This is a genomic window from Mesorhizobium sp. B2-4-3 (assembly GCF_006442815.1).
GTDB lineage: Bacteria > Pseudomonadota > Alphaproteobacteria > Rhizobiales > Rhizobiaceae > Mesorhizobium.
The window spans coordinates 1-56,436 of sequence record NZ_VFVL01000007.1 but is presented as its reverse complement, the minus strand read 5'-3'; the positions used below and the strand labels follow the sequence as shown (position 1 = coordinate 56,436).

Annotated in this window: 50 protein-coding genes (1 of these 50 only partly in view); 26 read left to right on the top strand and 24 right to left on the bottom strand. The window is 64.7% G+C overall.

Features of this window, described 5'->3' with window-relative positions; translation table 11 throughout:
* A protein-coding gene (locus FJ956_RS09685; protein WP_140682907.1) for a [protein-PII] uridylyltransferase crosses the window boundary here: on the bottom strand, window positions 1–2,715 show its 5' portion. 87 nt of this gene lie to the left of the window's left edge; 2,715 of the gene's 2,802 nt are visible here — the first part of the coding sequence; its start codon is at window positions 2,713–2,715; its stop codon lies beyond the left edge, outside the window.
* Between the two features lie 184 nt (window positions 2,716–2,899).
* On the opposite strand from FJ956_RS09685, the gene FJ956_RS09680 reads away from it, so the two are divergent.
* From FJ956_RS09680 to FJ956_RS09665, 4 genes are all read left to right on the top strand, one after another.
* Window positions 2,900–5,404 (top strand): heavy metal translocating P-type ATPase, encoded by a 2,505-nt coding sequence (locus FJ956_RS09680; protein WP_140682904.1) that lies wholly within the window; start codon window positions 2,900–2,902, stop codon window positions 5,402–5,404.
* 41 nt (window positions 5,405–5,445) lie between these two features.
* A complete protein-coding gene (locus FJ956_RS09675) occupies window positions 5,446–5,835 on the top strand; it encodes a DUF305 domain-containing protein (RefSeq protein ID WP_140629036.1) in 390 nt (129 codons plus the stop codon).
* A 105-nt stretch (window positions 5,836–5,940) separates the two neighbouring features.
* On the top strand, window positions 5,941–6,801 hold the full coding sequence (locus FJ956_RS09670; protein WP_140682901.1) for an aldo/keto reductase: 861 nt from the start codon (window positions 5,941–5,943) through the stop codon (window positions 6,799–6,801).
* A gap of 82 nt (window positions 6,802–6,883) precedes the next feature.
* Window positions 6,884–7,642 carry an MBL fold metallo-hydrolase gene (locus tag FJ956_RS09665; RefSeq protein WP_246681608.1) on the top strand — a complete coding sequence of 253 codons (759 nt, stop codon included), beginning with the start codon at window positions 6,884–6,886 and terminating at the stop codon, window positions 7,640–7,642.
* Between the two features lie 5 nt (window positions 7,643–7,647).
* On the opposite strand, the gene FJ956_RS09660 is transcribed toward FJ956_RS09665, so the two are convergent.
* From FJ956_RS09660 to FJ956_RS09650, 3 genes are all read right to left on the bottom strand, one after another.
* Window positions 7,648–8,217, bottom strand: coding sequence for a TetR/AcrR family transcriptional regulator (locus FJ956_RS09660; protein WP_246672203.1), 570 nt, complete (start codon window positions 8,215–8,217; stop codon window positions 7,648–7,650).
* Window positions 8,218–8,222: 5 nt separating this feature from the next.
* Window positions 8,223–8,687: a nuclear transport factor 2 family protein gene (locus FJ956_RS09655; protein WP_140682894.1), complete on the bottom strand. Its 465-nt coding sequence runs from the start codon at window positions 8,685–8,687 to the stop codon at window positions 8,223–8,225.
* A gap of 103 nt (window positions 8,688–8,790) precedes the next feature.
* Window positions 8,791–9,435 (bottom strand): TetR/AcrR family transcriptional regulator, encoded by a 645-nt coding sequence (locus FJ956_RS09650; protein WP_246672202.1) that lies wholly within the window; start codon window positions 9,433–9,435, stop codon window positions 8,791–8,793.
* A 227-nt stretch (window positions 9,436–9,662) separates the two neighbouring features.
* On the opposite strand from FJ956_RS09650, the gene FJ956_RS09645 reads away from it, so the two are divergent.
* Together FJ956_RS09645 and FJ956_RS09640 are read left to right on the top strand one after the other, a co-directional pair.
* Complete coding sequence (locus tag FJ956_RS09645; protein ID WP_246672205.1) at window positions 9,663–10,463, top strand: DUF3313 domain-containing protein; 801 nt, start codon at window positions 9,663–9,665, stop codon at window positions 10,461–10,463.
* Between the two features lie 70 nt (window positions 10,464–10,533).
* Window positions 10,534–11,121 (top strand): isoprenylcysteine carboxylmethyltransferase family protein, encoded by a 588-nt coding sequence (locus FJ956_RS09640; protein WP_181170350.1) that lies wholly within the window; start codon window positions 10,534–10,536, stop codon window positions 11,119–11,121.
* Here the strand turns inward: FJ956_RS09640 and mutS are convergent, their stop codons facing one another.
* The gene (gene mutS, locus FJ956_RS09635) at window positions 11,122–13,845 is read right to left on the bottom strand and encodes a DNA mismatch repair protein MutS (protein WP_246672201.1); all 2,724 of its coding nucleotides are present in this window, start codon (window positions 13,843–13,845) and stop codon (window positions 11,122–11,124) included.
* A gap of 165 nt (window positions 13,846–14,010) precedes the next feature.
* Here mutS and FJ956_RS09630 point away from each other — a divergent pair, with 165 nt between their 5' ends.
* Both FJ956_RS09630 and FJ956_RS09625 read left to right on the top strand, forming a co-directional pair.
* Window positions 14,011–15,192 (top strand): glycosyltransferase, encoded by a 1,182-nt coding sequence (locus FJ956_RS09630; RefSeq protein ID WP_140682881.1) that lies wholly within the window; start codon window positions 14,011–14,013, stop codon window positions 15,190–15,192.
* Between the two features lie 101 nt (window positions 15,193–15,293).
* The gene (locus FJ956_RS09625; RefSeq protein ID WP_140682878.1) at window positions 15,294–17,573 is read left to right on the top strand and encodes an NADP-dependent malic enzyme; all 2,280 of its coding nucleotides are present in this window, start codon (window positions 15,294–15,296) and stop codon (window positions 17,571–17,573) included.
* Between the two features lie 93 nt (window positions 17,574–17,666).
* On the opposite strand, the gene FJ956_RS09620 is transcribed toward FJ956_RS09625, so the two are convergent.
* The 3 genes from FJ956_RS09620 to FJ956_RS09610 all read right to left on the bottom strand — a co-directional run bounded on the left by FJ956_RS09620 (window position 17,667) and on the right by FJ956_RS09610 (window position 21,288).
* Entirely contained in the window at window positions 17,667–18,788 is a 1,122-nt protein-coding gene (locus tag FJ956_RS09620; protein WP_140682875.1) for a porin, read from the bottom strand.
* Between the two features lie 379 nt (window positions 18,789–19,167).
* Window positions 19,168–19,878, bottom strand: a complete 711-nt coding sequence (locus FJ956_RS09615) for an antitoxin Xre/MbcA/ParS toxin-binding domain-containing protein (RefSeq protein WP_140682872.1) — start codon at window positions 19,876–19,878, stop codon at window positions 19,168–19,170.
* Between the two features lie 417 nt (window positions 19,879–20,295).
* The gene (locus FJ956_RS09610; protein WP_140682869.1) at window positions 20,296–21,288 is read right to left on the bottom strand and encodes an adenosine kinase; all 993 of its coding nucleotides are present in this window, start codon (window positions 21,286–21,288) and stop codon (window positions 20,296–20,298) included.
* A gap of 294 nt (window positions 21,289–21,582) precedes the next feature.
* Between FJ956_RS09610 and FJ956_RS09605 the strand changes: the two genes are divergently transcribed.
* Together FJ956_RS09605 and FJ956_RS09600 are read left to right on the top strand one after the other, a co-directional pair.
* Window positions 21,583–22,467, top strand: a complete 885-nt coding sequence (locus FJ956_RS09605; protein WP_246672200.1) for an EamA family transporter — start codon at window positions 21,583–21,585, stop codon at window positions 22,465–22,467.
* Between the two features lie 206 nt (window positions 22,468–22,673).
* Window positions 22,674–23,369, top strand: a complete 696-nt coding sequence (locus FJ956_RS09600; protein ID WP_140682862.1) for a sulfate transporter family protein — start codon at window positions 22,674–22,676, stop codon at window positions 23,367–23,369.
* Here the strand turns inward: FJ956_RS09600 and FJ956_RS09595 are convergent.
* From FJ956_RS09595 to FJ956_RS09575, 5 genes are all read right to left on the bottom strand, one after another.
* Window positions 23,366–24,175 carry an oxaloacetate decarboxylase gene (locus tag FJ956_RS09595; protein ID WP_140682858.1) on the bottom strand — a complete coding sequence of 270 codons (810 nt, stop codon included), beginning with the start codon at window positions 24,173–24,175 and terminating at the stop codon, window positions 23,366–23,368. The genes FJ956_RS09600 and FJ956_RS09595 overlap by 4 nt on opposite strands.
* An 80-nt stretch (window positions 24,176–24,255) precedes the next feature.
* Window positions 24,256–25,110, bottom strand: a complete 855-nt coding sequence (locus tag FJ956_RS09590; RefSeq protein ID WP_140682855.1) for a hypothetical protein — start codon at window positions 25,108–25,110, stop codon at window positions 24,256–24,258.
* Between the two features lie 63 nt (window positions 25,111–25,173).
* Window positions 25,174–25,833, bottom strand: coding sequence for an HAD family phosphatase (locus tag FJ956_RS09585; RefSeq protein ID WP_140682852.1), 660 nt, complete (start codon window positions 25,831–25,833; stop codon window positions 25,174–25,176).
* On the bottom strand, window positions 25,834–26,319 hold the full coding sequence (gene dut, locus FJ956_RS09580; RefSeq protein WP_140682849.1) for a dUTP diphosphatase: 486 nt from the start codon (window positions 26,317–26,319) through the stop codon (window positions 25,834–25,836).
* 329 nt (window positions 26,320–26,648) lie between these two features.
* Entirely contained in the window at window positions 26,649–27,119 is a 471-nt protein-coding gene (locus FJ956_RS09575) for an Lrp/AsnC family transcriptional regulator (protein ID WP_140647325.1), read from the bottom strand.
* A 114-nt stretch (window positions 27,120–27,233) separates the two neighbouring features.
* Between FJ956_RS09575 and FJ956_RS09570 the strand changes: the two genes are divergently transcribed.
* Complete coding sequence (locus FJ956_RS09570) at window positions 27,234–27,488, top strand: DUF6356 family protein (protein WP_140684297.1); 255 nt, start codon at window positions 27,234–27,236, stop codon at window positions 27,486–27,488.
* Between the two features lie 16 nt (window positions 27,489–27,504).
* Complete coding sequence (locus tag FJ956_RS09565) at window positions 27,505–28,305, top strand: class II glutamine amidotransferase (protein ID WP_140684295.1); 801 nt, start codon at window positions 27,505–27,507, stop codon at window positions 28,303–28,305.
* A 22-nt stretch (window positions 28,306–28,327) separates the two neighbouring features.
* Here the strand turns inward: FJ956_RS09565 and FJ956_RS09560 are convergent, their stop codons facing one another.
* On the bottom strand, window positions 28,328–29,395 hold the full coding sequence (locus FJ956_RS09560) for an FAD-binding oxidoreductase (RefSeq protein WP_246672230.1): 1,068 nt from the start codon (window positions 29,393–29,395) through the stop codon (window positions 28,328–28,330).
* A gap of 112 nt (window positions 29,396–29,507) precedes the next feature.
* Here FJ956_RS09560 and FJ956_RS09555 point away from each other — a divergent pair, with 112 nt between their 5' ends.
* The 3 genes from FJ956_RS09555 (at window position 29,508) to FJ956_RS09545 (ending at window position 32,712) form a co-directional block, all read left to right on the top strand.
* Entirely contained in the window at window positions 29,508–30,101 is a 594-nt protein-coding gene (locus FJ956_RS09555) for a TetR/AcrR family transcriptional regulator (RefSeq protein WP_140684291.1), read from the top strand.
* On the top strand, window positions 30,101–31,021 hold the full coding sequence (locus FJ956_RS09550; RefSeq protein ID WP_140684289.1) for a haloalkane dehalogenase: 921 nt from the start codon (window positions 30,101–30,103) through the stop codon (window positions 31,019–31,021). The genes FJ956_RS09555 and FJ956_RS09550 overlap by 1 nt, the downstream gene beginning before the upstream one ends.
* Before the next feature lie 98 nt (window positions 31,022–31,119).
* On the top strand, window positions 31,120–32,712 hold the full coding sequence (locus tag FJ956_RS09545; RefSeq protein WP_140684287.1) for a peptide chain release factor 3: 1,593 nt from the start codon (window positions 31,120–31,122) through the stop codon (window positions 32,710–32,712).
* Window positions 32,713–32,963: 251 nt separating this feature from the next.
* On the opposite strand, the gene FJ956_RS09540 is transcribed toward FJ956_RS09545, so the two are convergent.
* Entirely contained in the window at window positions 32,964–33,431 is a 468-nt protein-coding gene (locus FJ956_RS09540; RefSeq protein ID WP_140684285.1) for a VOC family protein, read from the bottom strand.
* 248 nt (window positions 33,432–33,679) lie between these two features.
* Here FJ956_RS09540 and ilvD point away from each other — a divergent pair, with 248 nt between their 5' ends.
* On the top strand, window positions 33,680–35,524 hold the full coding sequence (gene ilvD, locus FJ956_RS09535) for a dihydroxy-acid dehydratase (RefSeq protein ID WP_140684283.1): 1,845 nt from the start codon (window positions 33,680–33,682) through the stop codon (window positions 35,522–35,524).
* Window positions 35,525–35,693: 169 nt separating this feature from the next.
* On the opposite strand, the gene FJ956_RS09530 is transcribed toward ilvD, so the two are convergent.
* Complete coding sequence (locus FJ956_RS09530; RefSeq protein WP_140684281.1) at window positions 35,694–37,448, bottom strand: ABC transporter ATP-binding protein; 1,755 nt, start codon at window positions 37,446–37,448, stop codon at window positions 35,694–35,696.
* Window positions 37,449–37,624: 176 nt separating this feature from the next.
* Here FJ956_RS09530 and FJ956_RS09525 point away from each other — a divergent pair, with 176 nt between their 5' ends.
* Together FJ956_RS09525 and FJ956_RS09520 are read left to right on the top strand one after the other, a co-directional pair.
* Window positions 37,625–38,905 carry an amidohydrolase family protein gene (locus tag FJ956_RS09525; RefSeq protein WP_140684279.1) on the top strand — a complete coding sequence of 427 codons (1,281 nt, stop codon included), beginning with the start codon at window positions 37,625–37,627 and terminating at the stop codon, window positions 38,903–38,905.
* A 375-nt stretch (window positions 38,906–39,280) separates the two neighbouring features.
* The gene (locus tag FJ956_RS09520) at window positions 39,281–40,204 is read left to right on the top strand and encodes a DMT family transporter (RefSeq protein ID WP_140684277.1); all 924 of its coding nucleotides are present in this window, start codon (window positions 39,281–39,283) and stop codon (window positions 40,202–40,204) included.
* Here FJ956_RS09520 and FJ956_RS09515 read toward each other — a convergent pair.
* On the bottom strand, window positions 40,201–41,100 hold the full coding sequence (locus FJ956_RS09515; RefSeq protein WP_140684275.1) for a phosphotransferase family protein: 900 nt from the start codon (window positions 41,098–41,100) through the stop codon (window positions 40,201–40,203). The two genes, FJ956_RS09520 and FJ956_RS09515, sit on opposite strands and share 4 nt — an antisense overlap.
* 99 nt (window positions 41,101–41,199) lie before the next feature.
* On the opposite strand from FJ956_RS09515, the gene FJ956_RS09510 reads away from it, so the two are divergent.
* The gene (locus FJ956_RS09510; RefSeq protein WP_140684273.1) at window positions 41,200–41,832 is read left to right on the top strand and encodes a class I SAM-dependent methyltransferase; all 633 of its coding nucleotides are present in this window, start codon (window positions 41,200–41,202) and stop codon (window positions 41,830–41,832) included.
* Window positions 41,833–41,847: 15 nt separating this feature from the next.
* Here FJ956_RS09510 and FJ956_RS09505 read toward each other — a convergent pair whose 3' ends face one another.
* Complete coding sequence (locus FJ956_RS09505; protein ID WP_140781958.1) at window positions 41,848–44,301, bottom strand: FAD-dependent oxidoreductase; 2,454 nt, start codon at window positions 44,299–44,301, stop codon at window positions 41,848–41,850.
* Window positions 44,298–45,182, bottom strand: a complete 885-nt coding sequence (locus tag FJ956_RS09500) for a phosphotransferase family protein (protein WP_140684269.1) — start codon at window positions 45,180–45,182, stop codon at window positions 44,298–44,300. Before FJ956_RS09500 ends, FJ956_RS09505 begins: the two co-directional genes overlap by 4 nt.
* Window positions 45,183–45,567: 385 nt before the next feature.
* Between FJ956_RS09500 and FJ956_RS09495 the strand changes: the two genes are divergently transcribed.
* The gene (locus tag FJ956_RS09495; RefSeq protein ID WP_140684267.1) at window positions 45,568–46,332 is read left to right on the top strand and encodes a DeoR/GlpR family DNA-binding transcription regulator; all 765 of its coding nucleotides are present in this window, start codon (window positions 45,568–45,570) and stop codon (window positions 46,330–46,332) included.
* Window positions 46,333–46,352: 20 nt separating this feature from the next.
* On the opposite strand, the gene FJ956_RS09490 is transcribed toward FJ956_RS09495, so the two are convergent.
* From FJ956_RS09490 to FJ956_RS09475, 4 genes are all read right to left on the bottom strand, one after another.
* Window positions 46,353–47,249, bottom strand: coding sequence for an NAD(P)/FAD-dependent oxidoreductase (locus FJ956_RS09490; protein WP_140684265.1), 897 nt, complete (start codon window positions 47,247–47,249; stop codon window positions 46,353–46,355).
* Complete coding sequence (locus tag FJ956_RS09485; protein WP_140650228.1) at window positions 47,239–47,688, bottom strand: Rrf2 family transcriptional regulator; 450 nt, start codon at window positions 47,686–47,688, stop codon at window positions 47,239–47,241. Before FJ956_RS09485 ends, FJ956_RS09490 begins: the two co-directional genes overlap by 11 nt.
* 70 nt (window positions 47,689–47,758) lie before the next feature.
* A complete protein-coding gene (locus FJ956_RS09480) occupies window positions 47,759–49,111 on the bottom strand; it encodes a HAMP domain-containing sensor histidine kinase (RefSeq protein WP_140684263.1) in 1,353 nt (450 codons plus the stop codon).
* Complete coding sequence (locus FJ956_RS09475; RefSeq protein WP_140684261.1) at window positions 49,108–49,782, bottom strand: response regulator transcription factor; 675 nt, start codon at window positions 49,780–49,782, stop codon at window positions 49,108–49,110. Before FJ956_RS09475 ends, FJ956_RS09480 begins: the two co-directional genes overlap by 4 nt.
* Before the next feature lie 200 nt (window positions 49,783–49,982).
* Here FJ956_RS09475 and FJ956_RS09470 point away from each other — a divergent pair, with 200 nt between their 5' ends.
* The 3 genes from FJ956_RS09470 to FJ956_RS09460 all read left to right on the top strand — a co-directional run bounded on the left by FJ956_RS09470 (window position 49,983) and on the right by FJ956_RS09460 (window position 52,162).
* Window positions 49,983–50,582 (top strand): methyltransferase domain-containing protein, encoded by a 600-nt coding sequence (locus FJ956_RS09470; RefSeq protein ID WP_140684259.1) that lies wholly within the window; start codon window positions 49,983–49,985, stop codon window positions 50,580–50,582.
* Entirely contained in the window at window positions 50,579–51,187 is a 609-nt protein-coding gene (locus tag FJ956_RS09465) for a DedA family protein (RefSeq protein ID WP_140684257.1), read from the top strand. Before FJ956_RS09470 ends, FJ956_RS09465 begins: the two co-directional genes overlap by 4 nt.
* A 69-nt stretch (window positions 51,188–51,256) precedes the next feature.
* Window positions 51,257–52,162, top strand: coding sequence for a LysR substrate-binding domain-containing protein (locus FJ956_RS09460; RefSeq protein WP_140684255.1), 906 nt, complete (start codon window positions 51,257–51,259; stop codon window positions 52,160–52,162).
* Between the two features lie 113 nt (window positions 52,163–52,275).
* Here FJ956_RS09460 and FJ956_RS09455 read toward each other — a convergent pair whose 3' ends face one another.
* Window positions 52,276–52,758, bottom strand: coding sequence for a helix-turn-helix domain-containing protein (locus FJ956_RS09455; protein WP_140684253.1), 483 nt, complete (start codon window positions 52,756–52,758; stop codon window positions 52,276–52,278).
* 75 nt (window positions 52,759–52,833) lie between these two features.
* Here FJ956_RS09455 and FJ956_RS09450 point away from each other — a divergent pair, with 75 nt between their 5' ends.
* The 3 genes from FJ956_RS09450 (at window position 52,834) to FJ956_RS09440 (ending at window position 56,221) form a co-directional block, all read left to right on the top strand.
* On the top strand, window positions 52,834–53,679 hold the full coding sequence (locus FJ956_RS09450; protein ID WP_140684251.1) for a class I SAM-dependent methyltransferase: 846 nt from the start codon (window positions 52,834–52,836) through the stop codon (window positions 53,677–53,679).
* 211 nt (window positions 53,680–53,890) lie between these two features.
* Window positions 53,891–55,045, top strand: a complete 1,155-nt coding sequence (locus FJ956_RS09445) for an ABC transporter substrate-binding protein (RefSeq protein ID WP_140684249.1) — start codon at window positions 53,891–53,893, stop codon at window positions 55,043–55,045.
* Window positions 55,046–55,222: 177 nt separating this feature from the next.
* Entirely contained in the window at window positions 55,223–56,221 is a 999-nt protein-coding gene (locus tag FJ956_RS09440; protein ID WP_140684247.1) for an ABC transporter ATP-binding protein, read from the top strand.
* Window positions 56,222–56,436 lie beyond the last annotated feature (215 nt).

The following is a 56,436-nucleotide window of genomic DNA, read 5'->3' as shown; positions in this document are numbered from 1 at the left end:
GCGCGTCGGGCTGTCGATCTTCTGTCCGGTGAGGTCGGTGACATAGAACGTATCGATGACCTTCTCGCCGAAGGTCGTGATATGCGCCGAGGCGATGTCGAGCGAAAGGTCGGAGAGCGTCCCGGTGATCTCGGACAAGAGGCCCGGCCGGTCCAGCCCCTCGACCTCGATCACCGAAAAACGGTTTGACAGCGTGTTGCGGATCTCGGCGCGCGGCGGGATGCGGAAAGCCTTGGCGCCGCGCTTCGGCTTGGTGCGCTTCTCGATCATCTCGGGCAGCCAGCTCTTGCCCGAAAGCACGTCCTCGATCAGCCGGCCGACCCGCTCGGCGCGACGTCGCTCGTCCTCGTCGAGATCGAACTCCCGCGAGATCAGGATCGAGTCCAGCGCCCGTCCGTCCGACGTGGTGAAGATCTGCGCGTCGACGATGTTGCCGCCGGCGGCGGCGCAAGCCCCGGCGATGATCGAAAGCAGGCGCGGATGGTCCGGCGCCAGCACGGTGATCTCGGTCACGGCTTCGAACTCATGCGTCTTGACCATGGTGGCGAGCTTCTTGCCCGCCGCATCCGCCTCGCGGACGAACTCGGCGTGGCGCAGCTGGTCCGACAGGTCGACGGCCAAGAGGTAGTTCTCGTAGTGCTGCGCGACATAGCGCTTGCGCTCTTTGGCCGGCCAGGCGGACAGCGCCTCGGCCAGCTGCTCGCGCGCCGCAGTCGTGCGCTCGGCGCGCGACACCTCGGAAAAGCCGCCGGTCAGAAGCAGCTCGGTCTCGAAATAGAGCGTGCGCAGCAGCTGGCCTTTCCAGCCATTCCACACGCCCGGCCCGACGCCCCTGATGTCGCAGACGGTGAGGATCAAAAGCAGCTTCAGCCGCTCGACCGACTGCACGATCGAGGCGAAATCCTCGATCGTCTTGCGGTCGTTGAGGTCGCGCGTCTGTGCCGTCATCGACATCACGAGGTGGTTCTCGACCAGCCAGGCGACGGTTTCGGTGTCGGCCGCCGACAACCCCATATGCGGACAGATGCGCCGCGCGATCCGGGCTCCGGCTTCCGAATGGTCCTCCGGCCTGCCCTTGGCGATGTCGTGCAAAAGCACGGCGACATAGAGCGCCTCGCGGCTCTTCTTCAGTCCCGGCATCAGCGTATGCGACAGCGGATGCACCTTCGCGCCGTCGCCGCGCTCGATCTCGGCCAGCACGCCGATGCAGCGGATCAGATGCTCGTCCACGGTGTAGTGGTGGTACATCGAGAACTGCATCATGGCGACGATCTTGCCGAAGTCGGGGATCAGCCTGCCGAGCAGCCCGGCCTCGTTCATGCGCCGCAAATTGAGTTCGGCGTTGCGGTCCGACGTCAGGATGTCGAGGAACAGCCGGTTGGCTTCCTCGTCGCGCCGGAGCGACTTGTTGACGAGCCCGAGCGAGCGGGTGAGCAGCTTGAGCGCGTCGGGGTGGAACTCCAGCCCGTGCTTGTCGGCGAACCAGAACAGCCTGAGCAGGTTGACCGGATCGCGCTCGAACACACTGTCGTCGGCGATGTTGATGCGGTGGTTGTCGACGATGAAGTCAGAGGTGCCGGCAAGCTTGCGCTTGCGCCGCGAGAAGGTGAGGAAGATACGATTGAAGCCCGGCACGTGCTTGGCCTGCTCTTCCTCGAGCGCCGCGCAGAAGATGCGGGTGAGGTCGCCGACATCCTTGGCGACGAGGAAATAGTGCTTCATGAAGCGTTCGACCGCCGACAGGCCGGGATGCGTCGTATAGCCCAGGCGCTCGGCGATCTCGCGCTGGATGTCGAAATGCAGCCGCTCCTCCGCCTTGCCGGTGAGGAAATGCATGTGGCAGCGCACCGCCCACAGGAAATCCTCGGCCTTCTGGAATTCGCGATATTCGGCCTCGGTGAAGACGCCCTTATCGACCAGCTCCTCGCCAGTGCGCACGCGATAGAAATATTTGCCGATCCAAAACAGCGTCTGCAGGTCGCGCAGGCCGCCCTTGCCGTCCTTGACGTTGGGCTCGACCAGGTAGCGGCTTTCGCCGGCCTTGGCGTGGCGCTCGTCGCGCTCGGCAAGCTTGGCCTGCACATATTCCGGCCCGGTGGTGCGCACCACTTCGTGGTCGAAGCGGGTGAGCAGTTCCTCATAAAGCTTGTGTTCGCCCCACAGGAAGCGCGCTTCCAGGATCGACGTGCGGATGGTGATGTCGCTGCGCGACAGCCTGAGGCACTCGTCGATGTTGCGGGTGGCGTGGCCGACCTTCAGCCCCATGTCCCACAGCATGTAGAGCATGTATTCGACGATCTGCTCGCCCCATGGGGTCTGCTTGTAGGGCAGCAGGAAAAGCAGGTCTATGTCGGAGCCCGGCGCCAGCGTGCCGCGGCCGTAGCCACCGACGGCAACGACCGCCATGCGCTCGGCCGCGGACCGGTTCTTGACCCGGTAGACATGGGTGGCGGCGAAATCATAGAGCGCCCGGATCAGCTCATCCATCAGATGCGAGAGCCGCTCGGCGCAGGCATTGCCGCCGCCATCCTGCTTGAGCATGGCTTCGCCGATCTTTCGCCCTTCGGCCATCCTGGCCTTGAGCAACTGGAGGACGGCCGTGCGGACAGCCGGTCCTGAACCGTCGCCGGCGCTCGCCGCCGTCAGCGCGGTCAAGTCGCGGCACAAGGCGTCGCCATCGATGATTTCGTCGAGTTTCAGGGAGATCTTTGCCATTCGGCGGCGTCTATAGCCTGTTTTCGCGGCGCTGTGTATGGGGCGGGCGGCGCGTTTCCAGCAGCGCGCGATGGACGCCACGCGCAGCCGGATGGCGATAGCCGGAAAAATCCAAACGCCCCTTGACCTTCCAGTTACTGGAAGCACTACCTCCGCCTCAAGTTCGAGATTCAGAGGCCTGGCCATGATCCATTCCGACCATCACCACCATCATGCGCATGGCGGCGGCTGCTGCTCCGCGAAGGATGCCGCGCCCGACGCCGAAGCGGTGATTCGCGATCCTGTCTGCGGCATGACGGTCGATCCGGCGGCCGGCAAGCCGACGGCCGAGCATGGCGGCCGGACGTTTCATTTCTGCAGTGAACACTGCCGCACGAAATTCCAGGCCGAGCCGGAAGCATATCTTTCGGCCACCGATCCCGTCTGCGGCATGAATGTCGACCGTGCGAGCGCGAAGCACTTCGTCCGCCACGAAGGCCAGGGCTTCTATTTCTGCTCCGCCGGCTGCAGGGGCAAGTTCGAGGCCGAGCCGGCAAAATACCTCGCCGGCCGGCCCGAGGCTCAGCCGATGCCCAAGGGCACGCAGTACACCTGCCCCATGCATCCCGAGATCGTCCGCGACAAGCCCGGCTCCTGCCCGATCTGCGGCATGGCGCTGGAGCCGATGGGCGTTCCGACGGGCGAGGAAGGCCCTAACCCGGAACTTGTCGATTTCACGCGCCGCTTCTGGGTCAGCGCGGCGCTCTCCGTGCCGCTCCTGGTCATTGCCATGGCGCCGATGCTGGGCTTCAGCTTCGAAACCCTCGTCGACGGCCGCGCCAAGACCTGGGTCGAGCTGGCGCTGGCGAGCCCGGTGGTGCTGTGGGCGGCGTTTCCGTTCTTCCATCGCGGCTGGGAATCGATCCTCAACCGCAGCCCCAATATGTGGACGCTGATTTCGTTGGGCGTCGGGGCTGCCTATCTCTTCAGCCTGGTCGCGACGCTGTTCCCGGACGTCTTCCCGCATCAGTTCCGCGGCCATGACGGCGCCGTGCCGGTCTATTTCGAGGCAGCCGCCGTCATCGTGGCGCTGGTCTTTCTCGGCCAGGTGCTGGAACTCAAGGCCCGCGAGCGCACCGGCTCGGCCATCCGCGCCCTGCTCGACCTTGCCCCGAAGACGGCGCGGCTGATCGGCCCCGACGGCTCCGAGAAGGACGTGCCACTCGACGGCATCAAGACCGAAGACAAGCTGCGCATCCGCCCCGGCGACGCCGTGCCGGTCGACGGCATCGTGCTGGAGGGACGCTCGGCTATCGACGAATCCATGATTACCGGCGAACCGCTGCCAGTCGAGAAGACGGAAGGCGACATGCTCACCGGCGGCACGCTGAACAAGAACGGCTCGCTGGTCATGCGCGCCGAGAAGGTCGGCGCCGAGACCACGCTGTCGCGCATTGTCGAGCTGGTCGCCAAGGCGCAGCGATCGCGGGCGCCGATCCAGGGTCTCGCCGACCGCGTGTCCTTCTACTTCGTCCCGGCCGTCGTGCTGGTGGCGGTCCTGGCATTCATTGCCTGGTCGATCTTCGGCCCCGAACCGAGCCTGATCTTCGCCATTGTCTCGGCGGTGTCGGTGCTGATCATCGCCTGTCCCTGCGCGCTCGGCCTTGCGACGCCGATGTCGATCATGACCGCGACCGGGCGCGGCGCGCATGCCGGCGTTCTGATCAAGGAAGCGGCGGCGTTGGAGCGTTTTGCCTCTGTCGATACGCTGATCGTCGACAAGACCGGCACGCTGACCGAGGGCAAGCCGCGGCTTACCGATGTCGTCGCGGCCGACGGCATCGATGAGAAGGAACTGCTGGGCCTCGCTGCCGCGCTCGAAAAGGGCTCCGAGCATCCGCTGGCCGAGGCGATCGTCGAGGGCGCCGCCGCGCGCGGCCTGAAGCTGGCCGACGCGGTCGATTTCGAAGCCATCACCGGCAAGGGCGTTTCGGGCACGGTTTCGGGCAGGAAGGTCGCGCTCGGCAATGCGGCGATGATGGCGGACCTCGGCGTCGCAACGTCGGCGGCCGATGTCGAGGCGCTGCAGGCCGACGGCAAGACGTCCATGTTCGTGGCTGTCGACGGCAGCTTCGCCGGCATCGTCGCCGTCGCCGATCCCGTAAAGGCGACGACAGCCGAGGCGATCAAGGCCCTGCATGACAAGGGCCTGCGCATCATCATGGCCACTGGCGACAACGAGCGCACGGCAAAAGCGATCGCCGGCAGGCTCGGCATCGACGAGGTCCGCGCCGGGTTGCTGCCCGATGGGAAGGGCGCGCTGGTCGAGGAATTGCGTGCCAAGGGTGCGGCCGTCGCCATGGCCGGCGACGGCGTCAACGACGCGCCGGCGCTGGCCAGCGCCGATGTCGGTATCGCCATGGGTACCGGCGCCGATGTCGCGGTCGAAAGCGCCGGCATCACGCTGGTCAAGGGCGACCTCAACGGCATCGTCAGGGCCCGCACGCTGGCTCAGGCGACGCTTCGCAACATCCGCCAGAACCTGTTTTTCGCCTTCCTCTACAACGTGCTTGGCGTGCCGGTCGCGGCCGGCGTCCTTTATCCGCTCACCGGCACGCTGCTGTCGCCGATGCTGGCGGCGGCGGCGATGAGCTTGTCGTCGGTCTCCGTGATCGGCAACGCGCTGCGGCTGAGAACGTTGAAACTCTGAGCAAGACCCCCAGATACGAAATCCAACAGAAGGAGACCTGAATGACCCTGGCCAAGAAAATCGTGCTGCTGCTGATGGCGGCCGGAATGCTGCTCGCCGTGTTCCTCGAAAGCGTGCCGGCCTCGTCGGAGGAGATGAAGCACGACATGTCCAAGATGGCGATGGGCGCCCAGAGCCCGGCCACCGTCGGCTACGAGAAGGCGATGAAGAAGATGCACAAGGACATGACGATCAAATACACCGGCAATGCCGATGTCGATTTCGTCCGCGGCATGATCCCGCATCATCAGGGCGCCATCGACATGGCCAAGGTGGTGATCGCCAATGGCAAGGATCCGGAAATCCGCAAGCTCGCCGAAGGCGTCGTCACGGCACAGGAAGCCGAGATCAAGCAGATGCAGGACTGGCTCGCCAAGCATCCGGCGAAGTAGCCGCTGCGGGAAATCCGGGCGGCCAGGAATCCGGGCGGCCACGAGCCTTTGGTCTGGATTTCCGGCCACGGCTGTGCTGCGATCCGGCTTCACGCGGAGAAAGCCATGCCCCCGTCGATCAACCGCTCGTCGATCAGAACCTTGAAGCTGCCGTCGGGCGAAATCGTCCCGGTGCTGGGCCAAGGCACCTGGAAGATGGGTGAGGATCGACGGCGACACGCCGATGAGGTCGCGGCGCTGAAGCTTGGGCTGGACCTCGGCATAACGCTGATCGACACGGCCGAAATGTATGCCGATGGCGGCGCCGAGGAGGTGGTGGCGCAAGCCATTGCCAGCCGCCGCGACGAGACCTTCCTGGTCTCCAAGGTGCTGCCCTCCAACGCCTCGCGCGCCGGCGTGAGGCGCTCTTGCGAGGCCAGCCTGAGGCGTCTCGCCACCGATCGTATCGATCTCTATCTGCTGCACTGGCCGGGCAGCGTGCCGCTGTTCGAAACCGTCGAGGCCTTCGAAACCTTGAAGAGGGAAGGCAAGATCCGCCACTGGGGCGTCAGCAATTTCGACACCGACGAGATGGAGGAACTGGTCGGCTTGGACCATGGCGGCGACGTCCAGACCAATCAGGTGCTCTACAATCTGTCGCGGCGCGGGCCAGAGTTCGATCTGGCGCCCTGGTGCGCGAAGCGCGGCATCCCGCTGATGGCCTATTCGCCGGTCGAGCAGGGCGCGCTGGCCCGCAATGCCCGGCTGGAAGTCGTCGCTGCCCGCCACGACGCCACCGCCGCGCAGATCGCGCTTGCCTGGGTGATGGCGCAGGACGGCGTCATCGCCATCCCGAAGGCCGGTCGCCAGGAGCACGTCCGCCAGAACGCCGCCGCGCTCGACATCGCTCTGACGGCGGAAGACCTTGCCGAGCTCGACCGCGCTTTCCCTCCGCCGACGCGCAAGCGCGGCCTGGAAATGATCTAGCCGAAAACCACGATCGGGCGGAGAGCAGGCATTGGAACGAATTTCAGCCGGACTTCATCACACGGTCTATAAAATCGGCGACTTGAAAGTCACCTCGCTGCGCGACGGTTACGTCGACATGCCGGTCCGGCGACTGCGCCAGCCGGGAGACAAGCCTTTCGGCGACGATCTCCCCTCGCAGGTGCCGCTCTTCGACGGCGCTCTCAGATTGTCGGTCAATGCCTTTGCCATCGACGACGGCGAAGACATCACGCTGATCGATACCGGGTCCTCGAACGCCTGGCATCCGACGATGGGCTTTCTGCCGCAGGCGCTGAGCGAAGCGAAGATCGCCGTCGATCGGATACGCACGGTTGCCTTCACCCACACCCATCTCGACCATATCCAAGGGCTCGTCCTTCCGGATGGTGGGGACGGCTTCCCGCGGCTCGCCCGCTTGCTTGTCCCCCGGCCTGAAGTCGACATGTTCCGGTCGGAAGCGAGGTTGAGCCGCTTCCATGATCGAGCGCAGCCTCTGGACCCGGGACAGCGCCTGAGCGCGAACATCGAGGCGCTCGCCGCGCCGGGCCATGAAATCGGCCATACCTGCTTTCGCGTCACCAGCGGCGGCGAAACATTGCTGGCCTGGGGCGACCTCGTGCATGTGCCGTCGCTTCAGTTCGATCGGCCGGAGGTCGCATGGGAATTCGACGCCGACCAGGAACAGGCGCGGGCGACCCGGCTGCGCATTTTAGCCCTTGTCGCCGACAACGGCTGGTGTGCGGCAGGAGCGCATCTCGATTCACCGGGCGTCGGCCGGATTTCCCGATCTGAAACAGGCTTCCGCTTCGAACCTCTGTAGGAACGCTAGGTCTTGGCCGGTACCCCGAGCCGCATCCGCAGCCGCCGCAATGCCCTTGAAAATACGTCGAGGTCATTGGCGGCGCGGGCAAGCGTGAGTGTCCCCTGGATGGCGGCGACGGCTTCCTCTGCCAACTCGCTGGCCTCGCCCGGTCGGTGCCCGGATCGCGCCAGCGCATCGGCGAGATGCGTGACCCAGCGGCCGAAATAGCTTCTGATCTGGCCGGCGAACAGGTCGCGCGATTCATCCAGCGCGAAGGCGCCGATGAGACAAACCCGGCGCCCCGAGCGGAAATAGCTGTCTGTCGCCTCGATCATCCGTTCGACCCCGGCCAGCGGATCGGTGCTGTCGCGCAACGGCCCAAAGACATTGTCCTCGAACCAGCCGTCGATATGGGCAATGACAGCCCTCGCCATCTCTTCCTTGCCGCCGGGAAAGAAGTGGTAGAGGCTTCCCTTGCCGAGCCCCGTCGCCTCGCCGATCAAGGACAGGCTGGCGCCTTCATAACCATGCTCGCGGAAGACTTCGGCTACTATCGCCAGCAACTGGTCGCGGTCCGGAGCGATGCGTCGCACTGACTCTAGAGCCCGAGTTCCGAAAGGCCGGGATGGTCGTCCGGCCGGCGGCCGAGCGGCCAATGATACTTCCGCTCGCTCTCGGCGATCGGCAGATCGTTGATGCTCGCCACGCGCCGGCGCATCAGCCCGGCTTCGTCGAACTCCCAGTTCTCGTTGCCGTAGGAGCGGAACCAGTGGCCGCTGTCGTCGCGCCATTCATAGGCGAAGCGCACCGCGATGCGGTTGTCGTTCCAGGTCCAGACCTCCTTGATCAGGCGATAGTCCAGCTCGCGCGCCCATTTGCGCGTGAGGAAGCTGACGATCTCGCCACGGCCCGAGACGAATTCGGACCGGTTCCGCCAGATGCTGTCCTCGGTATAGGCGAGCGAAACCCGTTCCGGGTCGCGGCTGTTCCAGGCATCCTCGGCAAGGCGCGCCTTTTGCGCCGCTGTCTCGGCGGTGAAGGGCGGCAATGGCGGACGGCTCATGAAGATCTCCTGTCGGTTTCGGTCATCGATGACCCAGATTGTACCGATCGGTACAATGAGTCAACACAGCTTCTGTTCTTTGCCGCGCCGCAGGCGGCCGGACTTATCGAATTTCGGTTTTCAGCCTTTCAAAGGCATCGCGGACATATCCTGCCAGCGGATGCTTGGCCTGTTGCTGCTGCCATGTTTCCACGGCCAGGCGCAACGCCACGACCGCCACCAGGGAGACCAGCCGCAGACCGTTGCGCGCCTGGTCCGGCCGCAACTCGCATAAGCCGTCGAAGATGGCTTGCTCGAGCTGCAGGTAGCCCGCGTGCGTGCGCGAGCGCAGCGTCTTGCTTTCCCGCATGAGTTTGGCCGTCGCCATCATTTCTGATGCCTGGAAGCTGCCGGCGAGATTGAGCAATGCGCCGCGGGCGATGTCGATCGCCGCTCCGGTTGGTGGCTCGGCAAGGATCAAGGCTTTGACCATGCTCGCGTAGTTAGCCAGAGACGCAAGCAGAACTTCGTCCTTGCTCTTGAAATAGTGGAAGAACGTCCGGCGCGAGATGCCGGCGGCTGCGGCTATCTCGTCGAGCGTGGTCGCGTCGTAGCCCTTGGCCAGGAAAGCGTTCAGGCCGGCTTGAGCGATGCGGTGGGACGTCTCTCGCCGCTTCCGCTCGCGCAGGCCTTCTGGTTTTGCCACGTCGTTCATGGAGCGCTCCTGCCATGACCGTTCCTCAAATGCGACATGAAATTTGGTGAACATTCAAGTCTCGTCATCACGCCTCGCCATAATGGCGCCATTAATTTATTGCACTGAGTGCAAATATTGGCGGTCCCCCAACACGCACCGCCGGGCGCATCCAGACAGAGGCATCCATGGCAGCTTGCTTGCGTTCCCGTCGCGAGGCTCACATGAGTCGCGGCCCGTTCGATCCGTGTGCGTGCCGCGCGGACCACCGCTTGAGATGGCCGGCTGTGCTGGCCTTGAGCATGCTCGCGGTCGGCTGCGCCGCCGCGCCGCTGGATCAGGTAGGCTCGCTGCAATCCTATGACGAGTTGAAACCGTCGGACGGTTTGTTGGCCCGCTCACTGATGCGGGTGAGCAAGGACGACGTGCTTGCCGCAAGAACCGTTCGGATCATTCCAACGGGCTTTTCGCAGCCCGCCGCCGGAAAATCGACATTGACACCGGCGCAGCGCGGCCTGATCGCCAATGCCGTCGACAGGACCCTTTGCTCCGGCCTGAGCCAACGCTTTCAAGTGGTCTCCCTGACCGAGCCAGCCGACCTGACGGTCCACGCGATGGTAACGCATGTTACGCCGACGAATGCGCTGGCGGTAGGCGTTTCGAAAGTGGCGTCCACGGCGGTTTCCGTCGCGCTGCCCGACATGCACATTCCGGTTCCGCGCCTGCCGATCGGATTGGGCAGCCTGTCGCTTGAAGCCGAAGCGATTGATGACAACGGCGAGCAGTCGGCCGCCATGATCTGGGGACGTGGCGCGAACGCGCTGCTGGATTCGGGCCGGGTCGCCCGAGAGGGCGACGCCTACGACCTTGCGGCGAAGTTCGGCGACGATTTTAGCAAGCTCCTGGTCACCGGCAAGACGCCCTTCGGCAAGCTGCCGTCGCTCCCGACCAGGGCGGAGCTGCGCGCCATGTTTGGCGGCGGGCCTAAATATCCGGCCTGCAAGGCCTTCGGCAAATCGCCCGGTCTCGTCGGCTTCGTCGGCGATCGGATGGGATTTCCGCCGGCCTGGACCGACAAGGGAGCCCCGGTGCGCAATGACTGAGGCGGTGACGCAAATGCAGAAAAAGTCCCCGATGCCGCTTTCCACGACGGTTTTTCGACAGGGCAGAAGGATGCGTTTCCTTTGGCTGGTTGCTCCGGTCGTCCTGGCGCCGGCCCTGCTTGCGGAGAGTGGATGGCCGCAAGGCAGCACCTTTCGCGAAATGCTGGAATTTGCGGGTTCCGTGCTGATCCTCATCTGTATCGGCGGCCGCTGCTGGGCATCGCTCTATGTCGGCGGGCGCAAGAACCGTGAACTCGTCACAACCGGCCCCTATGCCTATACGCGCAATCCACTCTATTTCTTCTCGGCCCTTGGACTGGCTGGCGTCGGGCTGACATTCGGGTCGCTGATCCTTTCGGCGTTTCTCTTTGCCTTCACCTATCTGGTCTTTTCCTATGTCGCGACGCGCGAAGCGGTCGCGCTAGACGCGATCTTTGGCGAGGGCTATTGGCGCTATTGTCGAAGCGTGCCGGCCTTCTTTCCCCGTCTGCGGCGCGATGACGACGTCTTGGGTCCGTCTCCCGTCACGTTCGACTCGGTGGCGCTGAGGCGGACCGCCATCGACAGCTCTTACTTCCTTGTGGCGATACTGGCGGTGGAATCGCTCGGCTGGCTCCAGTCGGCAAGGCTGGTGACGCCGATGTTCCGATTGTTTTGATTACCCGCCCGCCAGCCCCTTCAGCCGGTAGAGCGCCTCCAGCGCCTCGCGCGGCGTCATCTCGTCGGGATTGATCACGCCGAGTGCCTCGCCCAGCGCATCGCTTTTGACCGGCTTCGGGGCTTCGCGCTTCACCGCCACCGAAAACAGCGGCAGGTCGTCCACGAGCCGATTGGTCTTGCCCGAGACTTCGCCCTCTTCCAGCTGGTGCAGCACTTCCTTGGCGCGGGCCACCACCGCTTCCGGCAGGCCGGCCAGCCGCGCCACCTGGACGCCGTAGGAGCGGTCGGCCGCGCCCTTGCCGACTTCGTGCAGGAAGACGACATCGCTTTCCCATTCCTTGACCCGCATGGTGACGTTGTGAAGCCGGGGCAATTTGCCGGCCAGCGCCGTCATCTCGTGGAAATGCGTGGCGAAGATCGCCCGGCAGCGGTTCTTCTCATGCAGGTATTCGACCGCCGCCCAGGCGATCGACAGTCCGTCGAAAGTCGCGGTGCCGCGGCCGATCTCGTCGAGGATGACCAGCGCCCGCTCGCCCGCCTGGTTGAGGATCGCCGCCGTCTCGACCATCTCGACCATGAAGGTCGAACGTCCCCGCGCCAGATCGTCCGACGCGCCGACGCGCGAGAACAGCCGGTCGACGACGCCGATATGGGCGCTTTGCGCCGGCACGAAGGAGCCGGTCTGGGCGAGGATTGCGATCAGCGCATTCTGCCTGAGGAACGTCGACTTGCCGCCCATATTGGGGCCGGTAAGCAGCCAGATCGCGCCGGCCTTGGCGCCGCCGTCGGGCGACAGGTCGCAATCGTTGGCGACGAACGGCCCGTCACCCGAGCGCCTCAGCGCCTGTTCGACCACCGGGTGGCGCCCGCCTGCGATGTCGAAGGCGAGGCTCGAATCCACCACCGGCCGGCACCAGCCCTCGCTTTCGGAAAGCAATGCCAGCGCCGATGAAACATCGAGAGCCGCAAGCGCGTCGGCGCCGGCACGGACCCGTTCGGCCTCACCCACCACTTCCGCCGTCAGCCGGTCGAAGGTGGCGAGCTCGATGCTCAGCGCCTTGTCGGCGGCATTGGCGATCTTCGATTCCAGCTCCGCCAGTTCGGTCGTGGTGAAGCGCATGGCGTTGGCCATGGTCTGGCGATGGATGAAGCGCGCCTTGGCGGCGTCGCCGCCGGTCATGATCGCGTGATGGTTGGCGGTGACCTCGATGTAGTAGCCGAGCACATTGTTGTGCCGGATCTTCAGCGAGCGGATGCCGGTCTCCTCGATCAGCGAGCGCTCCAGCCCGGCGATCACTTTTCGCGATTCGTCGCGCAATGCCCGCATCTCGTCGAGCTCGGCATTATAGCTCGACCGCACGAAGCCGCCGTCGCGCTTGATCAGCGGCAGCTCGTCGTCGAGCGCTTCGCTGAGGTGACGGGCGAGCGCCTCGGGCAAGGCGCGGATCGCGGCAAGCGCGGCGGCGAGCTCGGCGGGCAGGGCGGCCGCCGCGAACAATTCGGCGATCGCGCCGGCCGCCTCGAAGCCGGCGCGCAGCGCGCCGAGATCGCGCGGCCCGCCGCGGTTGAGCGCCAGCCTGGACAGCGCCCTCGGCATGTCGGCGACGCCTTTCAGGCTCGCCCGCAGGCCTTGGCAAAGCCGCGTCTCGGAGCGGAAAAAGGAGACCGAATCCAGTCGCGCCGCGATCGTCGCCGGATCGGTCAGCGGCGCCATCAGCCGGTCGGCCAGCAATCGCGCGCCGCCGCCGGTCACGGTGCGGTCGATCGCCTTGAACAATGAGCCGTCGCGGCTGCCGGACAGCGTGCGCAACAGTTCCAGATTGCCGCGCGTCGCCGGATCGATGAACAGCGTCGAGCCCTGCTCCTCGCGCTCGGGGCGCGACAGCGGCGGCCGTTCGGCCTTCTGCGTTTTTTCGACATAGGCGATGGCGCCCGAGATCGCCGACAGCTCGGCGCGCGAGAACGTGCCGAAACTGTCCGGGGTCGCTACCTCGAAGAAGCGCGCGATGCGGCTTGTGGCCGAAGCCGAATCGAACAGCGAAGGCGGCTGCGGGTTGGCGACCCGGCCCAGCACGTCGAACACCGGCCTGAGCTCCGGATCGTGGAAAACCGGCTCGGCGACGATCAGCTCGCGCGGGTCTACGCGGAAGATGTCGGCAAGCAGCCGCTCGGCGCTCGTCTCGGCGACGCGGAAGGCGCCGGTCGAAATGTCGATCCAGGCGAGCGCGAAGCCGGCCTGGCTGGCCGCGCCGCCGCCTTTCACGCGGCCGAGCGCCATCAGGAAGCTCGATTCCGAGGGCGCCAGCAGCTTGTCCTCGGTGATGGTGCCGGGCGTGACCAGCCGCACCACGTCGCGGCGCACTACCGATTTGGAGCCGCGTTTCTTGGCTTCGGCCGGATCCTCGATCTGCTCGCAGACGGCGACGCGAAAACCCTGCGCGATCAGCTTCTGCAGATAGTCGTCCGCCGCATGCACCGGCACGCCGCACATCGGGATGTCATGGCCCTGGTGCTTGCCCCGCTTGGTCAAAACGATGCCCAGTGCCTGGCTCGCCTTCTCCGCGTCGTCGAAGAACAGCTCGTAGAAATCGCCCATGCGGTAGAACAGAAGCGAATCCGGGTTCGCCGCCTTGATCTCGATGAATTGCTCCATCATCGGCGTGACGCCGCTCGTGGCGGGCGCAGGCGTCGTCGTCTCCTGGGCGTCGGTATCGGTGGGCATATGCATGTTCATGCGGCAACGCTAGCAGAAGTGGCAGCCCGGTTTAATGCCGGCGACGCGAAAAGCAGGGGAAGACTGGCGGCGGCCCGCAGCGCCGGGCCTGGTTGCGCCGGCCCGGCCTGGCACTCTATGGTTCCCGTGGGGAAAGGGCGGCGGGGGACTTTGGTGGATCAGGACAAGCAAGAGACTTTCGACGAGATGGTCGGCCCGGTCGGCTCGGCCGCCGAGCGCCTCTGGCTGCTGGCGACGCGGCGCGCCCATCGAACCGCGAACAAGCTCAGGGTTTCGGCGCGCAAGCGCTTTCCCTATATCCTGCCGGCGCGCGGTCCCTTGTCCGACCTCGACGGCGGCATCCAGATGTCGGCTCACATATTCAGCCGCGACCCGCTGGTGCTCTATATTCCGGTCGGCGGACCCCGTCCCCTGCATCCGTTGGCGGCCATCGGCCGGCGCCTTGCCGAGCGGCGCGCCACCTTTCTGCTGATGCCGATGTGGACGATGGAGAGGCCTGCCGTCGTCGCCCAGATGGGCCGCGATATTGCCTGGTATGCGGCGCGTTTTCCTCGTCATGAGGTGATTTTCCTCTGCAACAACGAGGAAGAGCGCCGTCTCATCGCCGCGGTCGGCGGCAAAGCCATGTTCTCCAATCACAATCTGATGATATCGGAAGATGTTTTCCGGCCGCTGCCGGATGTGCCGGTCGAGTTCGATGCCGTCTACAATGGCCGCATCTCGCCGATGAAACGCCACTATCTTGCCTTCGAGATCGACCGGCTGGTCCACGTCACCTATTCGATCGGCGAATTGACGCCGCCCGCCGCCCGCGCCTTCATTCGCCGCCTCCAGGCGCAATCGCCGCGCCATCGCATCGCCAATCCGATCGTGGACGGCCTGCCCGGCCGGCTGACCTCCGCAGAGGTCAACCGGGTCTACAATCAGGCCGCCGTCGGGCTGTGCCTGTCCGCCGTCGAAGGGGCAATGTATTCCAGCATGGAATATCTGATGACCGGTTTGCCTATCGTCAGCACGCCGAGCCTCGGCGGGCGCGACGTCTATTTCGATCCGGACTATTGCCTGATCGTCGAGCCGGAGCCGACGGCCATTCGCCGCGCTGTTGAGCGGCTTCGGGATCGCGCCATTCCGCGCGAGGAAATCCGCGGCAGGACGCTGGAAAAGGTTCGCGCCCAGCGGCAGGAACTCACCGCGTTCCTGTCGGCGCTTCTGCGGCGCAAGGGCAGCAGCGCTCCCCCGCTGGAGACGTGGCCGTTCTCAGGCACCGAAGGCTTGATGCGCTGGGCCACCGTGCGGGAAATTGCCGCGCTCGTCGGCGAACCGGACCGCGCCTGATCGCTTGGCCGTTTACAGCGCTGCCGTGTAGCCTTAATCCGAAGACACATAAACACGCACCTGCCTCAAGGGTGCGCGAAGGCGAGGAAATGAAGCGCATCATGGCCAGGAAAACCGAAAGCAGCGGCCCCTCCGTCAGTCCAGAGGAGGCGTTGGAGTTCCACGCCATGGGACGGCCCGGCAAGCTGGAGATCGTCGCCACCAAGCCGATGGCGACGCAACGCGATCTGAGCCTCGCCTATTCGCCTGGCGTCGCCGTCCCCGTGCGCGCCATCGCCGAGGATCCGAGCCGTGCCTTCGATTATACGACGCGCGGCAATATGGTCGCCGTCATCTCGAACGGCACCGCCATCCTCGGCCTGGGCAATCTCGGCGCGCTGGCCTCTAAGCCGGTCATGGAAGGCAAGGCGGTGCTGTTCAAGCGTTTCGCCGATGTCGATTCCATCGACCTTGAAGTGGCGACCGAGGATGCCGACGAGTTCATCAACTGCGTGCGCTTCCTCGGACCTTCCTTCGGCGGCATCAATCTCGAGGACATCAAGGCGCCCGAGTGCTTCATCATCGAGCAGCGGCTGCGCGAGCTGATGGACATCCCAGTCTTCCATGACGATCAGCATGGCACGGCAATCATCTCAGCCGCCGGGCTGATCAACGCGCTGGAGGTCACCGGCCGCGACATGAAGACCACGAAGATGGTCTGCAACGGCGCGGGCGCCGCCGGCATCGCCTGCATCGAATTGATGAAGGCGATGGGTTTTTCACCGGAAAACATCATCCTGTGCGACACCAAGGGCGTGGTCTTCCAGGGCCGCACCGAAGGCATGAACCAGTGGAAGTCGGCGCATGCGGTCAAGACCGAGGCGCGCAGCCTGGCTGAGGCCCTGGACGGCGCCGACGTCTTCCTCGGCCTGTCAGCCAAGGGGGCACTCACCACCGCCATGGTGCAGTCGATGGCCAAGAACCCGATCATCTTCGCCATGGCCAATCCCGACCCGGAGATCACGCCGGAGGAAGTGGCCGAGATCCGCACCGACGCCATCATGGCCACCGGCCGCTCGGACTACCCAAACCAGGTCAACAACGTTCTGGGCTTCCCCTATATCTTCCGGGGAGCGCTCGATGTGCGCGCCACCACCATCAATGACGAGATGAAGATCGCCGCCGCCAGGGCGCTTGCCGAGCTGGCTCGCCAGGACGTGCCGGACGATGTCGCCGCAGCCTATCAGGGCAACCGGCCGAAATTCGGTGCCAACTACATCATCCCGGTGCCGTTCGATCCGCGCCTGATCTCGGCGATCCCGCTGGCGGTGGCGAAGGCGGCGATGGAATCCGGCGTCGCCCGCAAGCCGATCCTCGATCTCGACCGCTACGCGCAGGAACTGTCTGCCCGCCGCGACCCGATCGCCTCCACCTTGCAGCGCATCTACGACCGCGTGCGCCGCCAGCCCAAGCGCATCGTCTTCGCCGAGGGCGAGGAGGAGCAGGTGATGCGCGCCGCCGTCTCCTATGTGAACCAGAAGCTCGGCACGGCGATCCTGCTCGGCCGCGACGACGTCATCAAGGACAATGCCCGCAATGCCGGCATCGACCTGAACAAGCAGGGCCTGGAGATCATCAATGCCAGGCTGTCGCGCCGCAACGGCATCTACACCGACTATCTCTACGAGCGCATGCAGCGGAAGGGTTTTCTGTTCCGCGACTGCCAGCGCCTGATCAACAACGACCGCAACCACTTCGCCGCCTGCATGGTGGCGCTCGGCGATGCCGACGGCATCGTCACCGGCGTCACCCGCAACTATTCGACGGCGCTCGACGACGTACGCCGCATCATCGACGCCAAGCCCGGCCACCGCGTCATCGGCGTGTCGATCGTGCTCGCGCGAGGCAGGACGGTGCTGGTCGCCGACACCGCCGTGCACGACATGCCGAACGCCGAGCAGATCGCCGACATCGCCGAGGAAGCGGCCGGTTTCGCCCGCCGCATGGGCTACGAGCCGCGGCTCGCCATGCTCGCCTACTCCACCTTCGGCCATCCGCAGGGCGAACGTTCCGAACGCGTCCAGGAAGCGGTGCGCATCCTCGATAAGCGCCGCGTCGATTTCGAATATGACGGCGAGATGGCCGCCGACGTGGCGCTGAACCCGCGCGCCATGGCGCAATATCCTTTCATCCGGCTGACCGGCCCAGCCAACGTGCTGGTGATGCCGGCCTTCCACTCGGCCTCGATCTCGACCAAGATGCTGCAGGAGCTCGGCGGCTCGACCGTCATCGGCCCGCTGCTGGTCGGCTTGAACAAGCCGGTCCAGATCGTGTCGTTGAACGCCAAGGACTCCGACATCGTGAACATGGCGGCGATCGCGGCCTACACGGCGGGGAATTGACGCGGCAGCAGTTCGATCGTTTCGTTTGCTTGAGCCAAAGCAAAAGGCCCGCGGCGATGCCGCGGGCCTTTCCTTTGTGAACTTTGCGCTCGATCAGAAATTGCGCTGGAAGCGAACGATGCCGCCCCAGTTGTTCTTCTTGAAGGCCTTGGTGAAGTTGTAGTCATCGGCCTGACCGAACTTGCCATCATGGTAGTAGTCAAGTTCGGTCGTGACCGTGAAGCCCGAAACGATCGTGTAGGCCACGTTTGCCGCGACGGCGAAGTTCTTGGCGTCGTCGGCCGAGACCTGGAGGTTGAAGGCGGTCTTCGGGTTGAACTTGTAGGTGCCGCCGCCCCAGACGGCCCAGTTGCCGCCCCAGGGCTTGTAGAAGCCGCGACCCTTGGCGTGGTCGACGAAGTTGTCGTCGGTGCCGTAGCCGCCCATGACGAACAGCGACAGTTCCTTGGTGACGTTGACGTCGAGGCGAACCTTGCCGGCCACTTCCTCGTAGTTGCTGTCATAGGCCACGACGCCGGTGATCGCGCCCCAGTCGCCCTTGTACTTCAGGCCGCCGACGACATGCGGGACATAGCTGTCGATCAAGCCGTGGATGGCGCCAGTGTCCGCACCCTCTTCGAGCGAGACCACGCCCGAGAAGCCGCTGCCGGCGTCGAAATAGTAGCTGACGACGTTGGTGACCTTGATGCCGTACGGGATGATGGTGTCCTGCACCACGCTGCCGGCATAGCCGATGAACTGGTCGTAAGGCGTCTCATCGACGCCGACGCGCAGGCCGCCGAGCTGGACCCAGCCGAATTCCAGGTTCACCGCCGAATCGCCGTTCTTGAAGTTGAAGCGGGCCTCGGTATAGGTCTTCAACGTGCCGAGCTCGGTCTCCTGGCCGGTCCAGGTCCTGAACGCGAAGCGGGCGTTCTTATTCCAGCTATTGTTGAAATTCGGATCTGCGTCCGGGCCAGGATCCATTGTATCTCTGGCTCTGCGGCCGTCGAGGGTGCCGGGATCGCCGAAGCCGGCGTCATAACGGATATAGCCGCCGACGCGCAGGCAGGTCTCGGTGCCGGGGATGTAGAAGTAGCCGGCGCCATAGACGTCGCAGATCTTGACATATTCGGCCGGTTCCGGCTCGGCGACGGTGACCGCGTCGGCGGCGCGGGCGCCCGAAACTGCGATCAGCGCCGCAGCGGAGCCGAGTAGAAGGCTCTTGATGTTCATTTTCTTGAATCTCCAGTCAAAGGTTCAAGACAGGCCTGACGTGCCGTTCGGCTTTGCCACCCCCGTCCCCATCGTTGAAAAAGCACGCGCACCGGCGCCGCTTCTTCGCCTTGGACATGGCCTAATCGTTGGCCTCACACAACAGTGATTGTGTCGGAATGGCGGCTTTTCTGACGCTTATGGAAGTCTTGTTGCCCAAATATCACGTCACATAAATGCAAAAATGGGACGTTCTGAACAATAAGTAGAATCGAAACGCCAGATAAGCTGTTCGATGTGCCAAATGTGCCAATTATTACAGTTTTATGACAGATGATTTGCCGAATAAATTTCTAAAAGTGCTGATGAACGTGGAAAAATCGACTCCTGGTGACCGGAGTCAGGACAGGGCTCGGGCGGCGCGGACCACGTCCTCGACCATGTCATCCCGCAGCATCTCGATGGGAATGCGGCCATCCAACTCCGGCGACGGCCGGCTCAGCCAGAACCAGGCAAGCCTCGGATTGGCGATCGCTGAAAGCACGTCGCTGATCCCCGGGACCGGCCTGCCGTCGATGAACTGGGCCAAGGGGAAGACATGCTTGCGGCCGCCCTTGCGCAAGGCAACGACCTCACCGCGTCTTTGCCAGCGATGCAGCGTGGAGCGCGGGATGCGGAGCTTCTCTTCCAGATAGGTCGAGCCGGCGACCTCGCCGGCCCAATCCTCGATCAGCATCGATTGCAGGCCCGCGGCTCGCTCGGCGACCGGCTGGGCCGTGGGCCTCCCTGTCTCCGACTTCGGCGCCGAGCGCTCGAAGGCGCGGTCCGATATGGCCGCGCCGTCGCTCGCGACCTTGTTCGTCATCGCACGAAAAAAGTCGGACGCGAGGTCGGTCCACTCGCCCTTGAAGGAGCCGATGGCAAGGCGCTGTGCCGGCGGCAGGAAGGGCAGGGCGGCGGCCAGATGGCCGGCGACCTTGCTTGCCGAAGCCAGCGCATCGGCGTCCAGCATGACGCCATGCTGCATCAGCGCCTGTTGCACGGCTTCGGCCATAAGGCCTGCCAACGCCTCTTGTGAAATCCCGCCGGACGGGTTCTGGAATCTGGTCATGAATCTGTCTTGCGGCCCGCGCTCCTCCCCAGGCGCCGGCGGTTGCTGAAATTCTATTGCGGAAAATAAAATATGCGACGGCGGCCCGGCAGCTTGCTGGTTTGCATCTTCACACCCCTGGTTTGGCGTGCCGAAATGTCAGTCGCGGAACGCCTCATCTTGCATCTTAGAAGTCCAACGTGACAGGTCCGCGACAGCCGGTCCTGTTTGGAGGCTGCCGGCGATGACGCAACGGCACCTCTTCGCGCGCAATTGCGGGGCCGAAAGCCGTCACTGTTTTGTCACGGTGTTCACGAGCGGATCATCGTCTCGCGGGAGCGATGATCCGCTCTATCTCATTGTTTCGGGACGATTTTCGACGGAAGGCTACAGCGAACGCACCAAGCCCGTCCGTAGGCCGGTTTTCCTGTAGTCGCCCTAGAGAAGCCCGACCTGCTCGGCCTCGCGGCGAAGGTTCTGCCTGGGCCGCGGGCCGATCTGCTGGATAACCAGTCCGGCGGCCAACGAGCCGAGGTCGCCACAATCCTTGAGGCTGCGGCCGGTCGTGTAGCCGTAGAGGAAGCCGGCGGCGTAGAGATCGCCGGCGCCGGTCGTGTCGACCAGTTCCTTGATCTTAGTCGCCTGGATGATGACGGTCTCGTCGCCGCGCACGACGACCGAGCCTTTCTCGGAACGGGTGACGGCGGCGATCTTGCAATCGTTGCGGATGGCGGCGAGCGCCTCCTCGAAGGAGGCGGTCTGGTAGAGCGACTTGATCTCGTGGCTGTTGGCAAAGACGATGTCGACGGTGCCCGAACGCATCAGCTCGAGGAATTCGTCACGGTAGCGGTCGACGCAGAAGGAATCCGACAGTGTCATCGATACTTCGCGGCCCGCCGCATGCGCCAGCTTCGCCGTCTGGCGGATAGCCTCCTTGGCGCGCGGCGGATCCCACAGATAGCCTTCGAAATAGGTCACCTTGGAGTTGGAGGCTTTGTCGGCCTCGACATCCTCGGGACCAAGCTCGACGCAGGCGCCGAGATAGGTGTTCATCGACCGCTCGCCGTCGGGCGTGACGAAGATCATCGAGCGTGCCGTCGGCGGTTCGCCCTTGAGCGGCCCGGTATCGAAGGCCACGCCCTGGGCGTGGATGTCGTGGGTGTAGATATCGCCCAGCGCGTCGTTCGACACCTTGCCGAAGAAGGCTGCCCGTCCGCCGAGGCTGGCGACGCCGGCCGCCGTGTTGCCGGCACTGCCGCCGGAAGCCTCGATCGCCGGTCCCATGCGGCTGTAAAGCAATTCGGCGCGCCTGGCATCGATGAGGTTCATCGCCCCCTTGATGATGCCGTTGGTCTCGAGAAAAGCCTCGTCGCATTGCGCGATGATGTCGACAATGGCATTGCCGATGCAAAGCACGTCATATTCCGGCATCAAAATCTCCGCCAAGGACTGCCCGGCTATCTGGCATGCCGGCCGGGCGCGGGTCTAGCGAGTTGGCACCGCTTTGCCTACCCCGAAAATCGCCTTTGTCTTCCGTGACGCCGACGTCCACGCCGATTGTCCGCCGGCTGCGGCAGCGTTCGTATCGAACTGGCCCACAACAGCCACGACCCTGACAGCTATGGTTTCACCGCGATCTAAACATTCCGCGGCGTCGCGGGCTAGAAGTGATCGTTCCGGCGACAGGCTGAAGGGCGCGAACCACGAATGTCCGAGAAGACCGAAATGTCCACCGACCTGGCGCTGCTCGGCGTCTTGGCGGTGCTGTGGGGCGCTTCGTATACCTTCATCAAGATCGGCGTCGAGACGATCCCGCCCGTGACCTTCATCGCCGCCCGGACGCTGATCGCCGGGGCTATTCTCTTCACCATCATCCGCTGGCGCGGCCTCGCCATGCCCGCCGATGCGCCGACATGGCGCCGGTTCGCCTTCCAGGCCTGCCTCAACAGCGTCGTGCCGTTCACGCTGATCGCCGCCGCCGAGCGCTCGGTCGATGCCGGCCTTGCCACCATCCTCAATGCGACGTCGCCGATCTTCACCTTCCTGCTGACGGCATTGGTCACGCGCCATGAGCCCGTCACGGCGCGCAAGCTGGTCGGTGTCGGCGCCGGCATCGTCGGCATCTGCCTCATCATCGGCACCGAGGCGCTCGGCGGACTTGGCCACGAGCTGTGGGCGCAGCTTGCGATCGTCATTGCGACGATCTCCTATGCCGGAGCGGCCATCTTCGGCCGCGGCTTCAAGGGCCTCGATCCGATGATACCCGCCGCGGGTTCGATGCTTTGCGGCGCCGTGATGCTCGTGCCGCTCAGCCTGATCGTCGACCGGCCCTGGACGCTCGCGCCGTCGGCCGCGTCGATCCTGGCCCTGCTTGGACTGTCGGTCTTTTCGACGGCGCTGGCCTTCGTCATCTATTTCCGGCTGATCCATACGCTGGGCTCGGTCGGCACCACCTCCCAGGCCTATCTGCGCGTGCCGATCGGCGTCGGCATCGGCGCCGTCGTCCTCGGCGAAAGCCTCGGGCCGGCGGCCTGGGTCGGCATGGCCTTCGTCGTCGCCGGCGTCGCGGCAATGACGATTCCGGCCAGGCAGGCCAGGCTCGCGCGATAATGCATGTCGCCCAAAAGTGTGAAGCGGTTTTGGGTAAACGACATGCGCCAGAAAATGCATGTCGCCCAGAAGTGTGAAGCGGTTTTGGGCCAAGCGACATGCTTCGAGACAAAACGCAAAGCGCGTCGACGCGACGCTTTGGTTGCGCCAGGGATCGAGCCGGCCTATCTGCGAAGCGTCTTTCTCGATGAGGGGTTGAAGACGCCGTGATCCTCGACGCCGCCCGCGCCGCCGCCAGCCGGTTGTTCTCGCCTGAATTCCGCTCCGTCTTCCTGAAGACGCTGGGGCTGACGCTGCTCGCTTTGGTGGCGCTCTGGCTCGGCCTCGAGAGCCTGCTCGAATGGCTGGCCTGGCCCTGGCTGCAAGCGCTGCTCCCGGGCATGCCGTCCTGGGCCGGATGGCTGGGCGGCATCATCGCCGGCATCGTTCTGGCCGTGGGCTTGGCCTTGCTCATCGCGCCGGTCACCGCGATCGTCGCAGGCCTCTTCCTCGACGATGTCGCCGAAGTGGTCGAGCATACCGACTATCGCAACGATCCGCCCGGCAGGCCCGTGCCTGCGCTGCATTCGCTCGTGCTGGCGATCAAATTCTTCGGCGTGGTGGTCCTCGGCAACATCGTCGCGCTGCTCTTGCTTCTGGTGCCGGGCATCAACATTGCCGCCTTCTTCATCGTCAACGGCTATCTGCTCGGCCGCGAATTCTTCGAGTTCGCCGCGATGCGTTTTCGTCCCGAACCCGAGGCCAAGGCGCTGCGCCGCAAATATGCCGGCACTGTGTTCCTCGCCGGACTGGTCATCGCCCTGTTCCTGGCGGTGCCGCTGCTCAACCTTCTGACGCCGCTTTTCGCGGCCGCCATGATGGTGCATCTGCACAAGGCGGTTTCGGCGCGGGAGCCGGTCTAGCCCTGCTCCTTGCCCTCCCGGAACAGCGCCTGCAGCTTGCCGAACGGCATCGCCGCCCGGGTGAAGCCGAAGGTGCCGTCCTGCTGGATCTCGCGCGCCGCCGTCTCCAGCATGCCATAAGCGAAATTGGTCAGCCATGGTCCGAGCGAGATGCGCTTGACGCCGGCCATGGCAAGGTCGGCGATGGTGAAGCCTGGCCGGGCCATCACATTGACCGGCCGGCTCACCGACGAGCAGATCGTGCGCACCATCCCGACGTCGCTAATGCCCGGCGCGTAGAGCACGTCGGCGCCGGCTTTCTCGAAAGCCTGCAGCCGCTTGATGGTATCGTCGAGATCGCTCTTGCCCCACAGGAAATTCTCGGCCCGCGCGGTGAAGACGAAATCGTGCTTGAGCGCGCGAGCAGCCTCGACGGCCGCCGCGACGCGTTCGGTCGCCAGCGCGAAATCGTAGATCGGATTGGCGGCGTCGCCGGTGTGGTCCTCGATCGAGCAGCCGGCGAGGCCCGCGGCTTCGGCCGCGAAGATGGTTTCGGCCGCCTGCTCGGGGTTGTCGCCCTTGCCGCGCTCCAGATCGGCCGAAACCGGCAGGTCTGTCGCCGCAGTCATCTCGCGGCAATGGTGGATCATGGCGTCGAACGTCACGGCGCCGTCCGGCAGGCCGCGCGAGAAGGCAAAGCCGGCGCTGGTCGTCGCCAGCGCCTTGAAACCGAACGAAGCGAGAAGCTTGGTCGTGCCGACATCCCAGGGATTGGGCATGACGAAGGTGGAGGCATGCAGGTCGCGAAAAATCTTGCCCTTGTCCATGGCGGGTCCTCGATCATGAGTGGGGGTCGTGCGGGGAATCTATCGCGGCCGGTCGAGCCGGGCAAACGAATGCGTAGGGCTCAGAAGCGTTCGGCGTTTTCTGCTGACAATTTCTCGAACGCGTCGGAATCCCGCAGATAGCGCGACTTGGCCTTGTCCCAATGATAGATGACCGAAATGTCATGCGAAGCGGCTGCAGGCGCGGGCTCCTCGCAGCTTTCGCCGCTCGGCTTGGTGGCATCGGTCACCGTCACCTCGATCGCCGCATAGGGTTTGTCGCCAGCATGCGTCTGGAAGGACAGATCCTGCGTGCGCTTATAGGCGCAGACATTTTCGTCGAACGTATTGATCTGGTCGATAGGCTCGAAGCGGTCGTCGCGGACCAGGATCAGGATCGTGCCGACATAGCCCTGGTTCGAATTGAAATGCGTGCTCATGGTGATGAGTGCCTCCTCATCCGGGCTGATCGCGAGCTTGGCCGGATCGCGAAAATAGGTGCTCTGGTCGGTTCCGACATTGACGGCGTCGAGCAGCTTTGGCTTGCCGGTGAGGTCATAGAGCGCCAGCACGGCGAACCCTTCGGCGCTGTCCTGCGCCTGGCCGAGGTCGAGAAGCATCGCTAGCCGGTCCTTGCCGCCGGCCTTGATGGCCAGCACCGCCGCATTCGGCAGGTTGACGGTCTCGGGCGGCGATCCGCCGTCGTTGCCGCCGAGGATGTCGCGCATCTCGATCGGCGCGCTGCCTGTGTAGAAACCGTCATCGCCGGCCTTGAGATCGGGCACGATCATTTTGGCGAGGTCGAAATAGGTGACGTCCTGATGGCCAGGAACGGCGCTGTTCAGCTCCGGAAAGCTGACGGCCTGGGCCAGCGCGACCGTCCACAGGCATGGCAGCAGCAGGCATGCAAACATGAAGCGGCATAGAGTGGAAATCATGGGATCGCGCCCCTCGATGCGCTCACGCTAGCATGGCGTTTTGCGGTGCGCAGCCGGCTGCGATCAGCGGATAGGCACTAGACCGGCGAGTTCGCGCATGTCGTCGAACAATATGCCGCCGGCCGCCGCCAGCCCGTCGCGGTCGGAGAACGGATCGGCGTAATAGGAGAACACCCGCATGCCGGCGGCGATGCCGGCTTGGGTACCGGCGACGCTGTCCTCGATGACGATGCAGTCGGCCGGCGCGACGCCCATCGTCTTTGCCGCATGGAGAAAGAGATCCGGGAACGGCTTGCCTCGGCTGACCATGGTGGACGAGAACATGGCGTGCTCGAACAGCGGCAAAAGCCCGGTCTGCCCAAGCGTGATGTGCATCTTCGAAACCCGCGCCGACGTGGCGACGCAATAGGCGATGCCGGCTTTGCGCACCGTCTCGATGAAGTCGCGCACATAGGGGATCGCCTCGACGCCATGCGAGAAAAGGTCCGGCAGGCCGGCATTCCAGCGCTCGACGAAGTCGGCGCCGAGCCTGACCTCGGTCGTCTCTTCGAGCTCCTTCTGCACCGAGGCCATGCTGCGGCCGGAGAAGTTCTTGCGGCAATATTCGAATGTCGTCGTAAAACCGGCGGCGGTCAGCCATTCGGCAAGGCGCCTGTTGGCAAGGTTCTCGGTGTCGACCAAGACCCCGTCGCAGTCGAAAATAACGAGTTTAGGGACTGCCATTCAAGCGGTGCCGGTCGACCCGAAACCACCGGCGCCCCGCGTCGTGCCGCCGGCCAGCGCTCTTTCCTCGACCGCAACCTGGGTCACGGCGGCGAAGACGATCTGGGCGATGCGCAGGCCGCGCGTCACTGAAAAATCCTCGTCGCCGAGATTGACCAGCAGCACCTTCACCTCGCCGCGATAGTCGCTGTCGACGGTGCCGGGCGAATTGAGGACGGTGAGCCCATGCTTGAAGGCTAGGCCGGAGCGTGGCCGCACCTGACCTTCCATGCCTTCGGGGATTTCCAGGACAAGTCCGGTCGGCACCAGGGCTCGCTTTCCGGGCAGGATGAGCAGCGGCCGGTCTTCCGGCACCGCCGCGCGCAAATCCATGCCGGCGGCGCCCGCGCTCTCATAGGCCGGCAAAGGCAAGCCTTCGCCATGCGGAAGCCTGACGAAACCGACGGTGGGGCCGATGACGGAGGTAGGATAGATAGCGGTGCGCATGAGCCCATTCCTATCGGCGCGAGTGCCGATTCGGTCAACCCGCAGACGAGGGTATTAACGGCTTTCTTTCTGGCGTGACTATGGCCTCGCGGTCTACTTTGGCGATTAGCGAAAACATTCGTCACTTCGTCATCCACGGGCGAAGCAAGGAGCGAAGCGACGCGGCGCAGACCCGAGGATCCATTCCGTGACCTCAAAGCGTCGCAACGGTGCAGAATTCTGCTCCGCCGCACTCTACGATCGAGGTAACGGAATGGATCCTCGGGTCTCCGCGTCCGCTTCGCTCCCGCTCCGCCCGTGGATGACGAAGTCGCGGAGGCCTTGGCTACCTACCGCAGTTCCACCGGCACCACGGTCGTCTCCTTGATCTCCTCCATGACGAAGGAGGCCGAGACGTCCGACAGCGCCACCTTGGCGATCAGCCGCTGGTAGAGACGGTCATAGGCTTTCACGTCGGCGACACGGGCGCGCACCACATAGTCGAGATCGCCCGACATGCGGTAGACGCCGGTGATCTCCGGAAAACCCGTCACCGCCGCGCGGAATTTCTGCAGCCAGTCCGGGTCATGGTTGGAGGTGCGGATCAGGATGAAGACGGAGAGGCCGAGCCCAAGCTTGTCGGCGTCGACCAGCGCGACGCGGCCGGTGATGACGCCATCCTCTTCCAGGCGCTTGACGCGCCGCCAGCAGGCATTGCGCGACAGCGCCACCCGCTCCGACAGTTGGTCGACCGACAGCGTGCCGTCGCGTTGCAGCTCGGCCAGCAATCTTCGATCGATCTCATCAATTTCTACCGACATGTTGGGATGAATGTCCCATGAAACTAGCAAAAGCAAGGACAATTTGGGACCGATGAACCAGACCCATGTGGCACGATACTCACCATCGGGGCTCATCCCGCAGGAGGGATCACCATGACGACCAGGCTTACGGCGCTCTTCACCTCTCACCCGGAGAAGGTCGGCGAGACCTATTTCGGCCACATGGCCTTCGCCGCCTGGTTCTGTTCGCGCCTGTCGATAGCAGCTTGTGCTGCGCTCATTCACGCTTTCTTGCCATTTCTGTTCGAAACGACGGCGAGCCGAATCGTTCGCGAGCTCTATGAGCGCACGCACAACAGAGGCTCGCACGCGGTGAAGGAGCCGAAGGCTCTCTTGGACCGCGCCTGATAGATGGTGGAAAGCGATGTGCCGGTGGGCGGCCTATCTTGGTGAAGCGGTCTTCCTCGAAGACATCATCACCGCGCCCTGCCACTCGCTGATCGCCCAAAGCCACTGCGCCCAGGAAGCCAAGTCGCCGACCAATGGCGACGGCTTCGGACTCGCCTGGTATGGCGACCGGCCCGAGCCCGGCCTTTATCGCGACATCCTGCCGGCCTGGTCCGACCCCAATCTGAAGAGCCTGTGCCGGCAGATAAAATCCGGCCTGTTTCTGGCCCATGTCCGCGCCTCGACCGGCGGCGCCACCAGCCGCATGAACTGCCACCCCTTCATCTCCGACCGCTGGTCGTTCATGCATAACGGCCAGATCGGCGGCTTCGAAAAGATCCGCCGCGCGCTGGAAAATTCGCTTTCCGACGTGGTCTTCGACCAGCGCGAGGGCACTACCGATTCCGAGCTCTTTTTCCTGCTGATGATCGACGAGGGATTGTCCGGCGATCCGCAAGGCGCGGTCTCGCGGGCGACCAGCCGCGTGCTCGAGACGTCGCGCCGGGCCGGCATCGAGCCCTCTTTGAAACTCACCGCCGCTTTCTCGGATGGCGAGGCGCTATACGCCGTGCGCTACGCCACCGACGACCATGCGCCGACGCTCTATACCGGCGCCTTCGCCAAGCGCGACGGCCATTGCATCGTCTCGGAGCCCTTCGACCGCGACGGTGGCGAGTGGCAGGCGATACCTCCGGCGAGCTTCGTCACCATGACGAGGGATGGTACGAGCATCCGCCCGTTTGCGCCGGCTGTCGCGCAACTGGCCCTGGTCGGCTGAGGTTCGGCGGCCGGCTACCTGCTTACGGCGCGAAGCGTTCCATCCCGTAAGGCGAGAGCAACGTATCACGTTCGGCATCCAGAATTTCGCGCGTGGCAAACAAGCCAACGGCTGGTGCCAGCGTGATGCCGGAATGCATGACCGCGATATAAAGGCCGGCGACACCGTCGGCGCGGCCGATGATCGGGAAACCGTCGACCGGGTTGGGCCGGTAGCCGACCGTATGGAAATCGAACTCCAGCCCATCGGTGTCGCGCAACGCTGCCTTTGCGGCCGCAAAAAGCTCGTGCGCCGCGGCGGCAGGGTTTTCGCCCGGATCGCCGCCGGCGAAATCCGAGCCGGCGATGATGCGGCCCTCCGCCGTCTGCCGCATATGCAACCTCTCGGCATGCACCAGCCCGTTGAGCAATTTCCTGTAGGGGCGGGAGTGAACGATGAGGCCCGGCGGCATGTCTAGCGGCAGCTTGATGCCCGTGGTCGCGGCTATGGCTGGCGCGCCGGTGCCCGCGGCAACGACCACTTCGTCGGCGCCGATGGTTTCGCCGGAAACGACCACGCCGGTAACTTTGCTGCCCGATAGGGTCAGTCTGTCCACCGCGCCGACCATCACCCGTGCGCCAAGCCGTTCGGCATCCGCAAGCAGCGCCTTGGCGGTTGCCACCGGTTCGGCCACGCCTTCCTCCGCGACATAGACGGCGAAGGCAGGCGGCTCGATGAGGTTGGGCTCGATCTCTCCCGCCCGCTTGGCGTCGACGCGTTCGATGCCATAGCCCCATGACGAATGTTCGGCCGCATAGGCCTCGAGCCTGTCCGGCGGCAGGTCGAAGCACAAGCCGCCGCACCAGGCGAGCGGCAGGCCGGGCACGTCCTTCGCCAACCTTTTCCATTCGGCCATGGCGCGGACACGCAACCGGAAATAGGTTTCCGGGTTACCCCAACTGGCATTGATCCAGGCGAAGGAATTGGGTGTGGCGACACCGCCGGCGCCGCTTTCCGAAACCACCGTCACCCGCGCGCCGGCTTTCGTCAGATGCCAGGCGACCGAAGCGCCGATGATGCCTGCGCCGATGACGATGATTTCTTTCGCCACGCTGCTCTCCATCGCTGTTCCCGATGATGTCCTTCACCTGCCATTTGCGCGCGCACTTGCCAACGCAAACTTGTACACTTGACATTAATACGTACGTACGTATTGTGTAGCCATGGCTAGACAATCACTTCGCGAAAACCTTATCGAGGCCGGCTTCCGGACCATCTGGAATGCGGGCTACACCGCAGCCGGCGTGCGCGACATCGTCGCGGCGGCCGGCGCCAGGCCGGGTTCCTTCACCAACCATTTCGCCTCGAAGGAAGACTTCGCCGGCGAAGTGCTGGAACGCTACTTCGCTTATGTCGGCGGCTTGGTGGAAGATGCGCTGGCGCAGGACGGCACGCCGCCTATCGGCAGGCTGCGCCGCTATCTCGATGTCATCACCTCGAAGCTCGAGGCGCATGACTGGGCGCGCGGCTGCATGATCGGCAATCTCAGCCTGGAAACGGCTGTCCACAGCGAGCCGCTGCGGCTGAGGCTGGTCGACATTTTCGAGCGCTGGCGCCGGCCCTTCGCGGCCTGCATCGCCGAGGGCCAGGCGACGGGCGAGATCACAAAAACCTTCGATGCCGACGACCTTGCCGATTTCCTGCTGTCGTCCTGGCAGGGCGCCATGCTGCGCATGAAGGTAGAGCGCAGCCCGGAACCGCTCGAGCGGTTCAAGAAAATCATCTTCAGCACGGTATTTGGGAAGGAGACAGCGTGATGAATACGACGACCGACGGACGACAGGCCACCTTGCGGCGTTTGCAAGTGGATGTGCTGGACTCCAGCATGTCCTATCTGGAGGCCGGATCGGCCGGCCCGACCGTGCTGTTCCTGCACGGCAACCCGACCTCCTCTTACATATGGCGCAACATCATCCCGCATGTCGCGCCGTTCGGTCGTTGCATTGCGCCCGATCTGATCGGCTATGGCCAATCGGGCAAGCCGGATATCGATTATCGCTTCTTCGATCAGGTCCGTTATCTCGACGCCTTCATCGACGCGCTCGACCTCCAGGACTTGGTGATCGTCGCTCAGGACTGGGGCACCGCGCTCGCGTTCCATTTCGCGGCGCGACGGCCGCGGCGCGTTCTGGGCCTTGCTTTCATGGAATTCATCCAGCCCTTCGAGCGCTGGGAGGACTTCCACCAGCGCCCGCAGGCGCGCGAGCTTTTCAAGGCGTTGCGCACGCCGGGCGCCGGCGAGAAGCTGGTGCTGGAGGACAATATCTTCGTCGAAAAAATTCTGCCTGCCTCGGTCTTGCGGCCGATGAGCGAGGAGGAAATGGCCGCCTACCGGGCGCCGTTCCCGACGCCGCAGTCGCGCAAGCCGGCGCTGCGCCTGCCGAGGGAGCTGCCGATCGAAGGCCTGCCGGCCGATGTCGCCACGATCAGCGCGCATGACCACCGGGCGCTGCGGCTCTCGACCTATCCGAAACTGCTGTTCGCCGGCGATCCAGGCGCTCTGATTTCACCGCAGGCGGCAAAGGGATTCGCTGCGGGGCTGAAGAACTGCCGCTTCATCGATCTGGGGCCGGGCGCCCATTATCTGCAGGAAGACCATCCCGACACGATCGGCAAGGCCATTGCCGGCTGGCTGCCGGAGATCGTCCCGGCCGAAAGCGCGGCCGAACTGGCCTGAAGCGGAGCGGCGGGCATGATGCGCTGCCCGCCGCATGTCGACAGGCCGGCGCCGCGCTGGTAGAAGCGCCGCCTGTCACACGGAACGCCTTAAAAGAAATGCCCGAAACAATACCCGATGAGGTTGCGCGCCGCCGCACCTTCGCGATCATCGCCCACCCTGACGCCGGCAAGACAACGCTCACCGAAAAGCTGCTGCTGTTCGGCGGCGCCATCCAGCTTGCCGGCGAGGTCAAGGCCAAGAAGGACCGCATCCAGACGCGGTCCGACTGGATGAAGATCGAGCGCGAGCGCGGCATCTCCGTCGTCACCTCGGTGATGACCTTCGAATACGAAGGCAATGTCTTCAACCTGCTCGACACGCCCGGCCACGAGGATTTTGCCGACGACACCTACCGCACGCTTTCGGCGGTGGATTCCGCGATCATGGTCATCGACGCCGCCAAGGGCATCGAGCCGCGCACGCTGAAGCTGTTCGAGGTCTGCCGGCTGCGTGACATCCCGATCATCACCTTCGTCAACAAGATGGACCGCGAAAGCCGCGATCCGTTCGAGATACTCGACGAGATCGAGCAGAAGCTGGCGCTCGACACGGCGCCCGTCACCTGGCCGATCGGGCGCGGCAGGACGTTTTCCGGCACCTATCACCTGGCGCTCAATGCCGTGCGCAGGGGTGATGAGGAAAAGGAGCGCACGCCCGTCAACGGCCCGGATTCCAACCGCGTCGCCGGGCTGCTGCCGGACAATGAACGCGAAGCCTTCATCGAGGAGCTGGAGCTGGCGCGCGGCGCCTGCCGGCCTCTCGATATCGACGCCTTCCGCGAAGGTCATCTGACGCCGGTCTATTTCGGCTCGGCGCTGCGCAATTACGGCGTCCGCGATCTGATCGAGGCGCTGGGCGCCTACGGCCCGCCGCCCCGCGCGCAGGAGGCCGATACCCGCACGGTCGAGGCGACGGAGGAGAAGATGACCTCCTTCGTCTTCAAGATCCAGGCCAACATGGATCCCAACCACCGCGACCGCATCGCCTTCGTGCGCGTCTGCTCGGGCACGCTGGAGCGCGGCATGAAGGCCAAGCTCGTCCGCACTGGCAAGCCGATGTCGCTCTCGGCGCCGCAGTTCTTCTTCGCTCGCACCCGCGTCACCGCCGACGAGGCCTTCGCCGGCGACGTCGTCGGCATCCCCAACCACGGCACGCTGCGCATCGGCGACACGCTGACCGAAGGCGAGGAGATCCTGTTCCGCGGCGTGCCGAACTTCGCGCCCGAAATCCTGCGCCGCGTGCGCCTCGGCGACGCCATGAAGGCCAAGAAGCTGAAGGAAGCGCTGCACCAGATGGCCGAGGAAGGCGTCGTCCAGCTGTTCTCGCCCGAGGACGGCTCGCCGGCCATCGTCGGCGTCGTCGGCGCGCTGCAGCTCGACGTTCTGAAGGAGCGGCTGAATTTCGAATACACGCTTCCCGTGGATTTCGAGATGTCGCGCTTTTCCGTCTGCCGCTGGATTTCGGCCGACGACAAGGCGGAAGTGCAGCGTTTTATCGAGGCGCATCGCGGCGACATCGCCCGCGATCTCGACAACGATCCGGTGTTTCTGGCCCAGCACGCCTTCTCGCTGAATTACGAGGCCGAGCGCTGGAAGGCGATCCGCTTCGCCACCGTCAAGGACTACCAGGTCCGCGACAAGGCGGCGTGACCTGTTTTTTCCCTTCCCCCCTTGTGGGGGAAGGTGGCCTCGCGAAGCGAGGTCGGATGAGGGGTGTTCCAGGGAAAGCCAGCGTCTCACTCCGCTGGAACACCCCTCATCCGTCTCGGCGCTGCGCGCCGATCCACCCCCGGCCCTTCGCAGGCTCAGGGCGTTCGAAGCTCGAAAAGCCAAGCAATTGGCTTTTCGTCCGCTAACGCGGACCGCTTCTCACCCCACAAGGGGAGAAGGAAAAACCGGCTTCACCCCTTAGCCGCTTCCTCGATCTTGGCGATGTCTATCTTGCCCATCTGCATCATCGCCGACATGACCCGGCCGGCCTTGGCCTTGTCGGGGTCCATAAGCAGGCGCGGCAACTGCTCCGGCACGACCTGCCAGGAAACGCCGAACTTGTCCTTCAGCCAGCCACAAGGTCCGGGCTCGCCACCTTCGCTGAGCCTGGTCCAGAAATGGTCGACCTCTTGCTGCGTCTTGCAGTCGATCGATTGCGACATGGCTTCGGTGAAATTGAATTCCGGTCCACCATTGAGCGCCTGGAACGACACCCCGTCGAGCTCGAACGTGGTCACCAGAACCTTGCCCTCATCACGATGGCCCTTGGGCCAGCGCATGATGCTCAGCACCTTCGAGTTCTTGAAGATGGAAATGTAATGGTTCATCGCCTCTTCGGCCTGGCCGTCGAACCACAGGCAGGTGGTGATCTTTTGCATGTGTTTGTCCTCCGAATGCTTCTTTTGCGGTTACGGTCAAACGGCTGACCGCGAGAATGGTGCCATGCCGTCTGCCAAAGGACGGCCGTGCGGGCCGCGATCCGACACTGGCTTGCTGGTTTTTCGGAAGAATCTGGCGCAGTGCAAAATGGTGGTCACGCCGCGCCGTGGTCGCTATAACCGCTGCCGACTAAAATTTGAGCGCCGCCCGCCGCGCATCGGCGCGGCCAGCCAGCAAGGACAATCCAATGCCTGCCTATCGTTCCCGCACCACCACCCATGGCCGCAACATGGCCGGCGCCCGCGGCCTGTGGCGGGCAACCGGCATGAAGGACAGTGATTTCGGCAAGCCGATCATCGCGGTGGTCAATTCCTTCACCCAGTTCGTGCCGGGCCATGTGCATCTGAAGGACCTCGGCCAGCTGGTCGCGCGCGAGATCGAGAAGGCCGGCGGCGTCGCCAAGGAATTCAACACCATCGCCGTCGATGACGGCATCGCCATGGGTCACGACGGCATGCTCTATTCGCTGCCGTCGCGCGAGCTGATCGCCGACTCGGTCGAATACATGGTCAACGCCCATTGCGCCGATGCCATGGTCTGCATCTCCAACTGCGACAAGATCACCCCCGGCATGCTGATGGCCTCGTTGCGCCTCAACATCCCGACCGTCTTCGTCTCGGGCGGACCGATGGAGGCCGGCAAGGTTGTGCTGGCCGGCAAGGCGCAGGCGCTCGACCTCGTCGACGCCATGGTCGCGGCTGCCGACGACAAGATTTCCGACGAGGACGTCAAGGTCATCGAGCGCTCGGCCTGCCCGACCTGCGGTTCGTGCTCGGGCATGTTCACCGCCAATTCGATGAACTGCCTGACCGAAGCGCTGGGCCTGTCGCTGCCCGGCAACGGCTCGACCTTGGCCACCCATGCCGACCGCAAGCGCCTGTTCGTCGAGGCCGGCCATCTCGTCGTCGATCTCGCCCAGCGCTATTACGAGCAGGACGACGAAACGGCACTGCCGCGCAGCATCGCCTCCAAGGGCGCCTTCGAGAACGCCATGGCGCTCGATATCGCCATGGGCGGTTCGACCAACACGGTTCTGCACATCCTCGCCGCCGCTCATGAGGGCGAGGTCGATTTCACCATGGAGGACATCGATCGGCTGTCGCGCAAGGTGCCTGTGCTTTGCAAGGTCGCGCCGGCCAAGTCCGACGTCCACATGGAGGACGTCCACCGCGCCGGCGGCATCATGGCCATTCTCGGTCAGCTCGACCAGGCCGGTCTGATCAACCGCGACCTGCCGACTGTGCATACGGCGACCCTTGGCGAGGCCCTCGACCATTGGGATATTTCGCGCACCTCTGCCGAAAACGTCCGCGACTTCTTCCTGGCCGCTCCAGGCGGCGTGCCGACCCAGGTCGCCTTCAGCCAGGACCGCCGCTGGGACGAGCTCGACACCGACCGGGAGAAGGGCGTCATCCGCTCGGCCAAGACGCCGTTTTCGAAAGACGGTGGCCTTGCCGTGCTGAAGGGCAACCTGGCGCTCGACGGCTGCATCGTGAAGACCGCCGGCGTCGACGAATCGATCCTGAAATTCACCGGCCCGGCCCGCGTCTTCGAAAGCCAGGACGCCTCCGTCAAGGCGATCCTCGGCAACGAGATCAAGGCCGGCGACATCGTCGTCATCCGCTATGAGGGACCGCGCGGCGGCCCCGGCATGCAGGAGATGCTCTACCCGACCAGCTATTTGAAGTCGAAGGGCCTCGGCAAAGCCTGCGCCCTCATCACCGACGGCCGCTTCTCCGGCGGCACGTCCGGCCTGTCGATCGGCCATGTCTCGCCGGAAGCCGCCGAAGGCGGGCTGATAGGCGTGGTCCAGGAAGGCGACACGATCGAGATCGATATCCCCAACCGAAAGATCAATCTCGCCGTCAGCGAGGCCGAGCTCGATGCTCGCCGCAAGGCGATGGCGGCGAAGGGCGCCGATGCCTGGAAGCCGGCCGAGAAGCGCAAGCGCAAGGTGACGACCGCGCTGCGCGCCTATGCGGCTTTCGCCACCAGCGCCGACAAGGGCGCTGTGCGGAAAGTGCCGGGGTGATGAAACGCTTCTCCTTCTCCCCCTGTGGGAGAAGGTGGATCGGCGCGATAGCGCCGAGACGGATGAGGGGTGTTCCAGCGGAGTGAGACGTCGGCTTTCCCTGGAGCACCCCTCATCCGTCGCCTGCGGCGACACCTTCTCCCGCAAGGGGAGAAGGAGAGGCGCCGCGCTACGGCATCAGCTGATATTCATAAAGCTTCTGGTAGAGCCCGCCCTGCTTGAGCAGGGCCTTGTGCGGGCCGTTTTCCACCACCTTGCCCTTCTCCAGCACCACGATCGTGTCGGCCTGGTGCACGGTGGAAAGCCGGTGCGCGATCACGATGGTCGTGCGCCCGACGGTGAGCTGCTGCAGCGCGTCGCGGAACAGCGCTTCCGACTCGGCGTCGAGCGCGCTGGTCGCCTCGTCGAGCAGCAGGATCTCGGCATTGCGCAGCATGGCACGCGCGATCGAGATGCGCTGGCGCTGGCCGCCGGACAAGAGCGAGCCGTTCTCGCCGACCTCCGTGTCGTAGCCCTTGGTCATGGCGCTGATGAACTCATGCGCGTTGGCGGCCTTGGCGGCGGCGATCACCTCTTCGTCGGTCGCGTTCTCGCGGCCGAGGCGGATATTGTGCATGACGGTGCCGGCGAACAGGAAAGTGTCCTGGCTGACATAGGCGATCTTCTGCCTTAGCGAATCAAGCGTCGCGAACGAGATGTCCTGGCCGTCGAACGTCACCTTGCCGGTCTGCGGGTCGTACATGCGCATGATCAGGTTGAGGATCGTCGACTTGCCGCTGCCGGACGGCCCGACCAGCGCCGTCATCTTGCCGGCCTCGAGCGTCAGGTCGAAGCCTTCGAACACCGGCGGGCTTTCCGGGTAGGCGAAGCTGGCATTGTCGAACCGGATTTCGCCTGGGCCGGGTTGCAGCGGCGTGGCGCCGGGTTTCTCGGCGAGCGTCAGCGGCCGGTCGGCGAGCTGGAACATCATGCGCACGCCGACGATGCCCGTCTCGAGCGAGATGCGAACGCGGGCCAGGCGTTTTGCCGGCTCATAGGCCAAGAGCAGCGATGCGATGAAGGCCATGATGTTGCCCGGCATTTGCCCGCCCTGCAGCACCAGGAACCCACTGACAAAGACCGCCCCGGCGATCGCCAGGCCGGCAAGCGTCTCCATCACCGGACTGGTGGCGGCCTCCAGCGTCGCGATGTTGTTGGCGCGGTTCTCGACATCGGAGACGGCCTTGTACATGCGTTTGCGCATCGCGCCTTCGAGGTTGAAGGATTTGACGACGCGCACGCCGATCGCCGTCTCCTGCATCACATGCACGATCTGGCCAAGCGACATGAATTCCATGGACGCGATCTTGCGCACGCGTTTCAGGATGCGGTTGACGCCATAGATCGCCACTGGCCCGACGGCAAAGCAGATCAGCGACAGCCACGGCTGTTGCCAAACCATGACCGCGACCAGCACGATCAAGGTCACCAGGTCGCGCACATAGGAGGTGACGACGAGGTCTAGCACGCCGCGCGCGGCCTGAGCGTTGTTGGTCATGCGGGCGATCAGATCGGACGACGAGGTCGAATGGTAAAATTCGATGCCTTGCGCCAGGATGCGATCGTAGATTTTGCGCTGCCGGTCGGCGATGATGGCGTTGCCGACACGGCTCATGCAATAGGCCTGCACGAACGTTGCGAGGCCCTTGAGCAGGAAGATCCCCGCGACGCTCGCCGCTATCATGTTGACACGGTCGAGCCTCTTGAAGACGACGAATTCGTTGGTGATCTCGCGCAGGATCCAGGCGCTGGCACCGGTCATGGCGGCCACCACCAGCATCGACACTATGGCTGCGCCATAGCCGAATTTATGCTCGTGGAAGGATTCCCTCACCAGCCTTGCGATGAGGCGCTGGTTTTCCGTGGAACGGAAGAAGCGAAACAACGGCCGATCCTGTGTCTGGCTTGCCAAGAATTTCGGATTCGCCACGAGGGCGAGAGGCGGCTTATAGAGCGAGTTGCGGCGCGATGGAACCTTTTGGCTGCCGGGGAAAGAAAAGGCTGCGCCAGGCTGTCTTTTCGACCACGATGATTGCCGATTCTTGAAAAGGGTGACGACAGATGGATTTCGACCTCATCGTGCGCGGCGGCACGCTGCCGGACGGCAGGATTGCCGATATCGGCATTGCCGGCGAAACCATCCGGGCGGTCGAGCAGAAACTGCCGGGCTCCGCGCCGACCGAGATCGACGCCCGCGGCAATCTGGTCTCGCCGCCCTTCGTCGATCCGCATTTCCATATGGATGCCACGCTCTCCTACGGCATCCCGCGCATCAACGCTTCCGGAACGCTGCTCGAAGGCATCGCGCTCTGGGGCGAGCTGAAGCCGCTTCTGACGCATGAAGCCGTGCGCGAGCGCGCGCTCGCCTATTGCGACTGGGCGGTGTCGATGGGCCTGCTCGCCATCCGCAGCCATGTCGACGTCTGCGACGACCGGCTGCTCGCGGTGGAAGCGCTACTCGACGTCAAGAAAACCGTCGCACCCTATATCGACCTGCAACTGGTCGCGTTTCCGCAGGACGGCCTCTATCGCTCCCCGACGGCGCTGAAGAACACCATCCGCGCGCTCGACATGGGCGTCGATATCGTCGGCGGCATCCCGCATTTCGAGCGCAGCATGGCCGACGGCACGCGCTCGGTCACGGAGCTTTGCGAGATCGCGGCCAAACGCGGCCTGATGATCGACATGCATTGCGACGAGACCGACGATCCGCTGTCGCGCCATATCGAGCAACTGGCCTATGAAACGCAGCGCCTCGGGTTGCAGGGCAGGGTGGCCGGCTCGCACCTCACCTCCATGCATTCGATGGACAATTACTACGTCTCGAAGCTTTTGCCGCTCATCGCCGAGGCCGGCGTGTCGGCAATCCCCAATCCGCTGATCAACATCATGCTGCAGGGGCGCCACGACACCTTCCCCAAGCGGCGCGGCCTGACCCGGGTCAAGGAGATGCAGGCGCTCGGCATCCGCGTCGGCTGGGGCCAGGATTGCGTGCTCGACCCCTGGTATTCGCTAGGCACCGCCGACATGCTCGACGTCGCCTTCATGGGCCTGCATGTCGCCCAGATGTCGAGTCCGGCCGACATGGCGCGCTGCTTCGATATGGTGACCAACGTCAACGCCGCCATCATGGGGCTGGACCATCTGGGCCTCGCGGTCGGCAAGCGGGCGAGCCTCGTCGTGCTCGATGCCGGCAATGCGATCGAGGCCGTTCGCCTGCGCCCCGAACGTCTCTGCGTCATCGCCAGGGGAAAGGTGGTGGCCGAACGCACCAGGCAGGAAACGCGGCTGTCGATCGCGGGGCGGCCGGCGCAGGTGAACCGGCGGCATAAAACAGCGTAGGTCTCTGCGTCTCGGTTCGACCACTCGCATTGGCGGCGGAAGCGCTTTCGCCGGAGCTTCGTCATCCACGGGCGGAGCGGGAGCGAAGCGGACGCGCAGACCCGAGGATCCATGCCGTGGCCTCGCGCGAAGGGCGGAGGCGGCGCAGGACAAAGGTCGTTCTGCATCGCTGCGACGCCTAGAGGTAACGGCATGGATTCTATGGTCTGCGCCGCGTCGCTTCGCTCCTTGCTTCGCCATAGAATGACGAAGTCACAAGCGTTCAGGCCAATCGCGCACCGTTCATGATGCTTTGCGGTTCGGCCAATCTCGATTCGGCCGCTGGTCTTACGAATTTCCCTCGTCAAAGTGCCCGCTTGTGGCTAGGACGCCGCCATGGCTCAGTCCTTCGCCCGCGGTTTTACGGTCAAAAACATGCTTCTAGCCGGCATCCTCTTGATGCTGGCCGGCGACTTCATGTTCGCGCTGAACGACGCGATGGGCAAATGGCTGGTCGCGAGCTTCTCCGTTGGACAGGTGGTGCTCATCCGCTCGATCGGCGCCTTCATCGTGCTGGGTCCGATGATCGCCAACCAGGGCACGGCCAGGCTGTTTCACATGGACCGGCCGGTTTTGCAGTTCCTGCGTGTCGTGGCCACCACAACCGATACCGGGCTTTTCTATGCCGCGGTCGTCTACCTGCCGCTGGCCGACGTGATGAGCTTCTACATGGCCGGGCCGATCTATGTCGCGGCGCTGTCGCATCTCTTGCTCGGCGAAAAGGTCGGCTGGCGCCGCTGGCTGGCGATTCTGGTCGGCTTCTGCGGCGTGCTGATCATCCTGAAGCCGTCCTCGGCGGCCTTCTCGTTGTCTTCGGCCTTCGCGCTGGTGGGCAGCATCGCCTTCGGCTTCGCCATCATCCTCGGCCGTCTCCTACGCGGCACCAGTGACACGACTTTGGTTACCTGGCAGACCATCGGCACGCTGATTGTCGGCGGCCTGCTCACCATCGGCGCCTGGCGTACGCCGTCGTCGCTCGATTTCGGGGCCATGCTTCTGCTCGGCGTCGTCTCCTGCGCCGCGCATCTGATGATCACAAGGGCGCTGAAGCTGGCGCCGGCCTCGACGCTGGCGCCGCTGCATTACACCCTGCTCCTGTGGGCTGTGGTCTTCGGCCTCGTGTTCTTCGGCGATGTCCCGGGGCCGCGTATCCTGGTCGGCGCGGCGATCGTCGTGCTTGCCGGCATGTTCATCTTCCATCGCCAGAAGGTGGTCGAGACCGTGGTGCCGCCCGAGAACGTCCCGAAGGGCGTGAACTAACCCGCGCGTATCGCTGCCAGATGCCTGGAGAATTCCGTTGTCTCCATCAGCGCCTTGCAGCGAGCGAAGCGGCCGTCGGCATAGGCGCGGAAATCGTCGGCCGGATTGTCGTTGGCGAGCTGGATCAGTCCCCAAAGCGTCCATAAGAGGTCGCACATCGCCTTGTAGATGACGATACGTCCACGCTCGGCCGGCCGCGGCTCGCCACCGAAATAGGCGCGCGTCAGCTCTTCATCCTGTGCGACGTCGAACCTCCCCTCGACCGAGAGGTCGCCGAGGTCCCACAGCGGATCGTTCATGCCGGAATATTCCCAGTCGACGATCCACATCCGATCGCCCGTATCGAGGAAATTTTCGCACAGCGGGTCGCAATGGCAGGCGGCAAGCGGGATTGCGTGCGCGGCAAGGGCCGCGCGCACAGCTTCCGCCTCGCGCACCACGTCGTGATAGCCGGCGGGCAGCGCCACGTCCTTCGTCGACAAAACCCTGAGATAGTCGTCGATCATCGCGAACAATTCGAAGCGGAAGGGAAAGACCGCGCCGGAAGAGTGGAGCCTTTGGAAGGCTCGGCCCGCCCGCGCGGGGCTGCCTGGCCGCGCCTTGAACCTGTCCGGCGACATCGTCTCGGCGCCGGCGATAAAGCGCGTCGCCATCAGGCCGGACGCCGGATCGGCATAGAGCACTTCGGGACTGACGCCGGCCCTGGCCGCCTCGCGCGCCGCCACCGCCTCGTTGGCGCGGTTGATATATTCTTGCGTGCCCTTGCCGGGAATGCGCAGACACGCTTCGCCGGCCCTGTAGACCATGTTGGTCAGGCCGCCCAAACGCTGCAGCGGTCCGTCATAGCCCGCCAGCGCCGGTATGGCCGCCAGCGCCGCGCGCAGCTCATCGGTCATGTCGTGTCCCCTTCACGCCATTGTTCTGGCTCGGACGGTTCCACAGTTTTAGCGACCTGGCTATGATCCTTCGCACATGAATCGGCTTCGGGAGCGACAATGACGGACGGCAAGCACAGCGGCTCGCTAAGCGCGGCCTACGCCGCGAAGCGACCGGAGGAAGTGGCCGCGATCTATGACAGCTGGTCCGAGACCTATGACGCCGACATGTCGGCCGCCGGCTATCGCCACCCGACGATCTGCCTGGCGCTGCTTGCCCGGCACCTGCCGCGCGGCGCCGAACCCTTGCTCGATGCCGGCGCCGGCACCGGCCTGATCGGCGAATGGCTGGCCATCACCGGCTATCCGAATGTCGAGGCGCTCGACATCTCGCAAGGCATGCTGGACAAGGCAGGCGCCAAGGGCGTCTACACGGCCCTGCATCGCCTGGCGATGGGCGACGCTTTGCCCTTCGCCGACGGCGCCTATGCCGGCATTGTTTCGGCGGGCGTCTTCACCTCGGGCCATGTCGGGGTCGAGGGACTGGACGAGCTGATTCGCATCTGCCGTCCAGGCGGGATCATCGTGCTGACGGTGAAGAACACGCTGTGGCAAGCCGGTTTCGCCGAGCGCATCGCCGGGCTCGAGGCTCAAGGCAGGTTGAAGCGCGTCGAGGAAACGGCGCCCTATGCCTCGATGCCGGGGGAAACCGATACCGTGCCGAGCAGGGGGCTTGTGCTGCGCGTCAGCTGATCCGCTCTGCTTGGGTCACGCCTTTATCTTTGCTCCGGCCGGGTCGTACATCGGCTCGAGATGGATTTTTGCCGGCGTGCGCTCCATCGCCACCACCAACTCGTAGTCGCCAGAGGCAAGGAACTCGTCGCCGACGCCGTCGGCATTGCGCACATAGCCGTAGCCGATGTTCTTGCCCACCGTGTAGCCGTGGCCGCCGCTGGTGAGGTAGCCCACCGGCTCGCCATTGCGTAGGATCGTCTCGCGCCCGACCAGCACGATCTCCGGGTCGTCGACCGTGAAGCCGGCAAAGCGTTTCGTCGGCGCATTGCCGGCCGCCTTCTCCAGCGCCCGGCGTCCGACGAAGTCGGTGTTCTTGCGAAGCTTCACGGCCCAGCCGAGCCCCGCTTCCAGCGGCGTGTCGTTCGGCGTGATGTCGGAACCCCAGGCGCGATAGCCTTTCTCCAGTCTGAGCGATTCCAGCGCCCGGTAACCGACCGGGCGAATGCCATGCGCCTTGCCCGCCGCCATCAGCGCGTCGAAAACCTCGCCGGTGGCGGCGATCGGCACATGCAGCTCCCAGCCGAGCTCGCCGACATAGGTGACGCGCAGTGTCTTCACGCTATGGCCGGCTATTGCGATCTCGCGCGCATGGCCGAAGGGGAAGCCGGCGTTCGAGACATCGGCCTCCGTCACCGCCGACAGCACGTCGCGGGCGTGCGGCCCCATCAGCGACAGCGTGCCGAAATCTTCCGTGACGTCCGTCAGCCGCGCGTCCAGGCCCGAGCCGATATGGTCGCTTATCCAGGACAGGTCATGCGTGCGGAAGCCGGTGCCGGTGACGATGTAGAACCGGTCCTCGCCGAGCCGCGACACGGTGAGATCGGCCTCGATGCCGCCGCGCGTGTTGAGAAGCTGCGTGTAGGTCAGCCGTCCGACCGGCTTGTTGACGTCGTTGGCGCAGATCCAGTCGAGCGCCTTCAGCGCGTCCGCGCCGGTCAGCTCGTATTTGGCGAAGGAGGACTGGTCGAAGATGCCGACCTTCTCGCGCACATGACGGTGCTCGTCGCCGACCGGGCCGAACCAGTTCTGGCGGCCCATCGAATAGACGTCCTCGGCGGCCGTGCCGTCCGGCGCGAACCAGTTCGGCCGCTCCCAGCCGAGCTTGGAGCCGAACACCGCGCGGTGCGTCTTCAGCCGCTCATAGAGCGGCGAGACGATGCGCGGCCGTCCAGTCAGATATTCCTCGTGCGGGAAGCCGATCGTGTAGTGCTTGCCATAGGCTTCCAGCGTGCGGTCGCGGACCCAGTCGCGGTCGCGGTGCAGCCCGGAGAAGCGGCGGATGTCGACCACCCAGAGGTCGAGCGGCGCCTCGCCGTCGACCGCCCATTGCGCCAGCACCCAGCCGGCGCCGCCGCCCGACGCGATGCCGAAGGCGTTGAAGCCGGCGCCGACGAACATGTTGGGACATTCGGGAGCGACGCCGAGGATGAAGTTGCCGTCCGGCGTGAAACTTTCCGACCCGTTGATCATCTGCTTGACGCCGGCGGTTTGCAGAGCCGGAACACGCGCCATCGCCTGCGTCATATGCTGTTCGAAATGATCGTAGTCGTCGTCGAACAAGCGGAATTCCCAGTCGTCGGGAACGTCGCCCCCCGGGAGATTGGTCGTCCAGGCTTGCGGGTTGGGCTCATAGCCGCCCATCGCCAGCCCGCCGACCTCTTCCTTGAAATAGGTGCGGCGGTCGGGGTCGCGGATCGTCGGCGTGTCGTTGGCCAGCCCCTCGATCTTCTCGGTGATGATGTACTGGTGCTTGACCGGCTGCAGCGGCACGTTGATGCCTGCCATCGCGCCGACCTGCCTTGCCCATTGCCCGGCGCAGTTCACCACCTTGTCGCAGGCGATGTCGCCTTTCGAAGTCTTCACCGCCGTGATGCGGCCGTCCTTCATCGTAAAGCCGGTCACGCGCACGTCCTCGAATAGTTTCGCGCCATGCATGCGCGCGCCCTTGGCGAGCGACTGGGCGATGTCGGAGGGGCTTGCCTGCCCGTCGGTCGGCAGCCACGAGGCACCGACCAGATCGCCGGTCTCCATCAGGGGCCACATGCGCTTCACTTCCGCTGGCGACAGAAGCTGCATGTCCATGCCGAAGCTTTTGGCCGTCGTCGCCAGCCGCTTGAACTCGGTCCAGCGGTCGGCGTTCGTCGCCAGCCTCAGACAGCCGGTCATCTTCCAGCCGGTCGCCAGGCCCGTCTCGGCCTCCAGCCCCTTGTAGAGATCGACCGAATATTTGAGCACGCGCGTGATCGAGGCCGAGGAGCGCAACTGCCCGACCAGACCGGCGGCGTGCCAGGTCGAGCCCGAGGTCAGCTTGCCCTGCTCGAGCAGCACCACGTCCGCCCGGTGGTCGCGCGCCAGATGGTAGGCGGTGGAACAGCCGATGATGCCGCCGCCGATGACGACGATTTCGGCATGGCTGGGCAAGGTCATGATCGGGTTCCGTATTTAGTCCGGTAGTTCTCCAGCGCCGCGTCGAGCCGGACGAGGTTTTCCTCGCTATAGGCGACATAGTCGATGCCGGGCGCGTCGAGATAAAGCTCGGACACCATGCTCCACATCGCTTCGCGCAGCAGCGAGGCGCATTGCATGGCGGCATGCGAGCGGCGGATTTCGCCGTCCGGCTCCTTCATGAAATAGGCGGTCAGGAAGGCGAAGGATTCGTCGTCGCTCATGCCGGCATTGGACGCGACGCCGGCGAGGTCGAACATCGCCGTGTTGAAGCCGGCATACTCGAAGTCGATCAACCACAGCCGTTTGCCGTCGTCGAGAATATTGGCCGGCAAAAGATCGTTGTGGCCGAAGACGATCGGCAAAAGCTTCTGCGCCCGCTCGAGCTCGTCAGCCAGCGCCAGGTAGCGCGGCAGCTCGCCCTTTTTGCGGCTGCCGCCTTCGTCCAGCGTGCGCGCATAGTCGCGGATGACGTGGAACACCCAGAACATGAAGCCGGCGCCGGAGACGTGCTTCGGCATCTCGCGATGGAAGCCGCGCAGCAGCGCCGCCACGCTGCCGAGATTGGCGCGCACATCCTCGCCGAGGAAGGTCTTGGCGCCAAGAAATTCCGTTACCAGTATGCCAGGCTCGGCATAATGCACGGCCGGCGCGAAGCCCGCCGCATGCGCCGCCCGCGCCGTCATCACCTCACGCTCGCGAAAGACGTGGTGGAATGGGAAGTCCTGGCCGAAGCGCACGACATGCCGCCCGGCCGCATCCGTGACGACAAAATTGGCATTGCTGAGCCCGCCCGGCAGCGGCTCGATCTCGATGCCGCCTTTCCAGCACGGCAGGGCGCGGATGCGATCTTCGGCGTTCACGGCTTCGTTCCGGCCTCAGCCGGCCCCGCCCAAAACAAGGATGGCAAAAAATGAAAAAGCCTCGTCGGTGCGAGACGCCAGGATCGGTATCCCGCACCGCACCGACGAGCCCCTTGGCCAGGCATGATATCCCGGCATCCGCCCCCGCGGATTCGATAAAAGCTTGCGCCTGGCTGATTCCAGGCGACCTGGTCACTCGGCTGCGGCTCTGCCATCATCCTCCCGTGGCAGTTCCGAGCCTGTCACAAGGTCAATGTCATGCCGGGGTGGCAGAGCTGTCAATCAAAAGCTGTGACTTTTTTTGGGTGTTTTGCCCGAAAATATAAGCAACTCCTTTCAAAGCGTTGCCAAAGCCTTAAATTCGGTCAAAGCTCCGGACATCCACATGATCCATTCGAAACGGCATGGCGAAATCCTGCGGCTCCTCAACGAGGAGGGCACGATCACCATAGCCAGCCTTGCCGAACGTCTGGGCGTCTCGTTGGAAACGGTGCGGCGCGACGTCAAGCCGCTGGCCGACGACGGGTCGGTGCTGAAGATGCATGGCGCCGTGGGCCTTGCCTCGATGGTGGGCGAGGCGCCGTTCGAGCGGCGCATGCGCGAAAACGCCGAAGCCAAGCGCCTGATCGCCAGGATGGTCGCGGCGACGATCCGCGACGGCGAGGCGATCATGCTCGACACCGGCACGACCACATCCTTCCTGGCGCGAGAGTTGCTCGGCCATCGCCGGCTGACGGTGGTCACCAATTCCTCCGACATCGCCCGCACGCTGGCCACGGTGAACGGTAACAAGGTCTATATGGCCGGCGGCGAGCTGCGCAGCGATTCCGGCGCGGCTTTCGGCATTTCGGCGATCGAGTTCGTCAGCCGCTTTTCGGTCGATCATGCGGTGATCTCGATCGGCGCGGTCGATGCCGCTGCCGGCCTCACCGACTACGAGCTGGAAGAGGCGGAATTCGCCCGCATGGTGCTGTCGCGCGGCCAGCGCTCGCTGGTCGTCACCGACCATACCAAGTTCGGCCGCCAGGGACTGGTCCGGGTCTGCGGCTTCGACGGCTTTTCCGAGCTCGTCACCGACCAGCCGCCGCCACACGACATAGCCGCCGCGCTGAGCCAGGCCGGCGCCCGGCTCAGTATCGCCGCGGCCTGACGCGCCCAAGGAATGAGAGACTAACCGAACACCAGCGACTGGTGCGCCGCAACCCCGGCCATCGCGCCGCCCGACACCGCGAAGGCGATGTTGTGCATCAGCCGCGCGGCGTCTCCGGCCGCGAAGACGCCGGGCACCGATGTCTGCTGCTTGTCGTCGACGACGATCGCCCGGCCAAGCGGGCCTTCGTTGAAGGCGCAGCCCAGTTGCTCGGCGAGCGGGCTTGCCATCTCATTGCGCGGCGCGGTGAACAGCGCCCGCACGCTCGCGCTGCGATTGTCCTCGAGCCTGACGATCAGACCGTCGGAACCGTCGTCCCGCACTTCGCTCACCTTATCCGGCTCGAACCGGATGTTGCGCTTGTCCAGGGCCCGCGCCTGGTCCGCATCCGGCTCGAACAAGCCGTCGGCGAAGAGCGTGACGTCGCCCCAGTCGGAAATCAGCTCGGCCTGGTGCAGCGACATCGGTCCGGTCGCCAGCACACCGAGCGGCCCGCCGGCCACCTCGTAGCCGTGGCAATAGGGGCAATGCAGCACCGTCTTGCCCCACTGCGCGGCAAGTCCTGGAACGTCCGGCAGGATGTCCCGGACGCCGGTGGCGAGCACCAGCCGCGTCGCGCCGAAATCCCCGCCATCGTCCATCCGGACCTCGAAGCCGGTGCCGGCAGCGGCGGCCCGCTCGGCACGGCCGTCGACCACGGTGACAGTGGGGTAGGCAAGCAGCTGTGCCCTGGCCTCGCCCAGAATGTCCGACGGTGCCCGTCCGTCCTGACCGAAGAAGCCATGCGAATGTTCGGCGAAGCGGTTCCGCGGCTGCCCGGCATCGATCACCAGCACCTTGCGCCGCCCCCGCGCCGCATACATGGCGGCGGACAGGCCGGCAAAGCTGCCGCCGACGACGATCACATCATACTGCATGGCTGGATACTCCAATCAGGTCATAACGGCGGCGGAAGTCGGCCGTCAGGTCGGCCAGGGTGATATGGCTGAGCCGCTCAGTGAGCAGCCTTTCCGCCTCCAGGCGAAAATCGTCGAGCACGGCGATCACTGCCTGCTCGACCAGGCACCCGGGGCTTTCCGGCTCGGTGCTGAACGGCAACAGCGTTTCGCCGAGCGCGGCGCTGATCTCGGCCAGCGAGATCTTGTCCGGCGCGCGGCCGAGCTGCCAGCCGCCGCCATGGCCACGCGACGAGGTGACGATGCCGGCCTCGCGTAAGCCGGCGATGGTGCGGCGCACGACCACCGGATTGGTGTGGATGAAGCCGGCCAGCTGCTCCGAGGTCAGCGCCCGGTCGGGCGCGTCGGCCATATGGACCAGGATATGCAGGGTCGAGGACAGTCGGCTGTTGCGTTTCATGTAACTTAATTAGTTACGAATCGTGCCGATGTCAAACTCGTCCGGACTGTCGCGACGGCAAGCTCGTGCGTCAGGCCGGGAAGATCATCCGGAAACAGGCGCCACCCGCCTCGCTGTCAAGCACCTCGACCTTGCCGCCATGCAGCTGCATCAGGTCGCGCACGAGGTTGAGGCCGAGGCCGGCGCCATGGTCCTGCGGATGCAAGCGATAGAAGGGCTCGAAGATACGCTCGCGTTCGGATGCCGGTATGCCGTCGCCTTCGTCCAGCACTTCGATCACCGCGGGCGGGCTTACGCTGATGGCGATCCGGCCGGCCTTGCCGCCATGGTCGATCGCGTTCTGGATGAGATTGGTCACGGCGCGCTCGATCGCCGTGCGGTCGCCCCGCACGATGAGCTTATCCTTTGCCGGCTCGAACGACATTTCATAGCCGGCTGCGAAGGCCATCGGCGCGAGGTCGACCACGACGTTGCGTGCAAGGGTGACCAGGTCTACCGGCCCGAAATGCTCGGACTGGCGATCGAGTCGCTGCAGGTCGAGCAACTGGTCGGCAAGGGTCGATAGCCTTGCGGCATCCTGCAACAGCCTGGCGCGCTCCGGTGTTGCCGGCAGCGTGGCGAGCCGGGTGTTGAGGATGGCGACCGGCGTTCTGAGCTCATGCGCGGCGTCGGTCAGGAAGCGCTTGTGGCGCGCGTAGCCGGCGTCGAGGCGCGACAAGGCCGCGTTGACCGCATCGACCAGCGGCGCGACTTCCTTCGGCACGCCGTCCAGCGGCAGTTGCACGCCGCGCTTGTCGATGTCGATCTGGCCTGCCGCTTTGGCCGCGCGCCCGAGACCGGAAAGCGCGCCGCGCACCACCCAGGGAGTCGCAAACAGCGTGGCGAGCGCCATCAGCCCGGCCAGCGGCAATATTCCCCACAAGAATAGATTTGGCGCCTGTCCAAGCACCCGAAGCAAAGCAAGTTTCCCCTTCGTGTCGCTCATGATCTGGACACTGCCGGCCGCCGTGTCGGCCCAGCGGATCTTGCCTCCCGGCGGCGCGGCTTCGCCGATGGCAAGGTCGATGCGGGCATCGCTGATATTGTCCAGCAGCCCAACGAAAGGCCGGTACACAACCGGCACCGTCCCTTCCTGAAGCCGGTGCCCTTGCTTGTCGCGGATGATGAACCAGAGGTCCGGGACATCCGACCGCAGCTTGGTCAGGTCGGAATTTTCCTTCAGCACCAACGCCCCGTTGGCGTCGCGCGCCACCGCATCCGCCAGCACATCTATCGTGCCGTCCTCATAATCGTGCGGTATCATGCCGGTGGCGAGCATCACGCCGACGATGCCGGCGATGATCAGCGTCAGCATCACGCATTGCAGGATGGCGATGCGCAGCACCAGGCTCCATTTCAGCGAACGCGGCCGGCGCAGGCTCATGTGATCTCGCGCAGCAGGTAGCCGACGCCGCGAATGCCGTTGATGACGACCCCGCCATCGGCCTCGGCAAGCTTGCGGCGCAGCCGCGAGACATGGGTGTCGAGCGCGTTGGACTGGATCTCGTCGTCCAGCCCGAACACGGCCTCCATCGGGGCCTCGCGCCGCACCATGCGCCCCGTTCGCCGCATCAGCGCTTCCAGCACCAGCAGTTCGCGGCGCGGCAGGGCGAGCGGCTCGCCGCGGATCGAGGCCTCGCGGTGGCCGACATCGAGCGAAAGATGGCCAGCGCGGATGGTCTGCGTCTCGATCGCCGCCGGGCGTCGCAGCAATGCCCTCAGCCGCGCCAGCAACTCTTCGAAGGCGAAGGGCTTGGCCAGATAGTCGTCGGCGCCCATGTCGAGCCCGTCGACTTTGTCCGCGGTGTCGCCTCTGGCCGTCAGCATCAGCACCGGGGTCGTGTTCCCTGCCGCGCGAAGCTTCGGCACCAGCGTCAACCCGTCGCCGTCGGGCAGCTGCCGGTCGAGCAGGATCGCGTCATAGCCATCGACGGCGAGGAAGCCTTCCGCTTCGAGCAGCGAGCCGGCATGGTCGACCACCATGTCGTGCCGCCTCAGCGCGGCCCGCAACGCCGAAACCATTTCCGGCTCATCCTCGACCAGCAGGATACGCATTCAACACCTCTTACAATCTCTCGCCGGCCGATTATCGCGCCAGGATTGCGCAAACATGGCGCCAATTCTTGCCGACGGCGCGAGCCTTTTCTTTCGCGACGCCACGCCATGCGCAATGTCCATGCAATCCGCACCTCGCAAACAGCGCCTCGTCGAATGCCGGGCAGTCTCGAATCGCCCGCGCAAGCAATGAGGTCAACATGCCTGCAAGTGATGCTTTGTCCTTCCTGATGGCTTGGACGCTGGCGCCGTTCCGCATGGGTTCGGTCACGCCCTCCAGCCCGAGCCTGGCGGCGCTGATGACACGCGAGATCGGTCCCGACTCAGGTCCGGTGCTGGAACTCGGGCCGGGCACAGGCCCCTTCACGCGCGCCTTGCTGCAGCGCGGCGTCCGCGAGAGCGACCTGACGCTGGTCGAGTCCGATCCGGATTTCGCTTCGCTGCTTTACCGCCGCTTCCCGGCGGCGCGCATCGTCGAGATGGATGCGGTCGGCCTGCGCCATCTGCCGCTGTTCGATGGCCCGGTCGTCGGCGCGGCGGTCAGCGGATTGCCGTTTCGCCTGATATCGCCGCGCAAGTCGTCCGCGATCCTGGAAGGCGTCTTTGCCAGCCTTCGGCCGGGTGCGGCGCTTTACCAGTTCACCTATGGCCGCAGGTGCCCTTTCGATCAGACGGTGCTCGACAGGCTCGACCTCGAGGCGGTCCGCATCGGCGGCACCTTCCGCAACTTTCCGCCGGCTACCGTTTACCGGGTTTCCAGGATAAAGAACCTCCGGACCTTTGACTGGCGCTTCTCATGAGCGATCTCCTGACGGCAATATTGGGATTGGGGCTGCTCGGTGCTGCCTGCCTGGCCTTCACCGAAAAGATCCTGCCGGTACCGCCTTCGCATGCCGTGCTGCTGTTCCTCGGCATGGCGAGAGCGCCTGATCTGGCGACGCTCGGTATGTTACTGGCGGTGACGACAGCCGCTTCGACGGCCGGCTGCCTGTTCTGGTTCGCCATGGGTGGCCGGTTGGGACCAGCGCGCGCCGATGCCCTGATCCAGCGCTTCGGTCGCTATATTTTCCTGCGCCACGAAACCTATCTCCGTTTCGCTAGCGCCTACCGCCGCAACCACATGCGGGCATCGCTGCTGGCGCAGTTCGTGCCGACGGTGCGGAATTATCTGCCGATCGCCGCCGGCGCGCTGCGCCTGCCGGCCTGGTCCTTCGCTTTGGCCACCTTGCTCGGGGCAATGCTGTGGAACGCCGGCTTCCTTCTTGCCGGCTATGCGATGCGCGACGGCGTCCACGATCTACCCACGGTGGCGTTTCGCATCATGGCCGTCGTGCTCGCGCTGGAAGTCGCGTTCCTCATTGCGCTGCGCGCCTACTGGCGCCGCGTCGGACCCGCAAGAGGCTAGGAGCTGCCGGCGTGAACAAGCCGGCTGCGCCCGCTTCCTTTCCCGCGCGCGCCGGTGTTTAGTCCGGCCATGGCTTTCACCATCCGCCAATTGCAGTTCTTCGTCGCCGTCGCCGAGCAGGGCACCGTCTCGGGCGCCGCGCAGAACCTGTCGATTTCCCAGTCCTCGGTCACCGAGGCGATCAAGGAGCTGGAGAGCGATCTCGGCGTCGAGCTCTTCGAGCGCCATCCGCGCGGCCTCAACATCACCCACAAGGGCCACCAGTTCCTGCGCCACGCGACCAAGATCCTGGCCGATGTCTCCGATGCGCGCCGTTCTTTCTCAAGCGAGCAGGCCGCCTCGGGCGGCCGCCTGCAACTCGGCGTCACCTCGCTGGTTGCCGGCTATGTGCTGTCCGATCTGCTCGCCCGCTACCGGCGCGCCTATCCCGGCGTCGAGGTCTCGGCCATCGAGGACAATGGCGACTATCTCGAGCACCTTCTGGTCGGCGGCAAGCTCGACATCGCCGTCATGGTGACGTCCAACCTGCGCGACCGCACGGCGCTGCAGTCGGAAATCCTGGAAGTTTCGGCCTACCGGCTGTGGATTCCGCTCAGTCATAGGCTCGCCAGCGCCGACATCATCGGGGTCAGTGACATCGTCTCCGAGCCGCTGATCATGCTCACCGTCGACGAGATCGAGGAGAACACCGGCAAGCTGCTGTCGGCGATCGGCGCCCGGCCGCATGTCGCCTTCCGCACCCGCTCGGTCGAGGCGGTGCGCAGCCTGGTCGCCACTGGCGCCGGCGTGGCGCTGCTGCCCGACCTTGTCTACCGGCCCTGGTCGCTGGAAGGCGACCGCATCGAATCGCGCGACGTTTCCGGTTCGCTGCCCGTGGTCCAGGTCGGCACCGTCTGGCGCCGCGGCTCCGCCCTGCCGCAGGCCGCGCGCGACTTCATCGGCCTCGCGCAGTCCCAGCGCATGGTGCGCCGCTAGAGCATGATCCCGAAAAGTGGGAACCGGTTTTCGGAGAAAGATCATGCCCTAACAAAGAGTTAGACCGTGATGGCGATTCAACGAAACGCCATCACGGTCTAGAGCGGCGTGGCCTACTCCAGGCCGACATCGCTGGTCTTGCGCCTGTGCCTTGTGACCGAGACCGCTTCCGCCTTGAACGAACCGATCGGCGCAACTTCGAAGCGGCCGGCGCCGGCCAACCTGACGGCGCGCCGGAACGTCGGGCACTCCATCGGCCGGGCTGCCGGGCATCGGGCGGCGTGACGCAAAGCCTCCCGGATCGCGGTTAGGCGCTGGATGGTGCGGTCCAATTCGTCCGCCTTGGCATCCAGGCGCTCTCGATCCATTTTCGGTAGGCCGTCGGGCATCAGCATTGCGGAAATCTCGTCCAGCGCGAATCCACCTGCGCGCCCAAGCGCGATCAAGGCGAGCCGTTCCAGGACAGCCGGGTCGAACAGGCGGCGCAGGCCGCGACGGCCGATCGAGGCGATGAGGCCCTTCTCTTCGTAGTAGCGAAGTGTCGAAGCAGGCACGCCGGTGCGGCGCGACACTTCGGCAATATCCATATCTTTCATGCTTGACCTCAAGTCGGCTTGAACTCGTAGAGTGCTCGCGACGATCGACGAGGGCAACTGAAAGCGAGGTCCGCTATGCCGCAATCCGCGCAGCCGAACACACAGCAAGCCGCTCTCTGGAACGACGCCAGCGGAAAGGCCTGGGTCGAGATGCAGCCGATCCTCGACGGAGTGCTGGCCCCGTTCGAGAGCCTGGTGGTGGATTCCGGCTATCCCGGGAAAGGGGGCAACGTCCTGGACATCGGCTGCGGCGCCGGCGCCACGACTCTGGCGATGGCGCGCCGCGTCGGCAATGACGGCCGATGTGTCGGGCTCGACATCTCGCGGCCGCTTGTCGCCCTGGCTACGGAGCGTGCGCGAGTGGAAGAGATGGCAAACGCAAGTTTTGAGGTCGGCGATGCCCAAACATGTGCGTTCGAATCGAAGCAGTTCGATGCCGTTGTCTCGCGCTTTGGCGTCATGTTCTTCGCTGATCCCGTGGCGGCATTCAGCAACATAAGACAGGCCGCAAGGCGCGGTGGCAAACTCGCCTTTGTCGCTTGGCGCGGTCCGCGCGAGAATGATTTCATGACGACTGCCGCGCGAGCGGCTGCGCCCTTCCTGCCGCAAGCACCCGTGCCAGACCCTGAAGCGCCGGGACAGTTTGCCTTTGCTGACGGCGCCAAGGTGAGGCGGATCCTTGAAGCAAGCAACTGGTCGTCAGTCAAAGTCGAACAGGCGGACGTCCCTTGTCAGATCGCGGAAAGCAATCTGATGACATATGCCACCCGGCTAGGGCCGGTCGGCGCTGCGTTGCGGGAGGTTGACCAGGCGACGGCCGAGAAAATCACCGCGGCCTTGCCTGTTGCATTCAAGCCTTTCGTGGCGGACGGGAAGGCTCATTTCACCGCCGCCTGCTGGCTGGTCACGGCGCTGGCCTAAAGGCATTTTGTATCGGAAAAACCGATATCGGCTTTCTGATAAATGAATTTGCGAAACCGGATTTTTCACAGCACCTTTCGCTCAGGGAACAAAGCCGCGCCCTGAGAGCGCTGCCGTCGGAGCATGAAGCTCCGACGCTTTGTAGTTCGCGCATGATCCTTTCCGAAACCGGACCGGCTTCGGAGTCATGCGCCAAAATGGGAGATCGACGATGAATGCATTCCTGAAGTCGTGCACGGCGCTGACTGTCGCGCTGACTTTTTCCGGTCAGGCCGTGGCTCAGGTCAAGGAACTCGGCAAGGGCGAGGGCGAGGTCAACATCGTTGCCTGGCCGGGCTATATCGAGCGCGGCGAGACCGACAAGGGCTATGACTGGGTGACGGCTTTCGAGAAGGAAAGCGGCTGCAAGGTCAACGTCAAGACCGCCAACACCTCTGACGAGATGGTCTCGCTGATGAACGAAGGCGGCTTCGACCTCGTCACCGCTTCAGGCGATGCTTCGCTGCGCCTCGTCGCCGGCAAGCGCGTGCAGCCGATCAACACCGATCTTATCCCAAGCTGGAAGACCGTTGACGATCGGCTGAAGGACGCGCCCTGGTTCACCGTCGACAAGGTGCATTACGGCGTTCCCTACCAGTGGGGTCCGAACATCCTGATGTACAACACCGAAGTCTTCAAGGAAGCGCCCAAGAGCTGGAACGTCGTCTTCGAGGAGATGAAGCTGCCCGACGGCAAGTCGAACAAGGGCCGCGTCCAGGCCTATGACGGCCCGATCCACATCGCCGACGCCGCCAACTATTTGATGTTCCACAAGCCGGAACTCGGCATCAAGGATCCCTACGAGCTGAACGAGGACCAGTACAAGGCGGCGCTCGATCTTTTGCGCACGCAACGCACGCTGGTCGGCCGCTACTGGCACGATGCCGCGATCCAGGTCGACGACTTCCAGAATGAGGGCGTCGTCGCTTCCGGCTCCTGGCCCTATCAGGTCAACACGCTGGTCGCCGCCAAGAAGCCGGTCGCCTCGACCGTGCCGGAAGAGGGCGTCACCGGCTGGGCCGACACCACCATGATGGAAGCCGACGCCGCCCATCCGAACTGCGCCTATATGTGGCTCGAGCATTCCTTGTCGCCGAAGGTCCAGGGCGACGTCTCAGCCTGGTTCGGCTCGCTGCCGGTCGTGCCCGCCGCCTGCAAGGGCAACGAACTGCTCGGCGAGGAAGGCTGCAAGACCAACGGCTACGAGAATTTCGACAAGATCAAGTTCTGGAAGACGCCGGTGTCGAAATGCGCCAGCCAGAACGACCAGTGCGTGCCTTATTACCGCTGGGTGTCGGACTATATCGGCGTCATCGGCGGCCGGTAATTTCGCCTTTACCCTCCCCCTTGTGGGGAGGGATCGACGCGCGGCGTCGGGGTGGGGCCTGTCCGATAGGCCACGCCATCACCCCCACCCGCGGCTTCGCCGCGACCTCCCCATCAGGGGAGGGAGGGTCGCGCGCGACATTGGAAGATCAACCAGGCAACTGAACTGACAGGGCCCATGACCTCTGCCGTTTCCTTCAAGCGAGTCTCACGCCATTTCGGCAGCGTGCGCGCCGTCGACGCCGTCGATCTCGACATCGTACCGGGCGAGTTCTTCGCCATGCTGGGGCCATCGGGGTCCGGCAAGACGACTTGCCTGCGTCTCATCGCCGGCTTCGAGCAGCCGACGGCTGGCTCGATCTCCATCTTCGGCGCGCGCGCCGAGGGCGTTCCGCCCTATCGCCGCAACGTCAACACCGTCTTCCAGGACTATGCGCTGTTCCCGCATCTCAACGTGCTCGACAACGTCGCCTACGGCCTGATGGTCAAGGGTGTCGGCAAGGCCGAGCGGCTGAAGGCGGCCGAGGAAGCGCTGTCGCTGGTGCGCCTGCCGGGCTACGGCGCGCGCCGCCCCGGCCAGCTTTCCGGCGGCCAGCGCCAGCGCGTGGCACTCGCCCGCGCGCTGGTCAACCAGCCCAAGGTGCTGTTGCTCGACGAGCCGCTCGGCGCGCTCGATCTAAAACTGCGCGAGAACATGCAGGAGGAATTGAAATCGCTGCAGAAGGTGCTCGGCATCACCTTCGTCTTCGTCACCCACGACCAGGGCGAGGCGCTTTCCATGGCCGACCGCGTCGCCGTCTTCAACGATGGCAGGATCATGCAGGTCGGCACCCCGGAAGATATCTACCAGCGCCCGAACACGCGCTTCGTCGCCGATTTCGTCGGCTCCTCCAACGTGCTGCCGCCGGATTTCGTCCAGCGCTATTCCGGCCAGCATCGCTGGGGGAGCCTGCGCCCGGAGTCCATCCGCATCTCCAGCGTCGCCAGTGGCGACGGCGTCGCCGCGTGCCTGGTCGGCACCAACTATCTCGGCGCCACGACAAGGCTGGCGCTCGACGCCGATGGGTTGCGGCTGCACGCGGTCGTGCCGGCCGGCACGGCGCTGCCGGCGGAAGGCGAGGCGGTGATGCTGACCTTCAACCGCGACAGCCTGCATCTGATGGACGAGCCGGCATGATGAAAGTTTGCGCGAGGCCCCCCTCTCTGTCCTGCCGGACATCTCCCCCTCAAGGGGGGAGATTGGCTGTCACCACGGGTTTCGCCAATCTCCAAGGTTGCAGAATTGGCGGGGCCGAGAAACTGCTGATCTCCCCACTGTATGGACTGGGGACATCGCGAACAGGTGTGCGAAGACATCGCGAACAGTTTCGTGCGTTTTGCGCGGGGAGGTTC

Excerpts from the sequence above, each read along its gene's own strand:
- FJ956_RS09450 (WP_140684251.1), top strand. The coding sequence starts at position 52,834 with ATGCCGCAATCCGCGCAGCCGAACACACAGCAAGCCGCTCTCTGGAAC.
- ilvD (WP_140684283.1), top strand. The coding sequence starts at position 33,680 with ATGCCTGCCTATCGTTCCCGCACCACCACCCATGGCCGCAACATGGCC.
- FJ956_RS09460 (WP_140684255.1), top strand. The coding sequence starts at position 51,257 with ATGGCTTTCACCATCCGCCAATTGCAGTTCTTCGTCGCCGTCGCCGAG.
- FJ956_RS09525 (WP_140684279.1), top strand. The coding sequence starts at position 37,625 with ATGGATTTCGACCTCATCGTGCGCGGCGGCACGCTGCCGGACGGCAGG.
- FJ956_RS09585 (WP_140682852.1), bottom strand. The coding sequence starts at position 25,833 with ATGGCAGTCCCTAAACTCGTTATTTTCGACTGCGACGGGGTCTTGGTC.
- FJ956_RS09655 (WP_140682894.1), bottom strand. The coding sequence starts at position 8,687 with ATGAGCCGTCCGCCATTGCCGCCCTTCACCGCCGAGACAGCGGCGCAA.
- FJ956_RS09625 (WP_140682878.1), top strand. The coding sequence starts at position 15,294 with ATGGCCAGGAAAACCGAAAGCAGCGGCCCCTCCGTCAGTCCAGAGGAG.
- FJ956_RS09485 (WP_140650228.1), bottom strand. The coding sequence starts at position 47,688 with ATGAAACGCAACAGCCGACTGTCCTCGACCCTGCATATCCTGGTCCAT.
- FJ956_RS09595 (WP_140682858.1), bottom strand. The coding sequence starts at position 24,175 with ATGGACAAGGGCAAGATTTTTCGCGACCTGCATGCCTCCACCTTCGTC.
- FJ956_RS09615 (WP_140682872.1), bottom strand. The coding sequence starts at position 19,878 with ATGACCAGATTCCAGAACCCGTCCGGCGGGATTTCACAAGAGGCGTTG.
- FJ956_RS09575 (WP_140647325.1), bottom strand. The coding sequence starts at position 27,119 with ATGTCGGTAGAAATTGATGAGATCGATCGAAGATTGCTGGCCGAGCTG.
- FJ956_RS09605 (WP_246672200.1), top strand. The coding sequence starts at position 21,583 with ATGTCCACCGACCTGGCGCTGCTCGGCGTCTTGGCGGTGCTGTGGGGC.
- FJ956_RS09675 (WP_140629036.1), top strand. The coding sequence starts at position 5,446 with ATGACCCTGGCCAAGAAAATCGTGCTGCTGCTGATGGCGGCCGGAATG.
- FJ956_RS09620 (WP_140682875.1), bottom strand. The coding sequence starts at position 18,788 with ATGAACATCAAGAGCCTTCTACTCGGCTCCGCTGCGGCGCTGATCGCA.
- FJ956_RS09445 (WP_140684249.1), top strand. The coding sequence starts at position 53,891 with ATGAATGCATTCCTGAAGTCGTGCACGGCGCTGACTGTCGCGCTGACT.
- FJ956_RS09570 (WP_140684297.1), top strand. The coding sequence starts at position 27,234 with ATGACGACCAGGCTTACGGCGCTCTTCACCTCTCACCCGGAGAAGGTC.
- FJ956_RS09545 (WP_140684287.1), top strand. The coding sequence starts at position 31,120 with ATGCCCGAAACAATACCCGATGAGGTTGCGCGCCGCCGCACCTTCGCG.
- FJ956_RS09480 (WP_140684263.1), bottom strand. The coding sequence starts at position 49,111 with ATGAGCCTGCGCCGGCCGCGTTCGCTGAAATGGAGCCTGGTGCTGCGC.
- dut (WP_140682849.1), bottom strand. The coding sequence starts at position 26,319 with ATGCGCACCGCTATCTATCCTACCTCCGTCATCGGCCCCACCGTCGGT.
- mutS (WP_246672201.1), bottom strand. The coding sequence starts at position 13,845 with ATGCCCACCGATACCGACGCCCAGGAGACGACGACGCCTGCGCCCGCC.
- FJ956_RS09680 (WP_140682904.1), top strand. The coding sequence starts at position 2,900 with ATGATCCATTCCGACCATCACCACCATCATGCGCATGGCGGCGGCTGC.
- FJ956_RS09645 (WP_246672205.1), top strand. The coding sequence starts at position 9,663 with ATGCTCGCGGTCGGCTGCGCCGCCGCGCCGCTGGATCAGGTAGGCTCG.
- FJ956_RS09495 (WP_140684267.1), top strand. The coding sequence starts at position 45,568 with ATGATCCATTCGAAACGGCATGGCGAAATCCTGCGGCTCCTCAACGAG.
- FJ956_RS09510 (WP_140684273.1), top strand. The coding sequence starts at position 41,200 with ATGACGGACGGCAAGCACAGCGGCTCGCTAAGCGCGGCCTACGCCGCG.
- FJ956_RS09590 (WP_140682855.1), bottom strand. The coding sequence starts at position 25,110 with ATGATTTCCACTCTATGCCGCTTCATGTTTGCATGCCTGCTGCTGCCA.
- FJ956_RS09550 (WP_140684289.1), top strand. The coding sequence starts at position 30,101 with ATGAATACGACGACCGACGGACGACAGGCCACCTTGCGGCGTTTGCAA.
- FJ956_RS09505 (WP_140781958.1), bottom strand. The coding sequence starts at position 44,301 with ATGACCTTGCCCAGCCATGCCGAAATCGTCGTCATCGGCGGCGGCATC.
- FJ956_RS09475 (WP_140684261.1), bottom strand. The coding sequence starts at position 49,782 with ATGCGTATCCTGCTGGTCGAGGATGAGCCGGAAATGGTTTCGGCGTTG.
- FJ956_RS09470 (WP_140684259.1), top strand. The coding sequence starts at position 49,983 with ATGCCTGCAAGTGATGCTTTGTCCTTCCTGATGGCTTGGACGCTGGCG.
- FJ956_RS09520 (WP_140684277.1), top strand. The coding sequence starts at position 39,281 with ATGGCTCAGTCCTTCGCCCGCGGTTTTACGGTCAAAAACATGCTTCTA.
- FJ956_RS09610 (WP_140682869.1), bottom strand. The coding sequence starts at position 21,288 with ATGCCGGAATATGACGTGCTTTGCATCGGCAATGCCATTGTCGACATC.
- FJ956_RS09515 (WP_140684275.1), bottom strand. The coding sequence starts at position 41,100 with ATGACCGATGAGCTGCGCGCGGCGCTGGCGGCCATACCGGCGCTGGCG.
- FJ956_RS09640 (WP_181170350.1), top strand. The coding sequence starts at position 10,534 with ATGCGTTTCCTTTGGCTGGTTGCTCCGGTCGTCCTGGCGCCGGCCCTG.
- FJ956_RS09465 (WP_140684257.1), top strand. The coding sequence starts at position 50,579 with ATGAGCGATCTCCTGACGGCAATATTGGGATTGGGGCTGCTCGGTGCT.
- FJ956_RS09670 (WP_140682901.1), top strand. The coding sequence starts at position 5,941 with ATGCCCCCGTCGATCAACCGCTCGTCGATCAGAACCTTGAAGCTGCCG.
- FJ956_RS09455 (WP_140684253.1), bottom strand. The coding sequence starts at position 52,758 with ATGAAAGATATGGATATTGCCGAAGTGTCGCGCCGCACCGGCGTGCCT.
- FJ956_RS09440 (WP_140684247.1), top strand. The coding sequence starts at position 55,223 with ATGACCTCTGCCGTTTCCTTCAAGCGAGTCTCACGCCATTTCGGCAGC.
- FJ956_RS09650 (WP_246672202.1), bottom strand. The coding sequence starts at position 9,435 with ATGTTCACCAAATTTCATGTCGCATTTGAGGAACGGTCATGGCAGGAG.
- FJ956_RS09565 (WP_140684295.1), top strand. The coding sequence starts at position 27,505 with ATGTGCCGGTGGGCGGCCTATCTTGGTGAAGCGGTCTTCCTCGAAGAC.
- FJ956_RS09540 (WP_140684285.1), bottom strand. The coding sequence starts at position 33,431 with ATGCAAAAGATCACCACCTGCCTGTGGTTCGACGGCCAGGCCGAAGAG.
- FJ956_RS09490 (WP_140684265.1), bottom strand. The coding sequence starts at position 47,249 with ATGCAGTATGATGTGATCGTCGTCGGCGGCAGCTTTGCCGGCCTGTCC.
- FJ956_RS09555 (WP_140684291.1), top strand. The coding sequence starts at position 29,508 with ATGGCTAGACAATCACTTCGCGAAAACCTTATCGAGGCCGGCTTCCGG.